Raw genomic sequence first — 56,024 nt, forward strand, 5'->3', positions numbered from 1 at the left:
ATGGCAGGCCGCGGCAATTTCCAGTTTGGCGCGCACGATGAGCGGATGCTCGAACTGCCCGGTGGCGGACATGGCTTTGGCCGGAATGGCGCCGCGATGGTCGGAGACAAAATCCATCAGGCCAAAGGACAGTGATTCCACGCCAGGCAAGGAGGCAATCTCCGCGACCTCCTGCAGCGCCTTGTGTGTCTCGATCAGGATGTGCACGGGCACGGCGTGAAACACCCCATGCTTGATGCGTGAAGCCTTGATGGCCTCGACGGCGCGCTGGGCCTCTGTGGCATCGGCCACCTTGGGCACCATCAGATAGGCCAGCCGGTCGCCCGCCTTCCTGATCAAGGTGTCCACGTCGTCTTCAAAGCGGCGATGGCTGGGTGCATGCACGCGCGCACCTGCTCGGCCCCAGGCGTTGCCCGGGCTGTTGAGCAGTTCGGCCACCATCTCGGCCTGTTCATGCTCGCCGCCCACCGGCGCACCGTCTTCCAGATCCAGGGTCACGTCGAACACGGCGCGGCCAGGCTCCTCGGCCATCTCGGCCTGCAGGGCCAGGCTCTTGCGCATGCGGGCTTCCACGCCGGCATAGTGATCGCAGACGGGCAGGGTGTGGGGGCGGTGCTCGGCACCGAACAGGGCCTGGCGGGGATGGATGGCGGTCAGGGTGGACATGGGGCTGCTCGGTAGATCAGGTCACGCACGTTGCATGGTGAAAGTCTCGCGCAAATTGCCTGTCGAGGGTGGTCTGCCCAATAAAAAACCGGCTCCGCCTTGCGACGGAAACCGGTTTTCTTGCTTTCTCGCAAGCGCGTTCAACCACGTGTGGCCAGAAGGCCTCACGCGGTCGAAACAGCATCACAGCAGGTGCTTGACGCCGTCTTGCTCGCCTTGCAGCTCAGCCAGGGTCTTGTTGATGCATTCTTGCGAGAAGGCATCGATTTCCAGACCTTCGACGATCTTGTATTCGCCGTTTTCGGTGGTGACGGGGAAGCCGAACACGATGCCGGCGGGGATGCCGTATTCGCCGTTCGAAGGCACGCCCATGGTGACCCATTCGCCGTTGGAGCCCAGGGCCCAGTCACGGATGTGGTCGATGGCAGCGTTGGCAGCCGAAGCGGCCGACGACAGGCCGCGAGCGGCGATGATGGCGGCGCCACGCTTGCCCACGGTGGGCAGGAAGGTGTCGGCGTTCCAGACTTGATCGTTGATCAGGTCCTTGATGGACTTGCCGTTCGTGGTGGCGAAGCGGTAGTCAGCGTACATCGTGGGCGAGTGGTTGCCCCAGACTGTCAGCTTGCGGATGTCGCCAACCTTGGTGCCGGTCTTGGCAGCCAGTTGCGAAGCGGCGCGGTTGTGGTCCAGGCGCAGCATGGCTGTGAAGTTCTTGGCAGGCAGATCCGGCGCCGACTTCATGGCGATGTAAGCGTTGGTGTTGGCGGGGTTGCCGACAACCAGCACCTTCACGTTGCGCGAAGCGACAGCGTTCAGGGCCTTGCCTTGAGCCGTGAAGATCTGGGCGTTGGCGGCCAGCAGGTCGGCGCGCTCCATGCCAGGACCGCGAGGACGTGCGCCAACCAGCAGGGCGTAGTCGGTGTCCTTGAAGGCTTGCAGGGGATCAGAGTGGGCTTCGATACCGGCCAGCAGAGGGAAGGCGCAGTCTTCGAGCTCCATGATCACGCCCTTCAGCGCGTTCTGGGCCTTCTCGTCGGGGATTTCCAGCAGTTGCAGGATGACGGGTTGGTCCTTGCCCAGCATTTCGCCAGAGGCGATGCGGAACAACAGGGCGTAACCAATTTGGCCAGCGGCGCCGGTGACGGCGACGCGAACGGGTGCTTTGCTCATGTGCAACTCCGAAAAGGAAGTGAGAGGGGAAGGGTTAGAGACAACCCTCGATTGTAGCTTCGCGCGGCAGTCTAGTGCGATCAACCTACCTCGTCAATATTCTTATGTCTTATATAAGACATCTTTCATCCTACTTCTGGACTTTGGCTTGCAGTTGTGGTGCAATGGCGCCCGGCCCGCGGTCCTATCCGGCGCGGGTTGACGCATTGCCCGATCCCACCCCCGATCGATCCCAACCTTGACGACACGCCGTGGTGCCTACTTCGCCATCAACTGCTGCTCCTGACGCCCTGGCGTCCGCCGCCGGCACAGGCGTATCTGCATCGGCATCAATGCCTTCTTCAGGGCCCTCGTTCAGCCCGCTCTACCAGCAGATCAAGACACTGATCCTGCGCAGCCTGCAGTCAGGCGAGTGGCGCCCGGGTGAGGCCATCCCCAGCGAAATCGAACTGGCTGCCCGCTTCAAGGTCAGCCAGGGTACCGTGCGCAAGGCCGTGGACGAGCTGGCGGCCGAGAATCTCCTCATGCGCAGGCAGGGCAAGGGCACCTTCGTGGCCACCCACGCCGAGGAGCAGGTTCAGTACCGCTTCCTGCGTCTGGCGCCCGATCAGCCTTCGCCTTTGCCCGGCTCGGCCCGTCGCGAATTCCTGGATTGCCGCCGTTTGCGTGCCCCGGTCGATGTCGCGCGCTCCCTTCAGATGAAGGCCGGTGACATGGTGGTTGAAGTTCGCCGGGTGCTGCATTTCTCGGGGCAGCCCGTGGTGCTGGACGACATCTGGCTGCCCGGCCACATGTTCAAGGGCCTCACCGCCGATCGCCTGAGCGAGTACCGTGGCCCCATGTACGGCCTGTTTGAATCCGAATTCGGTGTGCGCATGATCCGCGCGGAAGAAAAACTCCGCGCCGTGGCCGCCGACGAAACCGATGCCCGATTGCTCGAAGTCGAGGTTGGCACCCCGCTGCTCAGCGTGGAGCGTCTGGCCTTCACCTACGGCGATCAACCCGTTGAATTGCGCCGCGGTCTGTACCGCACCGATCACCACTATTACCGCAATGAATTGAGCTGACGACCAATTTATTGACCTTGTTCACGCAAAGCGAAGGGTTGTCATGTGGATGACCACAAGCCGAGCGCGTTCGTCGGGCTGGGGATTGCCCTAAAATCCCGGATTCTCTTGACAGATTTTTGACGCTCGGCAGGAGCCTTTAACAACATGGCTGACAACGCGAAAACCCCACGCCCCGTCTACCGGAACATCCACGTGACTGACATCGTCAGCTACCGCCTGCCTCCGGCGGGGATCGTCTCGATCCTCCACCGTATCAGCGGCGCGATCATGTTCCTGTTGATGCCCTTCATCATCTGGATGTTCGACACGAGCGTCTCCACCGAGATCTCGTACGACGAGTTCACGGCGATCTTCAAGGCTGGTTGCGCCAATGGCCTCGTGCCAGGCTGGTTCTTCAAGCTGATCGCGCTGGGCATCATCTGGGCCTACCTGGTGCACTTCATTGCCGGCGTGCGCCACCTGATCATGGACGCCACGCACCGCGTGAGCAAAGAGCAGGGGCACTCCACCGCCATCGTCACCCTGGCCTTGAGCTCGGGTCTGACCGTGGTGCTGGCCGCCAAGCTGTTCGGCCTGTTCTGATTTTCTCGTTCTTGTTTCCCTGACCGCAGGAATAACAACCATGTCTCAAAACTACGGAACCAAGCGCATCGTCACCGGTGCGCACTATGGTCTGCGTGACTGGCTCGCGCAACGTGTGACGGCCGTGCTGATGGCTTTGTTCACCATCGCGCTGCTGGCCCAAGTGATCTTTGGCGAGCCCATCAGCTACTACAAGTGGGCTGGCATCTTCTCGCAGCAATGGATGAAGACACTGACCTTCGTGGTCATCCTGGCCATGCTCTACCACGTGTGGGTGGGCGTGCGCGACATCTTCATGGACTACATCAAGCCGGTTGGCGTTCGCCTGGGCCTGCAAGTGTTTGCCATCGTGTGGCTCGTGGGCTGCGCTGGCTGGGCCATCCAAGTGCTGTGGAGACTGTAAAAAATGAGCGCTACTTCCCTTCCTACCCGCAAGTTTGACGTTGTGATCGTCGGGGCCGGCGGCTCCGGCATGCGCGCGTCGCTGCAACTGTCTCTGGCTGGCCTGAACGTGGCCGTGCTGTCCAAGGTCTTCCCCACCCGTTCGCACACGGTGGCCGCTCAGGGCGGTATCGGTGCCTCGCTGGGCAACATGTCCGAAGACAACTGGCACTATCACTTCTTTGACACCGTCAAGGGTTCCGACTGGCTGGGCGACCAGGACGCCATCGAGTTCATGTGCCGTGAAGCACCCAAGGTGGTGTATGAGCTGGAACACTTCGGCATGCCTTTCGACCGCAACGCCGACGGCACCATCTACCAGCGTCCTTTCGGTGGCCACACCGCCAACTACGGTGAAAAGCCCGTGCAACGCGCTTGCGCTGCCGCCGACCGTACCGGCCACGCTCTGCTGCACACGCTGTATCAGCAAAACGTCAAGGCTCGCACCCAGTTCTTCGTGGAGTGGATGGCCCTGGACATCATCCGTGATGCCGATGGCGACGCCGTGGGCGTGACCGCCCTGGAAATGGAAACCGGTGACGTGCACGTGCTGCACGCCAAGACCGTGCTGTTCGCCACCGGTGGCGCCGGCCGTATCTACCAGGCTTCCACCAACGCCTTCATCAACACCGGCGACGGCCTGGGCATGGCTGCCCGCGCCGGCATCCCGCTGGAAGACATGGAGTTCTGGCAGTTCCACCCCACCGGCGTGGCCGGTGCTGGCGTGCTGCTGACCGAAGGTTGCCGTGGTGAAGGCGCCATCCTGCGCAATGCCAATGGCGAGCGCTTCATGGAACGTTACGCCCCGACGCTGAAGGACCTGGCCCCGCGTGACTTCGTGTCCCGTTCGATGGACCAGGAAATCAAGGAAGGCCGTGGCTGCGGTCCCAACAAGGACTACGTCCTGCTGGACATGACCCACCTGGGCGCCGAGACCATCATGAAGCGTCTGCCTTCGGTGTTCGAAATTGGCCATAACTTTGCCAACGTCGACATCACCAAGGAGCCGATCCCCGTGGTGCCCACCATCCACTATCAGATGGGTGGTATCCCCACGAACGTGTACGGCCAGGTGGTCGTGCCCAAGAACGGCAAGCCCAACGAGATCATCAACGGTCTGTACGCCGTGGGTGAGTGCTCCTGCGTGTCGGTGCACGGCGCCAACCGCCTGGGTACCAACTCGCTGCTGGACCTGGTCGTGTTCGGTCGCGCAGCAGGCAACCACATCGTCGAGACCAACCTCAAGACGAAGAACCACAAGCCGCTGCCCAAGGACGCCGCCGACTTCACCCTGTCGCGTCTGGCTCGTCTGGACAGCGCCAGGAACGGCGAGTACTCGCAAGACGTGGCCAACGAAATCCGCGCCACGATGCAGAAGCACGCTGGTGTGTTCCGTACGCAGAAGTCCATGGACGAAGGCGTCCAGCGCATCGCTGCCGTGCGTGAGCGCGTCAAGTCGATCGGCCTGAAGGACAACTCCAAGGTCTTCAACACCGCCCGCATCGAAGCTCTGGAAGTCGACAACCTGATCGAAGCCGCACAAGCCACCATGGTGGCCGCTGCAGCCCGTCCGGAAAGCCGTGGCGCCCACGCCCACGACGACTTCCCGAACCGCGACGACGCCAACTGGATGAAGCACTCGCTGTGGTACTCCGAAGGCAACCGCCTGGACTACAAGCCCGTGAACCTGACTCCGCTGACCGTGGAATCGGTGCCTCCGAAGGTTCGTACCTTCTGATCCCGTAGCGCCAACCTTCAGGAATCGAACATGAGCACTCAAAAGCGCACTTTCCAAATCTACCGCTACGATCCGGACAAGGATGCCAAGCCCTACATGCAGACCATCGAGATCGAACTCGACGGTCACGAGCGCATGCTGCTGGACGCCCTGGTCAAACTCAAGGCTGTGGACCCGACCCTGTCGTTCCGCCGCTCCTGCCGCGAAGGCGTCTGCGGTTCGGACGCCATGAACATCAACGGCAAGAACGGTCTGGCCTGCCTGACCAACATGCGCACGCTGCCTGGCACGATCGTGCTCAAGCCGCTGCCTGGTCTGCCTGTGGTCCGCGATCTGATCGTGGACATGACCCAGTTCTTCAAGCAGTACAACTCCATCAAGCCTTACCTCATCAACGACACGCCGCCGCCCGAAAAAGAGCGTCTGCAGTCGCCTGAAGAGCGTGAAGAGCTCGACGGTCTGTACGAGTGCATCCTGTGCGCCAGCTGCTCGACCAGCTGCCCCAGCTTCTGGTGGAATCCCGACAAGTTCGTGGGCCCCGCCGGTCTGCTGCAGGCTTACCGCTTCATCGCCGACAGCCGCGATCAGGCCACGTCCGACCGCCTGGACAACCTGGAAGACCCCTATCGTCTGTTCCGTTGCCACACCATCATGAACTGCGTGGATGTCTGCCCGAAGGGCCTGAACCCCACGAAGGCCATTGGCAAGATCAAGGAACTGATGGTGCGTCGCGCCGTCTGATTGCCTTCCCGGATTCAATCAACGCGCGACCCCGACTGTTTTAGACCTCGAAGAAGAACCACCCCGATGACCGACACCAGCCCAGCAGCCGACCAGACTCCCGACGCGGATGTGCTGCGGCGTCTGCGCTGGCGCTGCCGTCGGGGTCTGCTCGAAAACGACTTGTTCATTGACAAGTTTTTTGACAAGCATGGCGAGAGTCTGACAACAGGCCTGGTCCAAGGCTTGCTTCAGTTGATGGACCTGTCAGACAATGATCTGCTGGATCTGCTTTTGGCCCGCAAGGAGCCCGAAGGTGATCTGGTCAATTCAGAAGTCACGCAGGTGCTGTCGATGATGCGGGTTGCCAAGGCCTGAGTCTGGCTTGTTCGTCAGGATTCATCCCCTCAGTCAAATGTCTGAAGGGCGTGGACTAAGACCCATAATGCCGGCTAAGGAATAATCCCTAGTCACCGATAATTTCTCCCACACAAGACCGACCCCTAGGAGTGCTCATGACACCGTCCGACGTGAAAGCCACCCTGTCGTTTTCAGACGGCAGCCCCAGCATGGAACTGCCCATTTACAAGGGTTCTGTCGGCCCGGATGTGATTGACATCCGCAAGCTGTACGGCCAGACCGGCAAGTTCACCTACGACCCCGGCTTCCTGTCCACCGCTTCGTGTAACTCGACCATCACCTACATCGATGGCGACAAGGGCGAACTGCTGTACCGCGGCTACCCCATCGAGCAACTGGCCACGAACTGCGACTTCCTGGAAACCTGCTACCTGCTGCTGAACGGCGAACTGCCCAACGGCGCACAGAAGGACGAGTTCGTTGCACGCGTGTCCAACCACACGATGGTCAACGAGCAGATGCAGTTCTTCCTGCGCGGTTTCCGCCGTGACGCACACCCGATGGCCGTGATGACCGGTCTGGTGGGCGCTCTGTCGGCCTTCTATCACGACAGCACCGACATCAACAACCCCGAGCACCGTCAGATCGCGGCCATCCGCCTGATCGCCAAGATGCCTACGCTCGTGGCCATGGCTTACAAGTACTCGATCGGCCAGCCGTTCATCTATCCGAAGAACGACCTGTCGTACACCGAGAACTTCATGCGCATGATGTTCGCCACGCCTTGCGCTGACTACAAGGTCAACGACGTGCTGGTTCGCGCCATGGATCGCATCTTCATCCTGCACGCCGACCACGAGCAGAACGCGTCGACCTCGACCGTGCGTCTGTGCGGTTCCTCCGGCACGAACCCGTTCGCCGCCATCGCTGCTGGCGTGGCTTGCCTGTGGGGCCCGGCTCACGGTGGCGCCAACGAAGCTGCCCTGAACATGCTGGAAGACATCCAGCGCAACGGTGGCGTCGAGAAGATCGGCGAGTTCATCTCGCAGGTGAAGGACAAGAACTCCAACGTCAAGTTGATGGGCTTCGGTCACCGCGTGTACAAGAACTACGATCCACGCGCCAAGCTGATGCGTGAAACCTGCCACGAAGTGCTGACTGAACTGGGCTTGCAAAACGACCCGATGTTCAAGCTGGCCATGGCCCTGGAAAAGATCGCCTTGGAAGACGACTACTTCGTGTCGCGCAAGCTGTACCCGAACGTCGACTTCTACTCCGGCATCGTTCAGCGCGCCATCGGCATCCCCGTGCAGCTGTTCACCGCCATCTTCGCCCTGGCACGTACCGTGGGCTGGATTGCGCAACTGAACGAAATGATCGGCGACCCCGAGTACAAGATCGGTCGTCCCCGTCAGCTGTTCGTTGGCGCCGAGAAGCGCGACGTCAAGCCGATCGCTTCGCGCTGATCTGCTGCTCGTTTCGAACAGTCAAAACCCCGGCTTGCCGGGGTTTTTTCTTTGGTGCATTTGAATCGGCGTCGCCAGCCCGCCTGCCGCAGCACCTCACCGCTGTGGTGCGTTGCTGTTCTGTTGTTCTGGTGGCTGCAGGGGCAAGGTCAGGTGGATGCTGGTGCCCTGGCCCTGCGGGGATGAGATGCAGATTTCACCACCCACAGACGCAACCCGTTCGCGCATGCCAATCAAGCCCAGTCCGGATTGGGTAGAGGCCTTGGTGTCGAAGCCACGGCCGTTGTCCTTGATCTCGATGCACAGCTGATCGCGTTGCTCGTTGAGTGCGAGGTGCACGCTGGCCTGGCTGGCGCCGGCATGCTTGATGATGTTGGTCAAGGCCTCCTGCACCACACGGTAGGCCTGCATGGCAAATTCGCCGCGCAGGTCGGGCAGGCCTGCCTCCGCCGAGAAGGAGAAGCGGCATTGCGGGTGAACGTTGTCCAGCCCGAGCACCATCTCTTCGAGTGCCATGGACAGCCCCAATGTGTCGATCACCTCGGGGCGCAGGCTTTTCACGATGTTGCGCGTGCTGGCATAGATCAGCTCCATCGTATGCTGTATGCGCTGCGCGTTGCGTGCCATGTCGGCATCGCCGCTGGCTTCGGCCTTGGCCGCCAGTGCGGCCGCCTCCAGCTTGACGGAGATGAGACTGGCGCCCAGATGGTCGTGGATCTCGACGGCCACGCGTTTGCGGTCTTCTTCGATCAGGGCGTTGCTGTGTGTGATCAGGCGCCGCTTCTCGGCATCTGCCTGGCGAATCTGATCGATGGCCACCCGCAGTTCGTGGGTACGGGTCTTGACCTTTTGCTCCAGATCGTTGCGTGCGGCATCCAGGGCCTCGGCCATTTGCACGATGGTCCGTTGCAGTTCGCCCAGTTCATCGGGTTGATTGGTGGGCAGGTCCACGTCAAACTGTCCTTTGCGGATGGCTCGCAAGGCCAGCATGACGGAAGCCATGGTCCTGCGCAGGCGACGGGTCAGGCGCAGGCTCAGCATGCTGCTGGCCACTGCCGCGCCAGCTACCAGCGTGAAGGCGAGCATCAGCGCTCCTCGGCGGGCTTCGAAGATCGGCGCGGCCGACATGGTGACACGGACGTAGCCAATGGTGCGCATGCGGCCTGGATCGCGGGGCTCGGCGGGTGCTGGTTTTTTCTGACCGGCTGCTGCACCCATGTCGAAGAGATCCAGCTCTGGCAGTGACTCGATGAGGACCGGGGCCTCATGCGTGGTCTGGTCCTCACTTTGTTGATCCTGGCAACTGGAGGCCACCGTGTGATGTTGTTCGTCACTCAGGCGGATGCAGGTCACGCTGGCGTCCGATGCCACCAGTTGCTGCAAGGTGTTGCGTACATAGGTCAGGTTGCCCGATACCAGGCCGTACTGGCTGCTTTGAGCCAGTGCCGTGGCAATCAGTCGGCCGCGTTCAGCCACATCACGCCGCACGTCGTTGACGGCGGTGGCGTACATGGCTGCAGCCACTGCGATGAACATCATGCTGGCGGGCAGCACGGCGATGGTCAGCAGCCGAACGGTGATGCCCCGGCTTTGCCAGAACTTGAGGTTCATCCCGTTCTCCCCGGTGGGCGTGCGCCCATGGCCCGCACCCTGTCCGAGATGGACAGCCCCAAAGAGCGCGCGACGTTGTCATTGATGGAGACTCGCCAGTAGTGGGGGTAGCGTGGTTCTGGCAACACGCCTGTGCCAATGGCATCCAGCATGTCCATGAGGTCTGCCGCCACCTCGTCGGCATCGGACCAGGCGCTCGCCAAGGTGCCCGCTGTGACCGTGGCGGCCGAGAAACCCATCACCGGCAGGCCGCGCCGATAGGTCGACTCCAGCACGGATCGCAGAGAGTCGGGGCTGTAGAGCGTGCTGTCGGGCACGGCCAGCAACACATGCGTGCCGCTCAGCGTATTGATGGCTCGAACAGGGTCCTGGCCCTCTTCCATGCGCACCACTTGCAGATCCAGGCCAGCCTGCGCCGCTGCTTGTCGCAAGGGCCTTTCCATGTGGCTGGACGCGCTCGACAACAGAACCCCGACAGTCACCCTGCGTTCGAACACCGCAGCGATCAACTGCATCTGGGCTGCGGGTGAAGCTTCGGCAAACAGGGCGGTGCAGGTGCCGGTCTCTCGCGCCGATGCAGCCAGCAGCCGTTTGTAGACCTGACTGGATGTCAGTGCCGAAATCAGTGGGGCACGGAAGTCCACTTCCAGTGCACGTCGCAAGGCGGCGGGCCCGAGGGTCACGACCGGTGCCGTACCGCGCTTGAGGTCGAGCGCACCAGGGTCGGAGTCGACCTGCAGCACGGGGTAGCGCATCCTGAGCGCCTGAACAATGCCCTTGTGGCTTGCCGGGTCGCTTGATGTCAGAACGCGCAACTCTCTCGCATTTGGCGCTCCATGGCTCAGCAGTGGCCATCCACTCAGGCCAAGCAGCATGCGCAGCGCCTGGCGGCGCGCGCTTGCGGTCGAGCTTGTGTTGGGCGAATGCACGATAGGGCGACTTTGCGTGAACGGCTCAAAGGCTAGAAAGCCACGCGAATCTTGCCGATGAGGCTCAGTCGGCTGTTGTAGCTGTGCGAGACGTAGCCAATGCTGTTGACGTAGGTGTTGACGGTGGGCGTGTGCAGATAGCCCATCACCAGCAGCGCGGAGACCGGCTGTGTGCCAAAGGCGAAGTCGTGTGTGAGGGTGACATCCGTGCGTTCGTACAGTCGTTCGCTGACACCGCTACCTGATGCGAAGAAGTGCGACAGCGCACCTCGCCAGCGTGGACTGAATGCGCGGCTGACGCCCAGAGAGCCACTTTGTCGCGACCATTGGCTCATTTCCACCGGGTTGCTTGCATGGTGATTGAGCAGATAGCTGTAGCCCAGCCACCCCGACCATCCCGCACTGAGATCCCAGTTGGCCTGGGTTTCGAGGCCGTCGAGCCTGACGCTGCCGTTGTTGGCCGCCACCCCTTGAAACTCTGCGTTGTAATCCGAGATCAGGTTGGCCAGTCGTTCGCTGAAGGCCCTGGTATCGACGGTCATGCCCCATTGACGCAAAGCCACCAGGTAGCCCAACTCGAATGCGGTGATGCGCTCGGGCCTGAGGTCAGGGTTGCCATGGAACAAGGTGAGGGGGGCGCCAGTGGTGAAGCCCATGACCGACGGTGAAACGCTGTCGAAGTAGGGCGCAACCTGGCCTTTCATCTCAAGCAGGTCCGGGGTTCTGGTCCCTTTTGAATACACGGCTCGAACAGACTGGCTTTCGGTCAGGTGGTAATTCGCGGCCAGTCGCGGAGAAAAAGTACCAGGGCCCAGCGAGTTGGATTCGCCATAGCCACCCAGGTTGATCGTGAGCGATGTGCTGGGCCTGTACTCCACGTGTCCGAAGAGCCAGCGCACTTCATTGTTGCTCTTGCCGCCCAGAAAGGTCATCGAGTCGCCCTCCTGGTAGCGCAAGCCCAGGCCGCCTACCAGGCGCAGTGAATCGGACACCACATAGGTGTCCTGAAATTCAAGCTGTGTCCGGGTCTCGGTCACATCCATGTTGAGCTGGCCGCAGGCGTACTCCTGCAAAGCTGGGCCGATCCCGCCCAGCGAGGCCACGGCCGCAAGAACCTTGTCGATGTCGGCCTGAGCGGGAGGGTTGCGCCATGCAAAGTTGCTGAAGTTCAAGCCCCGCGAGAGCGCTACCGAGAGCTCCGGATACCTGTTGAGAACTTCAATCACATCCGGATGGAAGGCGATCTTGGGCCAGCATGTTTGCCAGGGTTGCCTGCTGTCAGCGCCTGTGTGATAGGCACGCAACTGCAATTCATGATTGGCAGAAAGCGCTTTGGTCCATTTCAGGTTGAGCTGGCGTTCTTCCCGGGACAGATCCGGAAAGGTTTGTGCAAAGGAGTCCAGATTGAAGGGTTGATCGAGCCTGGATTGGGTGATCGACGCGTGGAGCTCGAGAGACGTATCGCTGCTCAGGTCAGTCTGGGCGCGCAGGTTGAGGCGCTTCACGCTGCTGCTGTCATGCTGCCCGCCCCGAATCTCGGCGCTGTCATACCCGCTGTCGCGCGCGGCATTGGCGGTCACAGACACGTGCGTGTCGTTGCCAAGCCTGGTTGCCAGGCGCAGCGTGCTTTCACTGGCATGGTGACTGCCGACATTGACCGAGGCGGTGAATCGCTCGACGTCCTTCGGTCGCTTTGTCAGGATGTTGATGACCGCCATCATCGAGTTGGGTCCGTACGAGGCCGAGTCCGGGCCGCGCGTCACCTCGATGCGATCAATGTCTTCCATGGCCACTGGCAGCATGGCCCATTCCACGCGGGAGAGCGCAGGCCTGTAGACCGATACGCCGTCAATCAGCACATTCAGCCTTCGCGGTGAAACGATGCCGGTGCCGTGGTAATTGATCCGGTATTCATTGCCTGATGACTTGGTCACGGCCATGCCGGGCACCAGACGCAGGGCATCGGGGATGTTGGTGATGCCGTAGCGCCTGATCGTCTCTGCGGTGATCACCGTCACACTGGCCGGAACGTCTGCCAATGACTGGCGCAGCCGTGTCGGCGTGATCACGACCGGGTAGCTGTAGTCGGTCGAGTCGATGTCGTCGCTGTTGTCCTTCTGGGCCGCCGCGCTGGTGGCGAGAAGGCAAAGACTCAGGCAGGTCGCAATCTGGCGTCGGCGAAACGGGGAGGGCATGGATGTGTGGCGGTGGGTGCTATCGGGTGAGCGACAGGGTCAGGGTTCGATCAAGCCGCACTTCACCGCCAGCAGCGTGATGTCGGCAGCCCGGTGGACGCCCAGGTGGTCCTTGATGGACTGGCTGGTGGTGCTGATGGTCTTGGGCGACAGGTTCATGCGCTCTGCGATCTCCACATTGGTCAGGCCTTGCGCCATCAACTTGAAGACCTCGACCTCTCTGGGCTGCAGGCGAGCCAGTGGCGATTGATCACCGTGAACGCTGAGCATGGCCAGGCGGGATGCAATCTCGGGCAGGAAGACGGTGTCTCCCTGGTGAATCTTGATGAGGGCCTTGGCCAGTTCGTTGGGATCGGCGCTCTTGGGGATGAAAGCCTTGGCCCCTCGTTTGTAGGCCTCGCGCACGACCGTGTCCTGGTCGAACTGGGTGTAAATCGCGACGCGCGCTTGCGGGAATCTGGCGATCAGGTCGACCAATACGTCGAGCCCGCCGATGCCGCCATCACCAAATCGCAGATCCAGCACCAGGATGTCTGGCTTGATGGCGGCAAAAGTGTCCACCACGGCATCGACTTCGCAGGCTGATCCCACAACGTGCAGGCCGTGACGGGCGAGCATGCTGGACAAACCTTCCACGATCAGCGGGTGGTCGTCGGCAATCATCACGTTGATCGCGGTCATGGCTCTACTTCTCCGGAGGAATTGCTGTTTTGTGGTCAGTCTGTGACCACTTGCTGGCGTTTTGAAGCCCTGCATTTATCGGGTAATCGTGCATTTTACAACTGGCCTTTCGGTCAGCAGTCCCTCATTCCTGTCACTTGGACGACTTTTTTGCCTTCATTTTGCGTGTTGCTATTAAACAAGTTGCTACAACATGGCAATAAATAGGTAATCAGTAGGTGCTATAGTTGCTCAAAAGAAGAGTTATCAGGGCTGTCATCATGTGCGTGACAGGGAGGGTAGCGGCCAAAGAGCCGCGTCAGCACTCCGGGAGGGGTGGCGCAAGGGCATGCCTGTAACAGGGCATGCCCTTTGTGCATTCGGGCGCCTGTTTGGATGTCTTTGGGGGCATCCACGGGCATTCCCACAAGGAAACCCGCTTCCCCTGCGGGGCAATCAGCGGCCCGTGCCTTAAAATCGACGTTTTTCCCCACACTGGGGCCGTCAAAGGCTCCTTGCGCGATTGAGCATCATGGGACGCACCCTCTACGACAAGATCTGGGACGAACACGTCGTCCACACCGAAGAAGACGGCACAGCCGTGCTGTACATCGACCGTCATCTGGTGCATGAAGTCACCAGCCCGCAGGCCTTTGAAGGGCTGGACATCGCTGGCCGCAAGGTCTGGCGCCTGTCGGCCAACCTGGCTGTGAGCGATCACAATGTGCCGACCACCGATCGTTCCGAGGGCATCAAGGATCCGATCTCCAAGCTGCAGGTGGACACGCTGGATCAGAACTGTGATCGCGTGGGTATCACCCAGTTCAAGATGGGTGACAAGCGTCAAGGCATCGTGCACGTGATCGGCCCTGAGCAAGGCGCCACACTGCCCGGCATGACCGTGGTCTGCGGTGACAGCCACACGTCCACCCATGGTGCATTCGGCGCACTGGCACACGGCATCGGTACATCCGAGGTCGAGCACGTGCTGGCCACGCAAACCCTGCTGGCCAAGAAGGCCAGGAACATGCTGGTCAAGGTCGAAGGTGCGGTTGCCAAGGGCGTGAGTGCCAAGGACATCGTGCTGGCCATCATCGGCAAGATCGGTACCGCTGGCGGCACCGGCTACACCATCGAGTTCGCGGGCAGTGCCATCCGTGCCTTGAGCATGGAAGGCCGCATGACTGTGTGCAACATGGCCATCGAAGCGGGTGCACGTGCTGGCCTGGTGGCTGTGGACGACACCACGATCAACTACGTCAAGGGTCGTCCCTTCACGCCGGCAGGTGTCGAGTGGGATCAGGCTGTGGCTTACTGGCGCACGCTGCATTCCGACGCCGACGCCCAGTTCGACACCGTGGTCGAGTTGAATGCGGCCGAGATCAAGCCGCAAGTCACCTGGGGCACCTCGCCCGAGATGGTGCTGTCCATCGAAGACCGCGTGCCCGACCCTGACAAGGAAAAGGATCCCGTCAAGCGTTCGGCCACCGAGCGTGCTCTGCAATACATGGCGCTGGAGCCGAACAAGGCCATCAACGACATCCTCGTGGACAAGGTCTTCATCGGTTCGTGCACCAACAGCCGCATCGAAGACATGCGCGAAGCCGCTGCCGTGGTCAAGAAGATCGGTGGTCGTGTCGCGGCCAACATCAAGCTGGCCCTGGTGGTGCCTGGCTCCGGTCTGGTCAAGGAGCAGGCAGAGCGCGAAGGTCTGGATCAGATCTTCAAGGCGGCTGGCTTCGAGTGGCGCGAGCCCGGATGCTCCATGTGTCTGGCCATGAACGCCGACCGCCTGGAGCCCGGCGAGCGCTGCGCCTCGACCAGCAACCGCAACTTCGAAGGCCGTCAAGGTGCCGGTGGTCGTACCCACCTGGTGAGTCCTGCGATGGCTGCTGCTGCAGCGATGCAGGGGCACTTCGTGGACGTCCGTCGTATCGCCTGAATCTGATCTGTCTTGAAGTTGGAGAGACCTCACATGAAACGTCTGGCTGTATCCCTGATGCTGTTGTCGACCTTGCTGGGCCTGAGCGCCTGCAACACCATTCACGGCGTGGGGCAGGACATCGAAAAGGCTGGTGAGGCCATTTCCAACGCAGCGAAAAAGTAAAGCACCATGCAAGCATTCCGCATTCACAAGGGCCTGGTTGCCCCCATGGACCGGGACAACGTCGACACCGACGCCATCATCCCCAAGCAATACCTGAAGTCCATCAAGCGCACGGGCTTTGGCCCCAATCTGTTTGATGAATGGCGATACCTGGACGCGGGCGAGCCCGGCCAGGATCCTGCCACCCGCAAGCCCAACCCGGACTTCGTGCTCAATCAGCCGCGCTACAAGGGCGCTTCCGTGCTGCTGGCGCGCAAGAACTTTGGTTGCGGCTCCAGCCGTGAGCACGCGCCCTGGGCGCTGGACCAATATGGCTTTCGCGCCATCATTGCCCCGAGCTTTGCTGACATCTTCTTCAACAACAGCTTCAAGAACGGCCTGCTGCCCATCGTGCTGAGCGAGTCGCAGGTCGACAAGTTGTTCAACGATGTGCTGGCCTTCCCTGGCTACGAACTGACCATTGATCTGGAGCGCCAGGTCGTGATCACGGCCGATGGCACCGAACTGCCTTTCGAGGTGCAGGCTTTCCGCAAATACTGCCTGCTCAATGGCTTTGACGACATCGGCCTGACATTGCAGCACGCCGACAAGATCAAGGCTTACGAGGCAGAGCGCCTGGCGCAAAAGCCCTGGCTGAACCACCGCATCGTTTAAACAATAACTAGTCTGTCGAGATTCCCATCATGGTCATGAAGATTGCTGTTCTGCCGGGTGACGGCATTGGTCCCGAAATCGTCACGGAAGCTGTCAAGGTGCTCAACACCCTGGATCTGGCTTTCGAGATGGAGGAGGCCAAGGTCGGTGGCGCTGCGTTTGACGCCCACGGCCACCCGCTGCCCGAGCACACCCTGAACCTGGCCATGGAATCCGACGCCGTGCTGTTCGGCTCGGTGGGTGACTGGAAGTACGACAAGCTGGACCGCCCCCTGCGTCCCGAGCAGGCCATCCTCGGCCTGCGCAAGAACATGGGCCTGTTCGCCAACTTCCGTCCTGCCATTTGCTATCCGCAGCTGACGCACGCCTCCAGCCTCAAGCCCGAACTGGTGGCCGGCCTGGACATCCTCATCATCCGTGAACTGACGGGCGACATCTACTTTGGTCAGCCCCGTGGTCGCCGCCAGTCGCCTGATGGCGAGTTCAAGGGTGCCGACGAGGCCTTCGACACGATGCGCTACTCGCGCCCCGAGATCGAGCGCATCGCCCACGTCGCCTTCCAGGCGGCCCGCAAGCGCAACAAGCGGGTGACCAGCGTCGACAAGGCCAATGTGCTGGAGACCTTCCAGTTCTGGAAGGACGTGGTCACCGAGGTGCACGCCCAGTACCCCGACATCGAGCTGGACCACATGTACGTGGACAACGCCGCGATGCAGCTGGTCAAGGCGCCCAAGAAGTTCGACGTGCTGTTCACCGGCAACATGTTCGGCGACATCCTGTCCGACGCAGCAGCCATGCTGACCGGTTCGATCGGCATGCTGCCTTCGGCCTCGCTGAACGCCAAGGGCCAGGGCCTGTATGAGCCCAGCCATGGCTCGGCCCCGGACATCGCCGGCAAGGGTGTGGCCAATCCGCTGGCCACCATCCTGAGCGCCGCCATGATGCTGCGCTTCAGCCTGAATCAGGAAGAAGCCGCCAGTCGCATCGAGCGCGCCGTGCAGTCCGTACTGGAGCAAGGTCTGCGCACGCCTGACATTTACAGCGAAGGTACGAAGAAGGTCGGCACCGTCGAGATGGGGGAGGCCGTGGTGGCTGCCCTGAAATCTCAAGGTTAAGGCGCAAGGCCGAGAACAAGGCTGATTGGCGCCCGAGCGCGCCAGCACAAGATTCAATTTGAAGGATAGAAAAATGGCTACGACTCTGGTTGGTTTGGTGGGCTGGCGCGGCATGGTCGGCTCCGTGTTGATGGACCGCATGCAGGCCGAAGGTGACTTCGACCTCATCGAGCCGATGTTTTTCTCGACCTCGAATGCGGGCGGTGCAGCCCCTTCGATGGCCAAAAACGAGAAGACGCTCAAGGATGCGTTCAGCATTGACGACCTCAAGCGCTGCGACATCATCCTCACCGCTCAAGGTGGCGACTACACGACCGAGGTCTATCCCAAGCTGCGCGCGGCCGGCTGGAACGGCCACTGGATCGATGCGGCCTCCACGCTGCGCATGGCCGATGACGCCGTGATCGTGCTGGACCCGGTCAACATGCCCGTGATCAAGAACTCGCTCGCCAAGGGCGGCAAGAACTGGATCGGCGGCAACTGCACGGTCAGCTGCATGCTGATCGGCGTGGGGGCGCTGTACAAGGCAGGCCTGGTCGAGTGGATGTCCACCCAGACCTACCAGGCTGCATCCGGCGGTGGTGCCCAGCACATGCGCGAACTGCTGACCCAGTTTGGTACCCTGAACGCCGAAGTGCGTTCCTTGTTGGACGACCCCAAGAGCGCGATTCTGGAAATCGACCGCAAGATCATCGCCAAGCAACGTGCGCTGACTGCGGCCGAGACCGCCAACTTCGGCGTGCCGCTGGGTGGTTCGTTGATCCCCTGGATCGACAAGGACCTGGGTAATGGTCAGTCCAAGGAAGAGTGGAAGGGCATGGCCGAGACCAACAAGATCCTGGGGCAGGGCGAAGGCTTCGGCACCGCCGCTGTGCCGGTCGATGGTTTCTGCGTGCGTGTCGGTGCCATGCGCTGCCACAGCCAGGCCTTGACCTTCAAGCTCAAGAAGGACGTGTCCGTGCAGGAGATCGAAGCCATGATCGCCGCCGACAACCCTTGGGCCAAGGTCGTGCCCAACACGCGTGAAGCCACGATCAAGGATCTGACGCCTGTGGCCGTGACCGGCACCCTGACGATCCCGGTGGGCCGTGTCCGCAAGCTGGCCATGGGCCCTGAATATGTCGGCGCTTTCACGATCGGTGACCAGTTGCTGTGGGGTGCTGCCGAGCCGCTGCGTCGCATGCTGCGCATTTTGCTGGACGCGTGATTTGAATTAACCAGCGTTGCGGGCGCATATTCAACAAGTGCCTGCAACGTCTGGTCACAAAATCGGTGTCGCGGCTTGTTGCCCCAGGGCGACAATCTACCCCCCTAGTTTCAAGTCGGGATCATTATTTCTGGCCTGAATTCAACGCTGGGGGCGTTAGATCAGTAATTGCATGAGCTTGTCACCGTATCTGCTTGATGCTATTGTGTTTTCTGCTGCGTACCGTCTGCAGGTGCTGGCACGTCTATGGGTCGCTTTCCGATCCGGGCGTGTCATCGGTCGACACACCGACCTCATGACGACTTGGGAGACGCCTTGAAAGATCATTTGTTGTCCGCGGGTCCACAAACCCAAAGTAAATTTGCCCTGAATAAGGTTGCGACTGCCGCAGCCTTTTCTGCATTGGCCGCTGCGGCGTCCGTGATGCCCGTTTCTGCCTGGGCGCTGGGCCTGGGTAAATTGAATGTGCAGTCGTCGCTGGGTGAGCCCCTGCGAGCAGAAATCGATGTCACCAGCCTGACGCAGGACGAAGGGGGCTCGCTGCAAGTGCGCGTGGCCACGCCGGAAACCTATCGTGCAGCTGGGGTGGACTACAACCAGGTGCTGACGGCCACGCGTATCGTGTTGCAGCGTCGTACTGACGGGCGCCCTTATCTGCGCATCACCAGCGATCGCTCCGTGCAGGAGCCCTTCGTCGACGTGATCCTGGATCTGTCCTGGTCTTCCGGGCGTCTGGTTCGCGAATACACGCTGTTGTTTGATCCTCCATCCACACGCGCCAACACGCAGACCACCTCGCCTGTGATCGATGCGCCAGCACCTGTGGCCGCGCCTGCGCCGGCTCCCGCTCCGGTTGCTGTGGCTGCACCCGCTCCCGCGCCAGCTGTGGCGTCCGAACCTGCGGTGAAGCCCGCGACGACCACCCGACCTGTGGCTTCAGCCACAGCCAGCGAGCCCTTGAAGGTGCGCAACAAGGGCAAGAAGGCCGCGCCTGCTGCCTCTGAAGCCGCTGCGAGCACGCCTGCTGAAGCCGAAACCGCCGCACCGGCCAAGGTGGTGCCAACCGAGTCGAGCACATCCGCATCGACAGGCTCTTCGCCCAGCACGGTTCGCGTGAAGTCGGGTGACTCCTTGTCTCGCATCGCCAGCCGTACTGCTCAACAAGGTGTGTCGCTGGATCAGATGCTCGTGGGTCTGTATCGCAACAACCCGCAAGCCTTCCTGGGCAACAACATGAACCGACTGAAGTCGGGCGTGGTGTTGAACGTGCCGACTGCGGAGCAAGCCAAGAGTGTTTCCAACGAGGAAGCCCGTCAGATCATCGTGGCGCAAAGCGCTGACTTCGCCGCCTATCGCCAGCATCTGGCCGGTGCCGTGACCGCCACGGCGCCTGAGCAGCCACAGCGTCAGGCCAAGGGCAAGGTCGAGGCCGAGGTCCAGGACAAGAAGCAGACAGAGGCCCCGGCACCTGACAAGCTGACCCTGAGCAAGGGTGGCATGTCTTCGTCGGCCAAGCCTGCCGCTGAAGATCGTCTGGCCAAGAGTCGCGCCAAGCAGGAAGAGGCTGCCCGCGTGGCCGAGTTGTCCAAGAACCTGGATGACCTGCGCAAGCTGAAGGAAAAAGCGGCGGCAGCCTCTGTGCCTGCCAAGGTCGTGCCTCCTGCTCCGGTGGCACCTAGCAAGCCAGCCGTTGTGGTGCCGCCTGCTCCGGTACCCGCACCTGCACCTGCACCTGCACCTGCACCGGTGCCATCCAAGCCCGTTGTGGTGGAGGCCGCATCGACGCCTGCATCGGCGACCGTGGCCGAAGCCGTGGCCAGCGCTGCATCCGAAGCTGCTTCCAGCGCTGCGACCGCTGCGATGGAGCAGGCTTCTGCTGCAGAGGCCGCCGCATCCTCTGCACGCCCAAGCCTGCCTGTCCCGGTGCCGCCGCCCGCGCAGGAGCCCGAGGCGCCTGGCTTCCTGGAGTCGCTCAACCCCATGCTGCTGGCAGCGGGTGGTGCGGCTGTGGCCCTGCTTGCAGGTGCCGCGATGTACTTCCGTTCGCGTCGCCGTGGCGACACGGGCGAGACGTCCTTCCTGGAAAGCCGTCTGCAACCCGATTCCTTCTTCGGTGCATCCGGTGGTCAGCGCGTGGACACCCGCGATGCGACCGGTGGCCCATCGTCCATGAGCTATTCGCTCAGCCAGCTGGATGCCATCGGTGACGTGGATCCCGTGGCCGAGGCCGATGTGTACCTGGCTTACGGCCGTGACCTGCAAGCCGAGGAAATCCTCAAGGAAGCCTTGCGCAGCACGCCGGATCGCCTGGCCGTGCGTACCAAGCTGCTGGAGGTCTATGCCAAGCGCCGTGACACCAAGGGCTACGAGCAACTGGCTGCCCAGCTGTACAACCTGACCGGTGGCCAGGGCGAAGACTGGGCCAAGGCTCAGGAAATGGGCCTGGGCATTGATCCGGAAAATCCGCTGTACCAACCTGGTGGCCAGCCCTCTGCTGCGCCGTTGAGCATCGAGACGCCGAATGACATGCTGGGTGCCAGCACCATTCCGCATTCCGTGATGCCTGCGCCGAGCATGCTGGAGCCCGTCGCTGCGCCGATGGCGCCCGTGGAGCCTGAGCCTGCCGCTGAAGTGCCTGCCGATCTGGTTGATCTGGATCTGGACATCTCCGCACCAGCGCCGCTGGACGAGGTGAATGACTCGGTGTCGCCGCCCACCACGGAAGCCGGTGATCTGCCTCCTCTGGAGTTGCCTGAAGTCGAAACCACGGTGATCGAGCCCAAGACAGCTGCTGCTGACACAGGCCCGATGGACCTGCCCATGATCGACTCGGGCGCGCCTGCTGCACCTGCTGCCGACGCTGGCCTGGACTTCGACCTGGGTGATGTGCCCACCGAAGCTCAAGCACCGGCGCCCGCGCCTGCATCGTTTGATCTGAGCAGCATCAGCCTGGATCTGGATGCACCTGCACCAGCCCCGGCGCCCGAAGCGGCTCCTGAAGACGACTGGCTGACGGCCACTGCTTCTTCGCCTTCTTCGCTGTCGTCGGATCCGATGAACCGCAAGTTCGAGCTGGCTGAAGAGTTCCGTCAGATCGGTGACGTGGACGGTGCCCGCGAGCTCCTGCAGGAAGTGCTGGAGAACTCGCAGGACGATGCCCTGAAGGCCCGTGCACAAGGCATGCTTGACAGCCTGGGCTGATGATCCATGCAAGATGACACTCCGGGGTTGGAGGCGCCTGGCGCCTTCTCCCCGGCAGACCAGAACAGCTCCGAGCTGACAGGGGCGACCCGCCGGGTCGCCCTTGGCGTTTCTTACCTGGGGTGCGCGTACAAGGGTTGGCAAAGCCAGCCAGGTGGCGGCACCGTGCAGGACGCCCTGGAAGCTGCCCTCAGCGAATTCGCCACCAAGCGCATCAAGGTGTTGTGCGCGGGGCGCACGGATGCGGGCGTGCATGGCATCAACCAGGTGGTGCACCTCGACACCGACATTGACCGGGCGCCGTTTTCCTGGGTACGCGGCACCAACACCTACCTGCCCAAGGACATCGCGGTGCAGTGGGCGGCTGAGGTGCCACCGCACTTCCACGCCCGCAACAGTGCGCTCGGGCGTCGCTACACCTATGTGCTGCTGGAGGCGGCTGTGCGCCCCGCGCTGGAAACGGGTCGGGCGGGGTGGGTGTTTCGGCCCCTGGATCTGGACGCCATGCTGGAGGCCGCCCAGCACCTCATCGGCGAGCACGATTTCAGCTCTTTCAGGTCGTCCATGTGTCAGTCGCCCACGCCGGTCAAGGAGTTGCGCGAGATCCGCATCCGCCGCTGCGGGCCACCTCACGCGCCCACGGCTTACTGGCGCTTCGATTTCGAAGGCAAGGCCTTCCTGCATCACATGATCCGCAACATCATGGGTTGCCTCATCATGGTCGGCACGGGTGTGCAGCCGGCATCCTGGGTGCGGGAGGTGCTGCATGCGCGCGACCGCAAGGTGGCGGCGCCGACCTTTTCGCCAGATGGGCTTTATTTTTTCGGGCCACGCTACGACGCGGCCTTCGGCCTGCCCGAGCAGATTCCGGGTCAGGACTGGCTGCCTTCCTGAGCGCGTCCTGGCTGGTCAGACCGGCGTCAAATCCGCGCCAGTGGCACGGCAGGGTGGGGCGCCTGAACAGGTGGCTGGGCGTTTACCCGTATTTTTGAGACAATCCCGCCATTGACACCGACGGGCTGCCAGCCAGCCTTTCTGCCTGGATGTCCCTGTCCCCTGAACACCGAACCCGCATCAAGATTTGCGGACTGACCCGCGAAGCCGATGTGGACGCCGCCGTCGAGGCGGGAGCCGATGCGATCGGTTTTGTGGTTTACGACAAAAGCCCCCGCTATGTGACGGCCGCACGCGCTGGCGAATTGGCACGTCGACTCCCGCCCTACGTCACACCGGTGGTGCTGCTGGTCAATGCCAGCGGCGAACTGCTGGACCAGGCCCTGCAGGCCGTGCCCAACGCCTTGCTCCAGTTCCATGGCGACGAGACGCCCGCCCAGTGCGAGGCGGCTGCGCGCCCCTATGTCCGGGCTGCCCGGATGGCCCCCGGTTTCGATTTGTTAGACTTCGCCCTGTCTTACCCGTCGGCTCAAGCGATGTTAGTGGATGCTCACGTCGAGGGCTACGGTGGGGGAGGCAAGGTATTTGACTGGTCCCTGTTGCCAAAACAGCTGTCCAGACCCATGATCCTCTCGGGTGGTTTGAACCTGGGCAATGTGAAGGATGGGGTCATCAGCTTGCGGCCATGGGCCGTGGATGTGAGTTCTGGTGTGGAAGCAGCCAAGGGCATCAAGGATGCCGCGCTGATGCGCCAGTTCTGTCAGGCCGTGCGGGCGGCCGATCGGCAATGTGCCGAAGCCGCATGAGGGCGGAGCCTTCACCTGAAATGGTGTCGCCCCGCATGGTGAGTTCAATGAGAGTGACATGCTGAAATACGACCAGCCCGATGCCAAGGGCCACTTTGGGCCTTACGGCGGCACCTTTGTCTCCGAGACCCTGATCTACGCCCTGGATGAACTGAAGAACGTCTACGAGCACTATCGCCACGATGCCGACTTCCAGGCCGAGTTCCGCCGTGAGTTGAAGCACTTCGTGGGCCGCCCCAGCCCGATCTACCACGCTGATCGCCTGAGCCGCGAAGTGGGTGGTGCGCAGATCTATTTCAAGCGCGAAGACCTCAACCACACCGGCGCGCACAAGATCAACAACGTGATCGGTCAGGCCCTGCTGGCCAAGCGCATGGGCAAGCCCCGCGTGATCGCCGAGACCGGTGCCGGTCAGCACGGCGTGGCCACGGCCACCATCTGTGCACGTTACGGCCTGGAGTGCGTGGTCTACATGGGTGCCGAAGACGTGAAGCGCCAGTCGCCCAACGTCTACCGCATGCACCTGCTGGGCGCCAAGGTCATCCCTGTCGAGTCCGGCAGCAAGACCCTGAAAGACGCGCTCAACGAAGCCATGCGCGACTGGGTCACCAATGTCGAGAACACCTTCTACATCATCGGTACGGTGGCGGGCCCCAGCCCTTATCCGGCCATGGTGCGTGATTTCCAGAGCGTCATCGGCGAGGAATGCCTGCAGCAGATGCCCGAGATGATCGGCCGTCAGCCTGATGCCGTGATCGCCTGCGTGGGCGGTGGCAGCAATGCCATGGGCATCTTCTATCCCTACATCCCGCACGAAGGCGTGCGCCTGATCGGCGTCGAAGCCGCTGGCGAAGGCTACGAGAGCGGCAAGCACTCGATGTCACTGCAAAAGGGTGTGCCCGGCGTGCTGCATGGCAACCGCACCTACCTGCTGCAGGATGAAAACGGCCAGATCACCGAGACGCACTCGATCTCGGCGGGCCTGGACTACCCCGGCGTGGGCCCCGAGCATGCCTACCTGAAAGACATCGGCCGCGCGGAATACGTGGGCATCACCGACAAGGAAGCGCTGGAAGCCTTCCACCGCATGTGCCGTACCGAAGGCATCATCCCTGCGCTGGAATCCAGCCATGCCGTGGCTTATGGCATGAAGCTGGCCGCCACCATGCGCCCTGATCAGCATGTGCTGGTCAACCTGTCTGGCCGTGGTGACAAGGACATCGGCACCGTGGCCGATCTGAGTGGTGCGGAGTTCTACTGCCGCCCCTCCTGCCGTGGTCAATCCGTGAAGGGTGGTGCAGCATGAGTACCGCTTCTACCGTGATCACGCGTCTGGACAAGACCTTCGCCACGCTGAAGGAGCAAGGCCGCAAGGCGCTGATCCCCTACATCACCTGCGGCGACCCCTTCCCCGAGAAGACGGTCGAGCTGATGCTGGCCATGGCCGAGGCCGGTGCCGATGTGATCGAGTTGGGCGTGCCTTTCTCTGATCCCATGGCCGACGGCCCCGTGATCCAGAAGGCGGCCGAGCGCGCCCTGCTCAAGGGCATCTCGCTGACCCATGTGTTGGCCGATGTGAAGGCCTTCCGCGCGCAGAATGCCGACACACCCGTCGTGCTGATGGGCTATGCCAACCCGATCGAATGTTATGACCTGCACCATGGCGCAGGCAGCTTTGTGCGTGATGCCAAGGCGGCCGGCGTGGATGGCGTGCTGGTGGTGGACTACCCGCCTGAAGAGTGCCAGGAGTTTGCGGCCCGCTTGAAGGCGGCCGATCTGGCTCCGATCTTCTTGCTGGCGCCAACGTCTTCCGAGCAGCGCATGGCCGATGTGGGCCGTGTGGCGGCTGGTTATGTGTATTACGTGTCGCTCAAGGGCGTGACGGGTGCGGGTCACCTGGATACCGCGGCCGTGGCCGACATGGTGCCCCGCATCCGCAAGCATGTAAGCGTGCCGGTGGGTGTGGGTTTTGGTATCCGTGATGCAGAGACTGCCAAGGCGGTGGCTGCTGTGTCGGACGCCGTCGTGATCGGTTCGCGTATCGTCCAGTTGCTGGAAACGCAGACCCCGGACACGGTGGTGGCTGCCGGGCGTGATTTCATCGCTGAAATCCGTGCGGCGCTTGATTCCTTGAAAGGAAACTGAACATGAGTTGGCTCGAAAAGCTGCTGCCCCCGAAGATTCAACCGACCGACCCGTCCGAGCGTCGTTCGGTGCCGGAAGGGCTGTGGGTCAAGTGCCCGTCTTGTGAAACGGTGCTCTACAAGAACGACCTGGAAGCCAATGTGAACGTGTGCCCCAAGTGCGGCCACCATCACCGCATTGGCGCCCGTGCCCGTCTGGACGCGTTCCTGGATGCCGAAGGCCGCTATGAGCTGGGCCAGGAAGTGCTGCCGGTCGACGCACTGAAGTTCCGCGACAACAAGAAGTACCCCGATCGCCTCAAGCAAGGCATGGAGGCCACCGGCGAGACCGATGCGCTGATCGTGATGGGTGGCTCGGTGCACAGCATTCCCGTGGTGGCGGCCTGCTTTGAATTCGACTTCATGGGCGGTTCCATGGGCTCCGTGGTGGGCGAGCGCTTCGTGCGTGGCGTCGAGGCCGCGGTCGACCAGAAGACCCCGTTCATCTCGTTCACGGCCACGGGCGGCGCCCGCATGCAGGAAGGCCTGCTGAGCCTGATGCAGATGGCCAAGACCAACGCCGCCTTGACGCGCCTGGCCAAAGCCAGGCTGCCCTACATCAGCGTGCTGACTGACCCGACCATGGGCGGTGTGTCGGCCTCGTTCGCCTTCATGGGCGATGTGGTGATTGCCGAGCCCAAGGCGCTGATCGGCTTTGCAGGCCCTCGCGTGATCGAGAACACCGTGCGCGAAGTGTTGCCGGAGGGCTTCCAGCGCGCCGAGTTCCTGATGCAGAAGGGTGGTCTGGACATGATCATCGACCGCCGCGAACTGCGCATGGCGATTGCGCGCCAGTTGGCGATCCTGACGCGTCAACCTGCCGATGCAGTGGCTGCCTGATGGTGTGATGTCTCTTTGAGCCAGTTGTCGGTTGGCCCCTGGATTGACCCCAGGCGAGCAAACTGATCCATCTGGTTTCAACATGCGGGCTGCGCTTGGATGCAGCCCGTTTTGTTTTTTGTTCGAGCGATTGCTTTCCCAGTTTGCGCCCCCACGTGGTCGATATCCCCATGAGCCAGTCTTCTGACACCGCCGCCAACTCTCCTCGCACCCTGGATGCCTGGTTGTCGCACTGCGAGCGCCTGCATCCCGTCACCATCGACATGGGCCTGGAGCGGGTGGGGCAGGTCTGGCAGCGCGCAGGCATCACCCTGGGCACGCCCCTGGGACGCGAGGAAGAGGGCCTGGAGGGGCCTGTGGTGTTCACGGTAGCCGGCACCAACGGCAAGGGCTCGACCTGCGCCATGCTCGAAGGCATCCTGCTGAACGCGGGCTTCAAGACGGGCGTGTATGGCTCGCCGCATCTGGTGCATTTTGAAGAGCGCTGTCGCATCATGGGTGAGCCGGTCAAGGCCGCCGATCTGGTGCCACATTTCGAGGCCATTGAAGCCGCCCGGGGCGACACCGCGCTGACGTATTTCGAGTTCACGACCCTGGCCATCCTGCGCCTGCTGGCCACCTCAGGCCTGGATGCGGTCATCCTGGAAGTGGGGCTGGGCGGCCGCTTGGACGCCGTCAACGTCATTGACACCGATTGCGCCGTCATCACCAGCATCGATCTGGACCACATGGACTACCTCGGGCCCGATCGCGAAGCCATTGGCCGCGAGAAGGCCGGCATCATGCGTGCCGGGCGCCCTGCGGTGGTGTCGGATCCACAGCCGCCGCAAAGCGTGGTGGACCATGCCACACAACTGGGCGCCGACCTGTGGTTGTTCGGGCGTGATCACAACTACGCGGGCGATCGCCAGCAATGGTCCTGGGGGGGGCGCAACAAGCGTTTCAATGGCATGGCCTATCCGGCCTTGCGTGGTGCCAATCAGTTGCTCAATGCCTCGGGCGTGCTGGCGGCCCTGGAAGCCATGCGCAACCGCCTGCCGGTATCGGCGCAGGCCGTGCGCACCGGCCTGGCCACAGTCGAATTGCCCGGGCGCTTCCAGATCATCCCGGGGCAGCCCACACTGATTCTGGATGTGGCCCACAACCCGCATGCCGCCGCGACCCTGGCCGTCAACCTGGACCAGATGGGCTTTTTCCCGCGCACGCATGTGGTCTGGGGGGCCATGGCCGACAAGGATGCCGCCGGCATGATCAGCAAGCTGCGCCCGCTGGTGGACGCCTGGTACTGCTGTGATCTGCCCACGGCGCGCGCCGCCACCGCCGAGCAACTCAAGCAGGCGATCGAGGCTGAAATGTCTGCAAAACCTATGGCAACGGCGCCCAAGGCGACCGTGTCGACCCATGCAGATCCCATGGCCGCGCTCAAGGCGGCGCTGGCGGCAGCGGACCCCACGGATAGAATCGTGGTCTTTGGCTCTTTCTATACCGTAGGTGGTGTCTTGCACGACGGCTTGCCCAAGCTGAACGCACCTCACATGCCTGGGGCCTGATCGAGTCACCGCCGTTCATTTCAGCCCACCACCGAGCATGCCGCTGCCTTCGTTTCTCCAGCGCTTTCGCCGAAAGTCCTCGTCGGGCCAGGGTGCGTCCGATGCCGTACCCCTGACGCCGTCTGACGTGGAGGCCACGCGGGCCCGCGCGCGCCGCCGTCTGGTGGGCATGGTGGTGCTGGTGGGCGCAGGTGTGATCGGCTTCCCCTGGTTGTTCGAGACCCAGCCGCGGTCCATGTCGCCAGACGTGCAGATCGTGCAGGGTGCCAGCGAGGCTGGCGGCGACGTGCAGATCAGCGGTGTGGCCGCGCCTCGTTCGCCGCGCAGTGTGGCGGGCAGGGTGGCCGTGTCCAACATCGTCGAGCCTCAGGCCCCGGCCTCCTCGCAAGATGAAGCCGCGCCGGCCGCTGGTCAGCGCCGTTCCGAGCCGGCCGAGCAGGTGGTGGATGAGCCTGCTGCGCCGCGTGAAGCAGCTTCGCGCTCGGAGCCATCCAAGGTGGCGGACAAGCCTGCGTCCAAGCCTCAGGTGAAGGATGGGGCCAAGGACGGCGCGAAGGACAAGGCCAAAGACGCGCCCAAGGTGGTGGCGAAGGACAAGGACACGACCAAGCCAGCCGCTGGCAAGGACGCAGCCAGGACGCCAGCCAAGGATGTGGCAAAGGCACCCGCCAAGTCCGACAAGCCGGCTGACAAGCCTGCCGACAAGGACAAGACCCCGACCCGCTATGTCGTGCAGTTCGGCGCCTTTGCTGATGTGAACACCGCCCACGAAGCCCGCATGAAGGTCGAGCGTCTGGGTCTCAAGACTTACACCCAGCAGGTGGACACACCTGCCGGCAAACGCATTCGTGTCCGCATGGGCCCTTACGCAGACAAGGCCGAGGCCGACAAGGCCATGGCCACGCTGCGCAAGGCTGGCTTGAGTGGCGCCGTGCTGACCTTGTGACCGTGCGAAAGGTGCGCGCAAGGTGGACGGTGTGACCGAGACGGCGGCCTATGCCTGGACCCTGCCTGACCTGGTCCTGCTGGTCGGGCTGGGCCTGTCGATGGTGGTGGGGGCCTGGCGTGGCCTGGTGACGGAGATGCTGTCGCTGGCGGGCTGGGGTGTGTCGTATTTTCTGGCGCAGTGGTTCGGGGCCGAGATGGGCTCGCTGCTGCCGATTGGTCAACCAGGGCAGCGCCTGAACGTGCTGGCCGGGATGATCGTGGTTTTTGTCCTCGCCTGGTTGGGGTGGGCGCTGATATCGTGGGCCATCACGCAGGTGGTGAGGGCCTCGGCCTTGAGCGCGCCTGACCGTGTGCTGGGCGCGGGATTTGGTTTGATGCGCGGCGTGGTCGTGGCGCTGGTGGTCGTGACCCTGGTGGGCATGACACCGGTGGCCAAGTGGCCAAGCTGGCAGGCATCGCGCGGTGTCGCGTGGATGCAGGTGATGTTGAAGGGGCTTCGCCCCGTGTTGCCCGAGCAGGTGATCAAGTTCCTGCCCGAGCAGCCGTCCGATTTTTGAGTTTGATTTGCAAGAGGTGAACCCATGTGCGGCATCGTTGGTGTGATTTCCAAGACGCCCGTCAATCAACTGATCTATGACGCGCTGTTGCTGTTGCAGCACCGTGGTCAGGACGCAGCCGGCATCGTGACGGCAGGCCCTGATGCGCACGGTCGCAAGTTCTTCATGCACAAGGCGCGCGGGATGGTGAAGGACGTTTTCCGAACCCGTGACATGCGTGCCCTGCCGGGTACCGCTGGCCTGGGTCAGGTGCGTTATCCAACCGCAGGCAATGCCTTCAATGAAGAAGAGGCCCAGCCTTTCTACGTGAATGCGCCTTTCGGCCTGGTGCTGGTGCACAACGGTAACCTGACGAACGCCCATGCCCTGCGCAAGGAGCTGTTCGACATCGACCGCCGCCACCTCAACACCGACAGCGACACCGAAGTGCTGCTCAACGTGTTTGCCCACGAGCTGGAGCTGGCTGGCCGTGAACTGCCGCTGACGCCTGCTGCCGTGTTCACCGCCGTGCGTGCCGTGCACAAGCGCATCAAGGGCTCCTATGCCGTGATCTGCCTGATCGCCGGCTATGGTCTGGTGGCCTTCCGTGACCCTTATGGCATCCGACCCATGTGCTATGGCGAGGCCGATCTGCCGGAAGGTCGTGAGGTCATGGTGGCCAGCGAGTCTGTCGCGCTGGAAGGCACCAGCCACCGCTTCGTGCGTGATGTGCAGCCGGGCGAAGCCTTGTTCATCGACCTGGACGGCGTGGTCCACGCCGAGCAGTGCGCCGACAACACCGTGCTCAATCCCTGCATGTTCGAGTTCGTGTACCTGGCCCGTCCCGATTCGGTCATCGATGGCGTGTCGGTCTATCAGGCTCGACTGGAGATGGGGGAGACCCTGGCGCAGCGCGTGATCTCGACCATGCCGCCGTCTGAAATCGACGTGGTCATCCCCATCCCCGAATCCAGCCGTCCTTCGGCGATGCAGCTGGCGCAGAAGCTGGGCAAGCCTTATCGCGAAGGCTTCGTGAAGAACCGCTACGTGGGCCGCACCTTCATCATGCCGGGCCAGGGCGTGCGCAAGAAGTCCGTGCGCCAGAAGCTCAATGCCATCGGCATGGAGTTCAAGGGCCGCAACGTGTTGCTGGTGGATGACTCCATCGTGCGTGGCACCACGTCCAAGGAAATCGTGCAGATGGCCCGCGAAGCCGGCGCCAACAAGGTGTACCTGGCTTCGGCTGCGCCACCCGTGCGCTTCCCCAATGTGTACGGCATCGACATGCCGACCAAGGCCGAACTGGTGGCCCATGGCCGCACGCTGGAAGACATCCGTCAGATCATCGGTGCCGACGCCCTGATCTATCAGGATGTGGACGCGATGAAGAAGGTCGTGGGCAAGCTCAACCCGGCCATCAAGGGTTTTGAGGCTTCCTGCTTCGATGGCATCTACATCACCGGTGACGTGAGTGCCGCTGACTTCGCTGCCATCGAGTCGCAACGCCTGACGCAAAAGGGTGAGGACGATGCGTCCAACTCGCGCCTGGCCTTGCAGAACCGTCCAGACTGATCCTCGTTGATCGACAGAGAAGGCCGAGCCGCTTTGGCGGCCAGGCCGATAGGAGGCCGCATGGCCCAATCTGAATCCAAGAAAAAAACACTGCCTCGCAAGGCACTGCCAGCCGATGCCCGCATCGAGACCCTGGCGGTGCGCGAGGGCCTGCCTGCTTCGCCCTGGGGTGAGAACTCCGAAGCGCTGTTTCTGACCAGCAGCTTCACGCACCCCGATGCAGCGACGGCGGCGGCTCGTTTTGCCAACGAAGAAGAAGCCTTCGTCTACAGCCGCTTCACCAACCCGACCACGATGATGTTCGAGCGCCGCCTGGCTGCGCTCGAAGGCACCGAGGCGGCCATTGGTACCGCCAGCGGCATGAGCGCCATCCTGCTGATGATCATGGGCCTGCTCAAGGCGGGTGACCATGTGATCTGCTCGCGCAGCGTGTTTGGCGCCACCATCGTGCTGTTCGAGCGCGAGTTCGGCAAGTTCGGTGTCGAGACCACCTTTGTGTCTCAGACCGATCTTGGCGAGTGGCGCGCGGCCATCAAGCCCAACACCAAGCTGCTGTTTGCCGAAACACCCAGCAACCCGCTCACGGAGGTGTGCGACATCCAGGCCCTGGCCGATATCGCCCATGCCCATGGCGCCTTGCTGGCCGTGGACAACTGCTTCTGCACGCCAGCCATCCAGCAGCCCGTGAAGATGGGGGCCGACCTCGTCATCCACTCCGGCACCAAGTACCTCGACGGTCAGGGCCGTGTGCTGGCCGGCGCCATCTGCGGCAGCGACAAGCTCATCAACGGTACCTTCATGCCGGTGATGCGTGGTGCGGGCATGAGCCTGTCACCGTTCAACGCCTGGATCGTGCTCAAGGGCCTGGAGACACTGGCCATCCGCATGGCGGCGCAAAGCGCCAACGCCATGAAGCTGGCGCAATGGCTGGAGAAGCAGCCTGCTGTGGACACGGTGTACTACCCGGGCCTGCCCAGCCATCCCCAGCACGAACTGGCGATGAAGCAGCAAAGCGGTTGTGGTGGTGCTGTGGTGTCCTTCACGGTCAAGGCCGGGCAGGGCGCCGATGCGGCCACCTTGCGCAAGGCAGCCTTCCATGTGATCGATCACACGCGCCTGTGTTCCATCACGGCCAACCTGGGCGACACCAAGACCCTCATCACCCATCCGGCCAGCACCTCGCATGGCCGACTCGCCGAAGAGCAGCGCCTGGCTGCCGGCATCACCCAGGGCATGATCCGCATCTCGGTCGGCCTGGAACACATTGACGACCTCACGGCCGATCTGGCCCGTGGTCTTGACAGCCTGCACGTATGACACAAGTTCGCACCCCAGTCCGCACCCGGTTTGCCCCGTCGCCCACCGGCTTCATCCACCTGGGCAACATCCGCTCGGCCCTGTATCCATGGGCTTTTGCGCGCGCCAACCAGGGCGTGTTCATTCTGCGCATTGAAGACACCGATGAGGAGCGCTCTTCGCAGGCTGCCGTGGACGTGATCCTCGAATGCATGCAGTGGCTGGGCCTGAACCACGACGAAGGTCCGTTCTACCAGATGCAGCGCATGGACCGCTACAAGCAGGTCGTGCAGGAGATGCTGGACAAGGGCCTGGTCTATCCCTGCTACATGTCTTCGGCCGAGCTGGACGCCCTGCGAGAACGCCAGATGGCGAACAAGGAAAAGCCTCGCTACGACGGCACCTGGCGCCCCGAGCCCGGCAAGACCCTGCCGCCCGTGCCCGCTGGCGTGAAGCCCGTGCTGCGCTTCAAGAACCCACAAGGCGGTTCGGTGGTGTGGGAAGACAAGGTCAAGGGCCGCATCGAGATCAGCAACGATGAGCTCGATGACCTGGTGATTGCGCGCCCGGCTGCCGAGGGCTCCGACTCCATCGTGGGCACGCCTACCTACAATTTCTGCGTCGTCGTCGATGACATGGACATGGGCATCACGCACGTGATCCGTGGCGACGACCATGTCAACAACACGCCTCGCCAGATCAACATCCTGCGCGCACTCGGCCAGGAGCCACCCGTGTACGCCCACTTGCCCACCGTGCTCAACGAGCAGGGCGAGAAGATGAGCAAGCGCCATGGCGCCAAGGCTGTCACGCAGTATCGTGACGAGGGCTATCTGGCCGATGCCATCGTGAACTACCTGGCGCGCCTGGGCTGGAGCCACGGTGACGATGAGATCTTCTCGCGTGCGCAACTGATCGAGTGGTTCAACCTGGATCACCTGGGCAAGAGCGCCGGCCAGTTCGACGAAGCCAAGCTGCGCTGGGTGGCCCAGCAGCACATGAAGACTGCGGATGACGCCTTGCTGGCCACGCTGGTGCGCGAGCAGTGGGCCAGGCGCGGCACCGCGGTGCCGGCTGAGTTGCAGTCTGGCGACAAGCTGCCAGCCATGTGCGCGTTGTTCAAGGACCGTTGCGCCACCACGGTGGAGCTGGCCGACTGGCTGGGCATGTACGTCGCGCCGGTCGCCGCACCCGCGGAAGAACTGGCGGCGCAAGTGACCGACGCCGTCAAGCCTGCCATCGCTGCCCTGGCCACGCGCCTGGAGACGGTTGCATGGGAGAAGGCCGCCATCAACCAGGCCATCAAGGACACCATCGGCGAGTTTGGCATCAAGATGCCGCAACTGGCCATTCCCGTGCGCCTGCTGGTGTGTGGCCGCGCCCAGACGCCATCCGTGGATGCCGTGCTGGCCTTGTTCGAGCGTGAAACCGTGATCAACCGCCTGCGGGCTTGAGCCGTTTGGCCGAGCCTCGCGCAATCGACGTTAAAAAAAAGCGTCAACTTGCGTAAAACGTAGAAATCGGTATATACTCTCAGTCTCGCTTGAACGACGCTTTGTTCGAAACGACAAAGCAGCCGGGCAACCCGAAGATGCAGATCGCAAGGTCGAATTCACAAGGGGGTATAGCTCAGCTGGGAGAGCGCTTGCATGGCATGCAAGAGGTCAGCGGTTCGATCCCGCTTACCTCCACCAAGCAACCAAAAGTTGCAGCGGTGGTCTGGTTGCAGTGTTGCCGAGTCGAGCGTCGATCAGGTTGTATGAAGGAATTCAGTCCCCTTCGTCTAGAGGCCTAGGACACCACCCTTTCACGGTGACTACAGGGGTTCGAATCCCCTAGGGGACGCCAAGTTTTGACAGCACTTGGCTGATCGCAGGATCAGCGCAGTTGTCAGGTTAGTTAAACCACTGCGGAGTGGTAGTTCAGTTGGTTAGAATACCGGCCTGTCACGCCGGGGGTCGCGGGTTCGAGTCCCGTCCACTCCGCCAAGCTCTTTGAATGGGCCTTGCTGGTGACACAGCAAAGTCCGAAAACGAAACAGTCTCGGTGCCGGTTTGGCGCCCTGCCGTGGTCGAAAGACGCGATGGGGGTCTAGCTCAGCTGGGAGAGCGCTTGCATGGCATGCAAGAGGTCAGCGGTTCGATCCCGCTTACCTCCACCATCACAAGGTGGCGTCAGGTTGGCACGGAGTCGGTTTCAGGTTTGATGTAGTTTCAGTCCCCTTCGTCTAGAGGCCTAGGACACCACCCTTTCACGGTGACTACAGGGGTTCGAATCCCCTAGGGGACGCCAAGTTTGACGGCGCTTGGGTTGCATGTGCAATCGAAGTCGTCTGCCACTGCGGAGTGGTAGTTCAGTTGGTTAGAATACCGGCCTGTCACGCCGGGGGTCGCGGGTTCGAGTCCCGTCCACTCCGCCAAAAATGCAAAGCCCTGATGCGCAAGCGTCAGGGCTTTTTGCATGGCGAGCTCCTTTGCGTTTGCGCTTCACCTTGCGTGGGCTTTGTGGGAAAGCCGACAAAACTGCTGGGTGCCTGTGCATGCCCGACAAGGGCAAAAAGTCAGGCATCAGCCCGCCGCCCCAGGGGAAATGCCCCATATCGCCCGATTCGGCGGCACGCAAACCGGCTTGGTACAACAGTTGCGATGCATCGGGTATGACTGCCCCCACCATCGCCCCGTCGCAGCCCAATCCGCATTTCGCCCGCATCGGCGGACACGAGCAGATCGTGCGCCTGGTTGACGCGTTCTACCGCGCGATGGACACCTTGCCCGAGGCCGCCACCATCCGGGCCATGCACGAGCCTGATCTGCGTGCCACGAAAGCCGTGCTGGTCAAGTACCTCAGCGAGTGGATGGGCGGCCCCAAGCTCTACACGCCAGACCGCGGTGCCCCCATGCTGCGGCGGCGCCATCAGCCATTTGCGCTGGACTCGGCGGCACGTGATGCCTGGATGGCGTGCATGCGCCAGGCGCTGGACGAAGTCTGCCCGGATCAGGGCTTGCGCGAGGAGTTGCTGGCGGCCTTCTACAAGGTGGCCGACTTCATCCGCAATACCGAAGATGGCGGCGAGACGCGCGCCCACCCCGGGCGGCCTCGCGAGGTCCAGCCGGGTGTGGTGGCTGCACCGCACAGCTCCCGCAGTTGATCCCAGCCTGAACCGTGAGCCATGTCGAGCACCCGCACACCTGGTACACGACCAATCTGGTTGGCGTCCCGGCGCATGTGCTCGCCAGCACGGAATTCAACGCCCATCCGGTGGCGCTTCACATTGTGGGCACGCGTGAGGCACACGCCGGCCTGTTCGCCTTGCTTGAAACCAGCCGGGATGCCCAGGAGGCCAGTGAGATGTTCATCCACTACCTGAGCCTCGCCTTTGGCCTGCAACCTGCGCAGGACCCTGCTTCGCCATCAGAGGCCCGGCGTTGGCGCGCCAGCTACATCAAGCTCTTGCAGAGCTGGGGTGTCGACAGCAACGGTGCCCCGGGTGCGGTGCTCAAGGGGTGGGTTGAAAGCCGTTTCGGCATGGTGCCGTGTTTTCATCAGGCGAGGCTGGAGCGTTTCCCTTCACCAGCCTGGGTGCGGTACATGGAGGAGAAGGCTTCCAGTCGCTTTCACAACAATTGCATCTACCAGCAGCTGGATCTGCTCTACGAATACTGTCAGTGGGCCTTGCGTCGTTTCAAGCCTTTTGGCGAGTCAGGCCACGTGGCCTTGTGGCGCGGCATCAACCACTGCGAGGAGCAAGTGGTGCAAGGCGAGCTGGGCCCCGGGCGGCGGCATCTGGTCGTGATGCTCAACAACCTGGTGAGCTTTGCCCAGCAAGTAGAGCAAGCCGAGTGTTTCGGTGACTGGTTGCTGCATGCGCAGGTGCCGCTGGTCAAGCTGCTGTTCTATCCGGGCTTGCTCAGCCAGGTCCCGCTCAATGGCGAAGGTGAAGTGCTGGCCATAGGCGGGCAATATGAGGTGGAGGCCCGCCGTGCTTGAACTCAAGGAACGCCTGCCCGGACGTGTGCCTGTGGCCATGGGCCGGGCCCGCCTGTTCGATCACGCCCTGGGTGCCTACCTGGGCTTGGCCTTGGGCGACGCGCTGGGTGCGACCGTCGAGTTCATGACGCCACGCGAGATCCAGCATCACCATGGCGTGCACAAGGAGATCATCGGTGGTGGCTGGCTCAAGCTCAAACCAGGGCAGGTGACCGATGACACCACGATGAGCCTGGCGTTGGGCGAGGCCTTGATCCGTGGCCATCGCGAGGGACGGCCCTTCGATGTGGGGCTCATGGCTGACAGCTTCGTGAGCTGGTGGCGCAGCAAGCCTGTGGACTGCGGCAACACCTGCCGGCGCGGCATCATGCGCTATCTGGCCGATGGCAGCCTGCAAGGGCCTGCCCATGATGGCGATGGTGGCAACGGCGCCTTGATGCGCAACTTCCCCGTGGCACTGGCCACGCTGGGGCGGCCCGACATGCTGGTGCAGGCTTCGATTGACCAGGCCCACATCACGCATCACCATGCACTGTCTGACGCGGCCACGGTGGCTTTCGGGCGCATGCTGCATGAGCTGTTGTGTCAGGCCGAGCCGCAGCAGGCCTTGCCGGCATGCCGCGGCATCGCCGATGAGCTGGTGGCGCGCCATCCCCAGTTCAACTTCGTGCCCTATCCGGGGCGTGCGTCTGGCTATGTGGTCGATACCGTGCAGACGGTGTTGCACCACTTCTTCAGGACGCCGGATTTCGAATCAGCCGTGCTGGGTGCGGTCAACCAAGGCGAAGACGCCGACACCACCGGTGCCCTGGCCGGCATGCTGGCCGGGGCCTTGTGCGGTGCGCAGGCTTTGCCCAAGCGCTGGCTCAACAAACTCGATCGCGGGGTACGCATGGCCATCACCGATCAGACCAGTGCCTTGCTGGCATTGGCGCTCGCATCATGAGCACGGCACAGGACACGGTGCTGGCCTATCACCAGCGAACCAAGCACCAGCCGCAACGCTATGCAGCGGGGCCCGAGACGCTGGATTGGGATGCGCAACCGAGCCCGTTTCGCGAGTGGGCCGGATCGCCCTTGACGATGTTGCCCCTGGTGGCCGACGAGTTGCGGACGACCTGGTCTCAGATGGATGATCCGGTCGGCCTGCCACCACATGCCATGGGCCTGGCCTCAGTGGCGTGCCTGCTGGAACTCAGCTTCGCGCTGACGGCCTGGAAGCAGTACGGGCCGGACAGGTGGGCGCTGCGGGCCAATCCATCCAGCGGCAACTTGCATCCGACCGAGGTGTACGTCATCGCGGTGGGCGTCTCGGGGCTGGCGGATGGGCTGTATCACTATGCGCCGCGAGAACATGCACTGGCTTTGCGTGCGGGCTTTGCCACTGCGCAAGGCGCGTCGATCAAGGGGCCTGCGCTCTGGATCGGCTTGAGTTCCATCCAGTGGCGCGAGGCCTGGAAGTACGGTGAACGCGCGTTTCGCTATTGCCAGCTGGACACGGGGCACGCTGTGGGCGCGCTAGCTTATGCCGCAGCGGCATTGGGATGGCACACACGTGCGCTGGCCGAGCCGGGCTTCGCCGAGCTGGCCGCCATCATGGGGCTGGACCGAGACAGCGACTTTGGCCTGGCCGAGCGCGAAGAGCCGGAGATGCTGATTCGCGTAGCGTTGGCGTCAGAGCTTGACTCGGACCTTGAGCAAGGTGAACTGCCACCTCCGCCTGCGGGCGAGTGGCACGGGCAGGCCAGCCGACTCGACAGGCATCCCATGTACCGATGGCCCGTGATCGATGAGGTCTCTCGTGCGACCCGAGCGATGGCAGCTGACAGGGCGCAACTGGCACACGCTGCATCGAACATGAAGTCCGCCAACCCGCCTGCTACCTGTGAGGCCTCAACGGGCACCACGGCCCCCACGAACCATGACGCGCTGGCATCCAGCGTCATCCGAGGCCGCCGCAGTGCCCAGCACTTTGACAAGCGCGCCACCATGCCCCTGGCGGTGTTCCTGCGCATGATGGCGGCCCTGATGCCGCAGCGGAGCCTGCCGTTTGATGCCTGGCCCCAAACCGCCAGCGTGCATGCCGTGGTGTATGCCCATCGGGTCGATGGCCTGGCGCCCGGCGCTTATGTCCTGGCGCGCACGGCGCAAGGTGAAGCAGCCTTGCGTGCGGCCATCCACACTGCGCCGGACTGGGCGCGGGTGCTGGCCGGCGGTGGGGCGCTGCCTCTGTGGTGCATCGCGGCGCATCCCGCGCTGGCAGGCACCTTGCGCACGCTGAGCTGCCATCAGGCCATTGGCAGCGATGCCTGCTTCGCCGTCAGCCTGATCGCCGACTTTGCCGAGCCCGTGGCCCGTCAGGCCAGCGCCTACCGAACGCTGTACCAGGAGGCGGGTCTCATGGGACAGGTGCTCTACCTGCAGGCCGAGGCCGAAGGCTTTCGGGGCACCGGCATTGGCTGCTACTTCGACGACGCCGTGCATGAGCTGCTGGGCATGAAGGACCAGGCCATGCAGGTGCTCTATCACTTCACCGTGGGTGTACCCATGGTGGACGCCCGCATCGTGACCGAGGCGCCCTATGCCCATCGCGCGCCGGTTGCCATCCCATCACCTGGTCAAGAGGTAGCCACAACATGAGCTCGACACAAGGATTCCAACGATTGCGCGCCGGTGAGCTGGCAGATTGGCTGAGCGCCCATCCCGACGCCTTGATTCTGGATGCCCGCGATGAACGCCACCATGCACTGGGGCATCTGAATGGCAGCGTCAGACTGGACGGGCGCAATCACGAGCGTCTGCTCATGCGTGAAAGCAAGACCCGGCCTGTGCTCATCTACTGCTATCACGGCAATGCCAGCCAGACCTATGCCGACATGTTCGTTGACTTCGGTTTCGCCTGTGTGGCCGACCTGATGGGTGGGTGGGAGGCCTGGATGCAAAGCGGGCCACAGGCCAGCACGGCGGATGCCGCAGCAGGTGGGCGCAGCACGAACCTCGATGTGGCCGTGCCTCCCTTTCTGCAGACCTGGCTGAGCGACCACGAGTTCGAGCACATCAACGAGGCAGGGGCACATGGCAACACGCCCTTGATGGAGGCTGCCTGGCGCGGAGAGACCGCCATTGTGCAGGCCCTGATCGACCTGGGTGTGAACCTGCATGCCACCAATGGTGACGGCAACAATGCCTTGTGGCTGGCCTGTGTGTCCAACGATCCCGCCCTGGTCATCCTGTTGGCGCAGGCCGGTGTGGCCATCGACCACCTGAACGCCACCGGCGCGACCTGCCTGATGTATGCGGCGTCCAGCAGCAAGCCTGACATCGTGAGGGTCCTGCTGGCCTTGGGGGCTGATCCGCTGATCCAGACGCAGGATGATTTTTCTGCGCTGGACATGGCCGCCAGCCTGGAGTGCCTGCAACTGCTGCGCTCTGCCACCAAGTCAGCCAGCAAGGTGGCCGCATGACCCACATTGTTTTCTACGAAAAGCCAGGTTGCGGTGGCAATGCGCGCCAGCGCGCCATGCTGGAGGCGGCGGGCCATACCCTGGAGCGTCGCAGCCTGCTGGACACCCCATGGGCGCCCACCGATCTGCTCGCCTTTCTGCAGCCCTTGCCCGTTGCGCAATGGTTCAACCGGGCAGCACCTCGCGTGAAGAGCGGCGAGGTGGTGCCGGAAGAACTGCAACCCGAGGCTGCCCTGGCCCTGTTGCTGGCCGAGCCGCTCCTGATCCGGCGCCCGCTGATGCAACGCCCCGATGGTGCGCGGCTCGTTGGTTTCGACACCGCCGAGGTGGACGCCTTTGTCGGGCTGGCTGCGCCAGAGACGGCGCCAGCCTCGATGGAAGGCTGTGCCGCCGCTTCACCCAAGGCGGCGTGTCGGACCTCTCATGCATGAAGTGCACGTGTTCACCCATTGTTGAATGACCTTCCAAGGAGCCCCACATGGACCTCGTCTACAAGGCACAAATGCTCACCCAGGGTGGGCGCACCGGCACCATCCAGAGTGACGATGGCAGCTTCAAGCTCAAGCTGGCTGTCCCCACGGCCATGGGCGGCAAGGGTGATGGCCCCAACCCGGAGCAGTTGTTTGCCGGCGCATTTGCCGCGTGCTTCGAGCAGTCCATACGCCACATCGCCAAGAAGGGCCACATCCCTTTGAAGGGGTGTTACGTCGAGGCCGATCTGTCGATGTACATCACCTTTGAAGATGCCTACCGCATGGCCCTGAGCCTGACCGTGCACATGGCCGGGCCGCTCGACCAGGACACGGCCGACAACCTGCTGGAACGGGCCCGCGGCATCTGCCCCTATGTGGACGCCACCAAGAACAACGTGAGCCTCACGCTCCAGGCCGTGCTGGACACGCCCGTGACGGCCTGATCACCCCGAGGAGACAAGACCATGAGCACACCTGAAGGCTTTTTTGTGGACTGGGACGGCAACTTGCGCAAGACCACCGACCCCGGTGCCGGCTTTGTATGCGATGTGGACCTGATGGCACGCTATGTGGGCGTGAAGACGCCCAAGGGCATCCTGATGCATGAGGCCACCTTCTACAAGGATCAGGCCGCTGTGGACAAGGCTGGCATCAAGGCGACCTTGGTGCCGGGCAGCCAACCCTGGGGCAAGCAGGACCTTTGATGCCTCACCGCAGCGCGGCGGCGGCCTGAAGCAAACGGGTGTGGCTGGCGGGGTCCTTGCGGGCCGACAGCGCAAAGGCCTGCACACAACGCGCGGCCGCCGTCACATAGCGGGACTGCGGCGCCAGCTTGTTCAAGGCGATCAGCGCCAGGGCCGCCGTGCCATTGCCCGAAGGTGTCGCCGTGTCGATGCCAGGCTTCATGCGGAAGAACAGGGCGGGCGCGTCCGACGGCGTGAAGTAGAAGCCGCCTTCACTGGCATCTTCAAACCGATGGAGCAGGGTGTCGGCCAGCACGTGGGCGAAGCCGATGTCCTGTGGCTGCGGGTCGGCCGCGTGGACGGCCAACAGCGCCTCGAGCAGGAAGGCATGGTCGTCCAGGTAGCCGACTTGCCCAGCCTGGCTCCACAACTGGCCCTGCTCCGTCCAGCGCGTCTGACGCAGATAGTCCAAGGTCTGCCGCGCGAGGTCTATCCATGGCTGTTGCTGGCACAGCTTGCCTGCCCGGGCCAGTGCGGTCACCATCAGGGCCGTCCAGCTTGTCAGCACGGTGTCATCACCCTGGACACGTTGACGCTTCTGCCGCTCCAGCAGGAGCTTCTCCCTGGTGGCCACGATGAACTCGTCCACCAGTTTCAAGGGCCGGTCCAACAAGCGTGCGAGGTCTTCTGCAGGGCGCGCGATTTTCAGATGCCAGCGGCTGCCTTCCACATTGGGTGGGTCGATCAAGCCCCAATGTGCCGAGCAGACATCCCATTCCATGGGCTTGAGCGCGCTTCGAATGGCCTCGCGCTCCCAGGTGTAGTCACCCCCTTCGCGTCCTTGCTGATCGTCGGCAGCTTGCGAGGCCCGGAAGCCCCCTTGGGGGTGGCGCATCTCGCGGTCCAGCCAGGCCACGGTCTGATCGACCACGCGTGCAAACAGGGGGTCATCGGTCAGGGCATAGGCCTGGGCATACAACTCGATCAACAGGGCGTTGTCGCACAGCATCTTTTCGAAGTGGGGCACATCCCAGCGGGCATCCACGCTGTAGCGGAAGAAGCCGCCGCCAATCTGGTCGAACAGCCCTCCCTGTGCCATCTTGCGCAAGGTGTGCAGTGCCATGTGGCGTGCGCTGTCGTCGCCGGCCTGGCCCTTGGCCAGCAGGAAGGCCAGGTCGGTGGGGTGAGGGAACTTGGGCGCACCGCCAAAGCCGCCATGTGTGGCGTCGAAGGCCACGGTGAGTTGTTGCAGGGCTTGCGCGTCCACGCTGGCGTCCATGAGCACACCCTCATGCGGCCTGGCCAGTTCGGCGTTCAGCCGATCAAGCAGGGCCTGATCCTGTCTGGCCAGCGTCTCTCGCTTGTCGCTCCACACGGTGCTGACGGAGGCGAGGATGTCGCGCAGCGCAGCCTGCTCCATCTGCGGTTCGCGTGGGAAGTAGGTGCCGCTGTAGAAGGGGATGCCTTGCGGAGACAGGAAGATCGTCAGAGGCCAGCCACCGCCGCTGCGGCGCAGGATGGTGTGTGCAGCCTGGTACAGCTGATCGAGGTCAGGGCGCTCTTCACGGTCGACCTTGATGTTGACGAAGCCTTCGTTCATCAATTGCGCGGTGGCGGGGTCGGAGAAGGACTCCCGGGCCATCACGTGGCACCAGTGGCAGGCGTTGTAGCCGATGGACAGCAAGATGGGCTTGTTCAGTTCACGCGCCTTGGCCAGAGCCTCCTCGCCCCATGGGTACCAGTCCACAGGTTGCTCGGCATGCGCCAGCAGGTAGGCCGATGTTTCCTGGGTCAGTCGGTTGGACATGGCATCGGCCTTTCGCTTGATGTGCAGATGGTCTGTCGGCTTCACCACAAAGCCGACAAGCGCACGGGCAGTCGTGCGTACCCGGCTGTTCGAGCAGGTTCTGTGCCGAGACGATCGACCTTCAATCGCCCCTCAATCACCCTCAATCGGGCGTCATGTCCGGCTGCAGCACGACTTCATCTGGCTGGCCACCCTCGTTGCGATGCAGGCTGACATCACCCAGGGGCGAATAACCGGCGTCACCTTCAAGCAGCACGGTGGCATCTGCGGGTAGACCCGAGAGCACCTGGATCAGTTGTTGCACGTTCATGAACCTGTCCTGACTCGCCTGAATGCCTCACAACATGCTTCGCTATTTCCTGACCTACCGTGGCGTCAAGCTGCCGCTGTGCATGACCGAAGAACTGGCCGCCGATGCCCTGGCTCATCGCAACACCTACTTTCGTGCCGAGTTCGATGACGCCGGGCGCATGGCCTGGGTTGAAAAGCTGGTCTATGGCGAGGTGGAGCTTCGACATGACTATCGCTATGACGCCCAGGGCCAGCTGCTGGAGGCCAGAATCAGCATGTTGGATGAAGAACCGCAACTGCTGTCATTCACGGTTTGAAAGACCCAGTGATTGATTCAGATCAATGTCTTAGCGCGCCACTTGGATTGGCTGACTTCGTTAATGTCTGCATCGGGTCTTCACGGTGAAGGCCTTCATACATCGAGGAGTGACGATCATGGCATTGCAGACATTCAGCTTCGCATCCGGTTCGAACAGCGGTGCACCGGAAGGCGATTACGTACCGGCCACAGTGGCCCAGGAACTGGAACAGACCTTGTCCAAGCTGACGTGGACGGTCCTGTATGGCAAGTCGCACGATGCGTCTGGCCTGGCTGTGGCTGCCGAGCAGTTGCTGCACAAGCTGCGCGCCAGCAAGTGAGTTCGGTGGGGGTGCTCAAGGCCTTGTGCGCGCTTCACTGAAGCTGCGCACGAAGCCACGCAAGGCGGCCGTCTGACGCTGGCCATAGGCCAGCAAGGCTTGCCTCAGGCTGTCGAGTTGAGCCTGCCCCAGCACGCCTTGCAATGACAAGGCAAACGCCTCTTGCGCCTCGGTGATGCCCTGCCAGTCGAATTGATCGGCCCGGGTCTCGGGTGCCAGGGCGCGCACGATCGACTTGAAGGACCAGGATCCACACATATCAGGGTGATAGTAATGGGCGCGCGCCACCTGGAACAGGTCCACGATGCGGGGCTGCAAGGCTTCCAGTGCACTGGCAAGGTCATCAAAGGCGGTGGCCAGTTCCCGCAGTCGGTTGCGCTCAAAGCCCGCGTTGTAGGCGAAGATGGGGCCCGTCTGGCCCAGTACCTCGATCAGTGACTGTGCGAAGGCCCGTCGCGGGTCACCTTGCTGTGTGGCCAGAAAGGCGTGGTGAGACAGCCGGCCATCGGCCTGTTCGACGTCGCATGTCCACTGGAATGGCATGATCTGATAGGGTCGGGTTCCCGGCCAGCTCGGCAAGGCAAAGCCAATGGTGTCGATGCGCAGTGCGTATCTGGGATAGGCCATGGTGGCGATCAGATCGGCGACCTCCGGTTCCATGATGGGCCGCCCCTGCTGGACCGCTCGCACGGCGCGACGCCGCCGCTCGTCGGGCAGTTCATCCAGCGACACCGTACGTACGCTGATGTGACCCAGCTCGCGCAACTCGCCTGCCAGCTCCCGGCCGACCAGTTCCAGATCTGCCGGGTCCTTTCTGCCATGACCTGCTTCAAGTTGGCCGCAGTGCCGGACGAAAGCGCAAGGCGAGGGCGTGTGGCAAGGCGCTTCATCGGGTGGAGCAGGTTCTGTATCACGTTCGCAGGCCCGCATGGCCACCAGCCAGTCGGGCACCGAGCGCGAGCCCAGTACCGGCATCAATTCCACTTCTCTGAACAAGCCGGCATAGCAGCCCAGACCTGGATACACGAAATCGGTATCCACCAGCATGAGCCCGGCGCTTTGCACGCGCAGGCCATTTCGTGCGGCCACATGCGTCCACAAGGCCACCATGTCGACGTCCCGCTCGTCACCCACTGTAGCGTAGCGGACCTTGAACAGACGCAGGCCGTAGGGGCCCGCCGCGAGCACGTCCACACGCACGCGCACACCTTCGTTGCTCTCCAGGCAAGCACCGAGAATGGCGCGGCCCTCGTCTTCCCTGGCGCCCGCCAGCCAGCCCTCGGCCAGAACAGCGTGGGTGCGGGCAATGGCCTGCAACCAATCGGTCTCGCTTTGAGGGGTGTCGATGACGATCGCTTGTGGGAAGGTGGCGCGCAAGGCCTGATCTTGTGCGGCAGGTGAGGTGTCCAGTCCTTTGCCTGATGCGGCACGTTGCATCAACAGCGCCTCGCTTGACGGCTCGAAATGGCGTTGCAACCAGAAGCGCCGCGAGCAGGCCAACCAGCGTGACAGGTCTTCGTGCGTATAGGGCTGGAATGACGTGGTGGAGGACATGGGCGCAGGCAGATGCAGGAAGACGGTCGGACAAAGCCGACAAAGCCGACAGGGGTGACACAAGGCCGACCTCGTCGAGGCGTGTTCATGCAGGGAAGCAAGCAGCGTGCGGGGTGTCACGCATCTTGCAAGCAGGCGAGCCATGATGCTCAAGTTCTACATGACGCCGGGATCGTGTTCCACCGGCATCCACATCCTGCTGGAAGAGGTGGAGGTCCCTTTCGAGGTCACGATCCTGAATCTGCCTGCAGGCGATCATCGGCAGCCCTGCTACCTGGTCATCAACCCCAAGGGCACGATACCGGCGCTCATGTTGACGGACGGCTATGTGCTCACGGAGTTCCAGGCCATTGCCTATTGGCTGGCGCGCGCTTATCCGCGCAAGGGCTTGCTGCCTGAAGATGCCGTCAAGGCGGCCACGGCCATGGAGCTGATGGACTATGTGGTGGGCACCATCCACGGACAGGGCTACACCCGCATCTTCACCACGGACACCTATCTGCCTCCTGGCCTTGCTGAGGACGAAGCGCAGCGCTGGCGCAGCGCGATCGAGGCGCGAGGTCAGGAGATCGTCGATCAAGGCTTCAAGGTGATCGAGGCCCGCTTGTCTGACGAGGGCTATGCTGTTGGCCCGAAGTTGTCCATCGCGGATGCGGCCCTGTTCTATGTCTTCTTCTGGGCCGATCGCATCGGCCTGCCTTTGCCGGAGCGGTGTGCCGAGCTCTACCAGCGTCTGCGCGCACGCCCCGTGGTGCGTCAGGTGCTGATGGAAGAAGGCTATCGCTGACTGGCCACCCAAGGCATCATCACTTCAAGCGAGGAGCCCGACCATGCCCCGGACCTTTCATGTTCACGTTCCGCCCGATGCCATGCCGGATCTGCACGGTCTGCAGGCTGCCATCAAACAGTTGAAGTTCAAGCTGACCCTGGATGAGGCCTACGCGCCATTCGAGACGCAAGGCTATCTGCCCTGCACCCTGGAAGGCGAAGACGCCGGCGTGGACATGCGTTTCGCGCGCGACGTGCCCGGTCAGGGTGAGCGGACCTCGGTGATGACGCTCAAATGGGGTGGCGACCCGCGCGAGCACTTGAGTGCACTCGTCATTGCCGCGGCCATGGCCAGCTCGTTCGGGGCTGAGGTGGTCGACCCTGATGCGGCCACTGTGGTGCCATCAACGGCGTTGATCAAGCAAGCCAAGGCTTTGCTGGAAGATCATTTCTAAGCCCCGATCCGGGGTGTCAACACGGAAGGCCAGATCATGTTCATCGCCATGAATCGTTTTCGCATTGCCCGTGGCCGGGAAGAAGAGTTCATCGACGTCTGGCGCCAGCGTGACAGCCGCCTGGCAGGCGTGCCCGGCTTTGTACGCTTCAACCTGCTGCAAGGTGCGACAGACGATCAGGCCACCGTGTTCATATCGCACTCGACCTGGGAGAGCACGGCAGCCTTCGAGGCCTGGACGCGATCCGAAGCATTTCGGGCGGCCCATGCCGGTGCCGGTCAGCAAAAGGGGCTCTACCTGGGGCCGCCCCAGTTTGAAGGCTTCGAGTCGGTGCTGTAAGGCGTTCAGTCTTCATCCAGCATCGGGCGGATCTCGTCGACGAAGTCCGCCAGGATGTGTTTGTGCGTGTCGAACTGGGCGCTGGTGGGGATGATGGCGATGCCGGTGGCGCCATAGTGTTCACCCATCTCCTTGAACCTGGCGGCCACTTCATGATGGCTGCCGATCAGTGACTCGGCGATCAAGGCGTCCACGTCCTGGGCGAAAGAAGTCTCGCGATTGCGCCCCCAACCTTCAGCCAGTGCCCGTGTGGCAAAGCTGTCGAAGTAGGGGCGTGCCACGGCCAGTGCTTCTTCCCGTGTCGAGGCCGTGCTGGCAAAGCGGGCCAGCATCAAGGCGGGCGCCTTGCCGCCACTGGCTTGCTTGTAGCGCTCGACCGCTTTTTGCACCCTGGCCAGCGTGTGGGTGGCGGCCGCCATCAGGCCCCACCCGTTCTGTCCGGCGATGTCCAGGCTGGTGTCGTCATCGCAAGCGATCCACACAGGAACGGGCGATTGCGCGGGCCTGGGTTCCAGCTTGAGCGCCGTGTCTCCGGGCAGGCTGGCCGCACCGGCAAGCAGGCCCAGTGTGACGCTGAGGTTGGCATGCATGCGCTCACGTGCTGACGCAAGCTGGAGACCGTGCACCGCCAGAACCGACGGAAAGGCCGCACCGCTGGCCACGCCCAGGTTGAAGCGGCCTTTGGACAGCAGATCCAGCGTGGCCACTTCTTCAGCAAGCCTGATCGGATCATGCAAGGCCGGCAGGCAGACCATGGACCCGATGCGCGATTTGTTGGTCACGGCGGCCATGTAGCCCAACATCGCGATGGCCGCACCCTGTGGCCACTGACTGTCGAAGTGTTGTTCGCCCAGCCAGATATCGTCATAGCCCATTCGCTCAGCCTCGCGCACCAGCACGAACTGGCGGATCAAGGCCCGACCGGCTTCGGCCGTCGGGTTCTCGCTGAGGCACAGATAACCCAGTCTCGGTGCAGCCATGGTACGCCCCTCCTGAAGTGTTCAATAACCCATCTCGAACCACACCGGGTGCTTGCGGCGCAGCGCCTGCAGCAGCCCCATGGTTTGCGGTACCAGGGCACTCACGGCGTACCAGATTTCGCTGCGGCGAGGCTGGATGCCGTGGCGCAGCTTGTCGTGCAGCACGGCCCAGCCGTTCCAGTCCACCTCCATGAGGCGCTGGTGCAGAGCCGGCGTGAAGTTGCCCATGGTGTGCGCCATGATCAGCAGTTGAGCCTCCACAGCCCGCAAGGTCAGGGTGCTGGCGAAGAGTTCTTCCTCACCCTGCATCTCCTTGATCAGCTTGCCGATCGATTGACCCGTGTCCATCACGATGTCGTAGAGCGAGCGGTTGTACATGGTCAGGCCTCCACCTTGTCCGCGTCGACCACAGGGTCCAGCGCCCGGAACATGGCACAGCGAGCGAACACGTCAAGCGTGGGTTGCAGTTGCTTGTGCTGGCAGAACTTGGCCACCAGCTTGCTCAGTCCCTTGATGTCTCGCCCGCTGGCTTCCGGGTAGATCTCGGCCAGCTGGCGCACCATCGCCGCATCGAGGTCCAGGTTGAACTGTTCGGCCATCACGCCCCAGATGCGTTCGCGTGCAGCCCGGTCGGGCGCGTGGTAGCGGATCAAGGCGATGCAGCGCGACACGATGGCCTCGTCGATGTCATCAATGCGGTTGGTGGTGAGAAAGAGCAGGCCGTCGAAATACTCCAGCACGCGCAGGAACACCCCCACCACCGCATTGGCCGTGATGTCATCACTGCGCTTGCGGATGTAGACATCGGCCTCGTCGATCAGCATCACGGCCCCCCAACGCTGTGCGCGGGTCAGCGCCTCTTTCAAGGCACTCTCCATCGCGCTCACACTCAAGCCCAGCTGACCGGAGTGAACGCGGTAAAGCGGGCGCCCCGTGACCTCGGCATACACCTCGGCCGTGAGCGTCTTGCCCACACCGGGTGGGCCTGCGCACAGCACGGTCGTGCCGCCGCTCTTGCCTGCGATCACGTCCTCCTGCAGCACATCCATCTCGGCCGTCAGGATGTCGATCAGTTCGGTCTGCTCCGAGGGCAGGACCAGCTTGTGCTTGAGCTCAGGCTGGTAGAGGTAGAGCTCGACATCATCGGCATGCACCCACAAGTGCTGATGCAACTCCAGATGGAAGAGAAAGAGGTAGGCCTGAACGGGCAGGGCCTTGAACAGATGGGCGGGCAGGGAGGCATCCAGCGCCTTGACTTCTTCTTCGTAGTCGAAGTCGCTGCTCTTGGCAGCCCTGCGCAGGTAGGGGCCCAGGATGTCCCCCGGGGATTCCAGCCCCACGCCACGCGGTGGCAGGATGCCTTCGTCGTTGACCAGGCGGGCCGCACCGCCGCTGGCGCTGAGCACCACCTGGTCCTTGCGGCTCCAGTCGGTGTCGCGATGTGTGGCCGTCGGGTCTTCGGCGATGAAGCCCATGCCTTCACCGGAGAACTGCGTGCCATAGCGCCCGCGCCATTCGAAGTAGCGCGCGGCTGAGGCGTCATAGGCGGCCAGCAGCGCGGGTGTTTCTTTCAGCAGGCCCTTGGCGGCGAGGATCTCGGCAATCGTGTGGCCGGGCAGGTCCCCTTCGGTGATCCGCAAGGATTGCGAGATCAGGTTGGCTCTTGCATGGGCCTTGAGCTCGACCATGACCTTGCCCAGCTCCTCTGAGGAGCCTTGAACATAGTCGATGCGTGTCGGAACCCAGGCCAGTGGCTTGCCATCCATATTGGCCGCGAACAACCAGCCACGCTCGGTGCCTTCAGCCAGATAACGCACCAGCGCCGGCAGCACCGCCTCCAGCGAATCCCCTTGCTTGAAGCGTTGGGTTTCGCAACGTTGCGCGGCCACCAGGGCACGCAATTGCGCGGCGCGCCCGGCCAGCGCTGCACCGGCTTCTTCATACAGCCTGGCCAGGAATTCCAGTGCCTCCAGCGGCAGGCTGCGCGAGCGCAACTCGATGCGGTGGCCAAAACGCAATTGCGTTTGCAGGCCGTCCAGTTCCGGAAAGCGATCCGTGAGCGCCAGGACATCCGGGCGGTCGAGTTGCAGTTTCATCGTGGGTCTCACAAGCGACGAACACCGCTTTCATTGCGAGACCTGTGCCAGCCCTGTCAGATCGGCTCACTTTGAGCCAAATCAATGACTTGCATGCTGCCTGGTATCCATGTCAGGCCGCCACATGGCGTGAGGATCACGACAAAACCGACATGGCGCAGACATCGTTGGCGTGGGTGACGGCCTTCGCATGGCTCAGGCCTGTTTCACGTGCGCCCGGGGGCTGGTTTTGCCAGCGGTGCTTCCAGTCTGTGCGCAGGCAAGGCCGCACCCTGGTTGGACAACCACGTGCCCAGCAGGATCAGGCCCGTGCTGCCTACCATCATCAGCGTGATGTGCTCGTCCATGAACAGCGCGCCCCACAGCATGCCGAAGACGGGGATGAGGAAGGTCACCGTCAGCGCGCGGCTGGCGCCGATGCGGTCGATCAGCCTGTAGAAGATGAGGTAGGCCACGCCTGTGCACAACAGCGTCAGCGTCAGCAGGGCCAGCCAGGCTTTGGGCGAAACGCTCATCCACGCGCTCATCGCCGCTGGCGTCGCCGAAGTGGCTGCGGTGGCCACAGTGGCTGGCGGGCCGATCCACAGTGCAGGCGCGATCAACACGATGCTGGCCATGCCGAGTGTGCCGGCGCAGTTGCTCAGCGGGCTGAGCTGGCTCAGGAAGCGCTTGTTGTAGTGCACGGCAAAGGCGTACATCAGGGTGGAGCCCAGCGCCAGCCCAGCGGCCCAGTGGGCACCCGGCGCCGAGAACTGATGGCCATCTGCCGCCAGCAAAGCCACGCCCACGAAGCCCAGTGTCAGCCCGAGTGCCCGCAAGCCTGAGAGCCGCTCTCTGGCCCACAGCCAGCCCACCAGTGCGCCCCACATGGGCGTGGTCGCGTTCAGGATGGACAGCAAGCCCGATGGCAGTTGGCGTGCGGCCTGGCCCAGGCCCATGAAGGGCAGGATGCATGACAGCAGCGCCGCGCCCAACAATTGCGGGGCGTGCTGCCGCAGGGCGGGACCCTCGCGGCTGAGCAGCACCAGGGGCAGCAACATCAGGGCCCCACCCGTGACGCGAAAGGCGGCCACCGCCAACGGACCCACGGCGGGTGACGCCACACGCAAGAATAGAAAGGAGCCGCCCCAGATGGCGGCCAGAAACAGCAATTCGATCAGATCCCTGGGTTTCATGAAAGTCATCCTACCCGGATCGTGCAGGACCTGCCGGTCACCTCGATTCGTGGGGGATTCGTGGCGGAATGGAGAGATCTGTTGCCCGAATTCACCATCTGACATAGACAGGTCCCTAAAATCGCGGTTTTCGGGTCTCACCCAACACATTCAAGCGAAGGATCACCATGCAAGTCGCCGCATCCATCTTCAAGGCCTATGACATCCGGGGCGTCGTCGGGCAGACCTTGAACGAGGCCGTGGCCGAGCATCTGGGCCGTGCTTTCGGCACCGAGGCGCTCAAGCTGGGCGAAAAGGCCGTGGCCATTGGCCGTGACGGCCGCCTGTCCGGCCCTTCCCTGAGCGGCGCGCTGATCCGCGGCCTGCGTTCCACCGGCATCAACGTGATCGATCTGGGCGCGGTGACCACCCCCATGCTGTATTACGTGGCCGCCACCCGCGGTTCGGAAGGCTGCCACAGTGGCATCCAGGTGACCGGCAGCCACAACCCCAAGGACTACAACGGTTTCAAGATGGTTCTGGCTGGTCGTGCCATTTACGGCGACGACATCCAGGGCCTGCGCCAGCGCATTGAAAAGGAAGACTACGCCACGGGTGCCGGCGGCCTGGTCGAATTGAACGTGCTGGACGAATACACCAAGCGCATCACCGGCGATTGCAAGCTGGCCCGCCCCATGAAGATCGTGGTGGACTCGGGCAACGGCATCCCCGGTGCGTCGGCGCCTGGCATCCTGCGCGCCCTGGGCTGCGAGGTGATCGAGCTGTATTCCGAGGTGGACGGCGACTTCCCCAATCACCACCCTGATCCTTCCAAGCCTGAGAACCTGGCTGACCTGATCAAGGCCGTCAAGGAGCATGGCGCCGAACTGGGCCTGGCTTTTGACGGTGACGGCGACCGCCTGGGCGTGGTCACCAAGGATGGCAACAACATCTTCCCGGACCGCCAGATCATGCTGTTCGCCAAGGACGTGCTGTCGCGCGTGCCCGGCGCCCCCATCATTTTTGACGTCAAGTGCAGCCAGCGTCTGGCCATTGCCATCCGCGAAGCCGGCGGCGTGCCCACCATGTACAAGACCGGCCACAGCCTGGTCAAGGCCAAGCTCAAGGAACTCAATTCGCCGTTCGCCGGTGAAATGAGCGGCCACATCTTCTTTGGCGAACGCTGGTATGGCTTTGATGACGCCACCTACACGGCAGGTCGTCTGCTCGAAATCCTCAGCAAGGTCGCCAACCCCAGCGCCGTGCTGGACGCGCTGCCCACCAGCTTCAGCACGCCTGAACTGAACGTGGCCTGCGCCGAAGGCGAACACCACGCCGTGATCGAGAAGCTGCGCCAGACGGCCACCTTCGAGGGCGCCGAGCTCACCACCATCGACGGCCTGCGCGCCGACTATCCGGATGGCTTCGGCCTGGTGCGCGCTTCCAACACCACGCCCGTGCTGGTGCTGTGCTTCGAAGGCCAGACGCCTGAGGCGCTGGAACGCATCCAGAAGCACTTCATGGCCCAGATCCTCGCCGTCAAGCCAGACGCGCATGTGGGTGCTTCGGCGCACTGAAGTACCTTGCAGTCGTCCACGGCATTGACCGATTCGGTGATCAAGCCCTGGCTGGCGCGCCAGGCCTACAGCCTGGTGCTGAGGCTGGCGACACCGGCCTACCTCTGGCGGATCTGGTCGCGTGGCAAGGTCGAGCCTGGCTACCGCGCGGCCTGGCCGCAGCGACTTGGTTTCTATGGCGCCGCGTACCGGCATGCCTGGCAGGATGGCGCCACGGCGAAGGCCTCGGGGCAGGGTGGGCGACGCCCCGTGCTCTGGCTGCATGCCGTCTCACTGGGTGAGGCGCGGGCGGCCACGCCCCTGATCCAGGCCTTGCGGCAGCAAAAACCGGCTATGCGCCTGCTGCTGACGCACAGCACGGCCACCGGTCGTGAAGCGGGCAAGGCCTTGCTGCAACCTGGCGATGTGCAGACCTGGTTTCCCTTTGACACGCCTGGCGCGGTGAGGCGTTTCCTGAAACAGCATCAGCCGGATGTGGGGGTGCTCATGGAAACCGAGGTCTGGCCGAATGTGCAGCACGTGGCCCGGCAACTGGGCGTGCCCATGGTGCTGGCCAACGCGCGCTTGAGCGAGAAAAGCCTGAAGCAGGGGCTGCGGCTGGCCGCCCTGATGCGGCCCGCAGCACAGGCCTTGCGAATCGTGCTGGCTCAGACCGAGGATGATGCCCGGCGTTTGCGCCAGATGGGTTCGGCGCAGGTGCAGGTGTGCGGCAACGTCAAATTTGACATGACGCCTGCGGCGCATCTGCTGAAGCAAGGGCAGGCCTGGCGCACCGCCAGCGATCGTCCCATCGTCCTGGCCGCGAGCACGCGGGAGGGGGAGGAGGCTCCCTTGCTGGATGCCTGGCTGGCCCGATCAAGCACCTGGCCGGCAGGCGAACCAGCGCCACGCCTGTGGGTCGTGCCTCGCCACCCCCAACGATTTGATGAAGTGGTGTCGCTCATAACCCGAAAGGGTGTAACGCCATCCCGGCGTAGCCTGTGGCCTGATGGTGTGCCGGACGCGTCAGCCCTGGCGGCCGACATCTGGGTGGGCGACTCCATGGGCGAAATGCCCGCCTACTTCGCGGCGGGCCGTGTGGCCTTGCTGGGCGGCAGTTTTGAGCCCCTGGGCGGGCAGAACCTGATCGAGGCTGCGGCCTGTGGCTGTCCGATCATCATGGGCCCCTCAACCTTCAATTTTGCGGATGCGGCTGAACTGAGCGAAGCCGCCGGGGCGGCTTTCCGCGTCCAGAATCTGGCGGAAGCGGTCAATGAAGCTGTGAAATTTTGTAATTCGGACAATGGCGACCACATGGCGAAAAAATGCCTCGCTTTTGCCGAGGCTCACCGTGGCGCGGCAGCGCGCATGGCCTATGCCATATGGGGGGGTGCCTCCCCTCAATCTGGGGATAACGTTTAGAAACAAGTGCGTGCACAATTCACTCATCCGTTCATAAGTGAGTCAACCATGTCGTTCGCAACTCGTATCGCTCCTGTGGCCATTGCCCTGGCCGCTCTGATGTCTCAGGCATATGCCAAGACTCAGGATCTGGGCCTGCTGAGCAGCACCGGCACCACGTTCGGTAACTCCTTCACCAGCAACGGCAGCTTCACCGACTACTACACCTTCTCGATCGGCAACCCCGGTTCCGTGACGGGTACGACGGCTGACACCTCCTATGTGCTGTTCTTCGCCAAGGATGTGGTTCTGAGCTCGCTGGTGTTGACGAACGGCTCGACGTCGACCGTGATCGCCAAGGACACCACCCCCAATTCCTTCACCTTCTCCGGTCTGACCTCTGGCAGCTACACGCTGGCGGTGAACGGTACCGTGTCCGGCGACTGGCTGCTGCCTACCGTGGGTAGCTACAGCGGTACTATCAAGGCTGTGTCCTCGTCGGTGGCGTCTGCCGCTCCTGAGCCAGCTGATCTGGCTCTGACCTTCGTCGGTCTGGCTGGCGTGGGTCTGATGGTTCGCCGTCGCGCTGCTCGCTGAAGCACCAGACGGCCGAGGCCGTCAACCTCATCCGAGGATGATCGATAGAAACGGACCTTCGGGTCCGTTTGTTTTTTCAGATCATGAACAGCATCTGCGCGTGAAGATAATCGGTGCGGACCGGTACTTCCTGTATCGTCTCGAAACCGTTTTCGGAGTCTTGTTGAAATGCCCTGGTTCAGTCACAAGTCGGTGCGTCGCGCTGCAGGTGTGTTTGGTCGCGTTGCGGGTGTCAGCCTGTTGATGACCCTGGCGGCCTGTCCATCCAAGGACAAGCCGGCCGCCCCCGGGGACACCTCCCAGATCGTGGCCAAGGTCAACGACAGCGAGATTTCCATCCATCAGGTGCAGTCCGTGCTGCAGTCCCAGCCTGCCTTGATCGAACAACTGGGTGAAGCAGCGCCGGGCAAGGTGCTGGACAGCCTGATCGAGCAGGAGCTGGCAGCGCAGGCCGCCAGACAGGCCGGCCTGGACAGCAGCCCACGTGTCCTGCAGGCGATGGAGCTGGCCAAACGCGAAGTGTTGGCACGCGCCTATCAGGATCAACTGGCCGACAAGATCGTGATGCCCGACTCGGAGGCGGTCAACCGCTATTACGAAGCCCATCCGGAGCTGTTTGCACAACGTCGTCGCTACACCTTGCAGGAAATCATCGTCAAGGGCTCGCCGGAGCAGGTGAAGGACCTCAAGGACAAGGTGGAGCATCTGGCCACCGCCGAGGCGGTCAATGCGCTGGTGTCGTCTACCGGTCTGCCACACTCCAACCGCAACAGCATCCAGTGGGCAGAGGCACTGCCCATGGAGATCCTGCCTCAGCTGGCCTATCTGAAGGCTGGCCAGTCACTGGGTGTGGTCCGGCCTGATGGCATCGTGGTCCTCACGGTGCTGGCGACCGAAGACGCGCCGATGACCCGCAGCGTGGCCGCTCGTCCCATACAAGCAGCCTTGCTGGCAACCAGCCGCCGTGAGGTGGTCAGCAAGGGCATGGAGGCCCTGCGCAGCAAGGCGAAGATCCAGCGCCTGGGCCCTCTGGCTGCGGCAGCCTCGGCACCTTCGCAAGCTGCAGCGGCATCTGCCCCATGAGCGTGACAGCCGGCGCGCAGCCCACATCCGCTCGTTCTGGCTGGGTGATCGCGGCCGGTTGGCTGACCTTGTTGATCCCGACCTTGTGGGATTACCTGTTCGGCCAGTGGTCGGCCTACAGCCAGGGGCATGAGCTCCTGCTGCTGACGGTGGTGATCTGGTTGATGTGGAGGGCGTGGC

General features: G+C 62.9%; 55 protein-coding genes and 6 tRNA genes (1 of these 61 running past the window's edge). 48 read left to right on the forward strand and 13 right to left on the reverse strand.

The annotated features are described in order from the left end of the window. Both VFW93_RS04295 and VFW93_RS04300 read right to left on the reverse strand, forming a co-directional pair. A partial coding sequence (locus tag VFW93_RS04295) for an aldolase/citrate lyase family protein (RefSeq protein WP_329692756.1) occupies positions 1-666 on the reverse strand: 666 nt, incomplete at its 3' end. Between the two features lie 183 nt (positions 667-849). Continuing rightward, the gene (locus VFW93_RS04300) at positions 850-1,836 is read right to left on the reverse strand and encodes a malate dehydrogenase (RefSeq protein ID WP_329692757.1); all 987 of its coding nucleotides are present in this window, start codon (positions 1,834-1,836) and stop codon (positions 850-852) included. A gap of 332 nt (positions 1,837-2,168) precedes the next feature. Between VFW93_RS04300 and VFW93_RS04305 the strand changes: the two genes are divergently transcribed. The 7 genes from VFW93_RS04305 (at position 2,169) to gltA (ending at position 8,213) form a co-directional block, all read left to right on the forward strand. Continuing rightward, positions 2,169-2,903: a GntR family transcriptional regulator gene (locus VFW93_RS04305; RefSeq protein ID WP_329692758.1), complete on the forward strand. Its 735-nt coding sequence runs from the start codon at positions 2,169-2,171 to the stop codon at positions 2,901-2,903. Between the two features lie 147 nt (positions 2,904-3,050). Further along, positions 3,051-3,488 (forward strand): succinate dehydrogenase, cytochrome b556 subunit, encoded by a 438-nt coding sequence (gene sdhC, locus VFW93_RS04310; protein ID WP_329692759.1) that lies wholly within the window; start codon positions 3,051-3,053, stop codon positions 3,486-3,488. A gap of 40 nt (positions 3,489-3,528) precedes the next feature. Then, positions 3,529-3,891 carry a succinate dehydrogenase, hydrophobic membrane anchor protein gene (gene sdhD / locus VFW93_RS04315; RefSeq protein ID WP_329692760.1) on the forward strand — a complete coding sequence of 121 codons (363 nt, stop codon included), beginning with the start codon at positions 3,529-3,531 and terminating at the stop codon, positions 3,889-3,891. A 3-nt stretch (positions 3,892-3,894) separates the two neighbouring features. Then, on the forward strand, positions 3,895-5,667 hold the full coding sequence (gene sdhA, locus VFW93_RS04320; protein ID WP_329692761.1) for a succinate dehydrogenase flavoprotein subunit: 1,773 nt from the start codon (positions 3,895-3,897) through the stop codon (positions 5,665-5,667). 30 nt (positions 5,668-5,697) lie between these two features. After that, positions 5,698-6,408 carry a succinate dehydrogenase iron-sulfur subunit gene (locus VFW93_RS04325; RefSeq protein ID WP_329692762.1) on the forward strand — a complete coding sequence of 237 codons (711 nt, stop codon included), beginning with the start codon at positions 5,698-5,700 and terminating at the stop codon, positions 6,406-6,408. Positions 6,409-6,474: 66 nt separating this feature from the next. Beyond that, positions 6,475-6,765, forward strand: coding sequence for a succinate dehydrogenase assembly factor 2 (locus VFW93_RS04330; RefSeq protein WP_290639524.1), 291 nt, complete (start codon positions 6,475-6,477; stop codon positions 6,763-6,765). A gap of 137 nt (positions 6,766-6,902) precedes the next feature. Continuing rightward, positions 6,903-8,213 (forward strand): citrate synthase, encoded by a 1,311-nt coding sequence (gene gltA, locus VFW93_RS04335; RefSeq protein ID WP_329692763.1) that lies wholly within the window; start codon positions 6,903-6,905, stop codon positions 8,211-8,213. A gap of 96 nt (positions 8,214-8,309) precedes the next feature. On the opposite strand, the gene VFW93_RS04340 is transcribed toward gltA, so the two are convergent. From VFW93_RS04340 to VFW93_RS04355, 4 genes are all read right to left on the reverse strand, one after another. Continuing rightward, positions 8,310-9,824, reverse strand: coding sequence for a sensor histidine kinase (locus VFW93_RS04340; protein ID WP_329692764.1), 1,515 nt, complete (start codon positions 9,822-9,824; stop codon positions 8,310-8,312). Then, complete coding sequence (locus VFW93_RS04345) at positions 9,821-10,579, reverse strand: hypothetical protein (protein WP_329692765.1); 759 nt, start codon at positions 10,577-10,579, stop codon at positions 9,821-9,823. The genes VFW93_RS04340 and VFW93_RS04345 overlap by 4 nt, the downstream gene beginning before the upstream one ends. 206 nt (positions 10,580-10,785) lie before the next feature. Next, positions 10,786-12,948, reverse strand: coding sequence for a TonB-dependent receptor plug domain-containing protein (locus VFW93_RS04350; RefSeq protein WP_329692766.1), 2,163 nt, complete (start codon positions 12,946-12,948; stop codon positions 10,786-10,788). A 39-nt stretch (positions 12,949-12,987) separates the two neighbouring features. Continuing rightward, on the reverse strand, positions 12,988-13,629 hold the full coding sequence (locus VFW93_RS04355) for a response regulator transcription factor (protein ID WP_329692767.1): 642 nt from the start codon (positions 13,627-13,629) through the stop codon (positions 12,988-12,990). Between the two features lie 511 nt (positions 13,630-14,140). Between VFW93_RS04355 and leuC the strand changes: the two genes are divergently transcribed. The 31 genes from leuC (at position 14,141) to VFW93_RS04510 (ending at position 41,145) form a co-directional block, all read left to right on the forward strand. Beyond that, positions 14,141-15,550: a 3-isopropylmalate dehydratase large subunit gene (leuC, locus tag VFW93_RS04360; RefSeq protein WP_329692768.1), complete on the forward strand. Its 1,410-nt coding sequence runs from the start codon at positions 14,141-14,143 to the stop codon at positions 15,548-15,550. 33 nt (positions 15,551-15,583) lie between these two features. After that, positions 15,584-15,715: an entericidin A/B family lipoprotein gene (locus VFW93_RS04365; protein ID WP_329692769.1), complete on the forward strand. Its 132-nt coding sequence runs from the start codon at positions 15,584-15,586 to the stop codon at positions 15,713-15,715. 6 nt (positions 15,716-15,721) lie between these two features. Further along, positions 15,722-16,369 (forward strand): 3-isopropylmalate dehydratase small subunit, encoded by a 648-nt coding sequence (gene leuD, locus VFW93_RS04370; protein ID WP_329692770.1) that lies wholly within the window; start codon positions 15,722-15,724, stop codon positions 16,367-16,369. A 35-nt stretch (positions 16,370-16,404) separates the two neighbouring features. Next, positions 16,405-17,484, forward strand: a complete 1,080-nt coding sequence (gene leuB, locus VFW93_RS04375; protein ID WP_329692824.1) for a 3-isopropylmalate dehydrogenase — start codon at positions 16,405-16,407, stop codon at positions 17,482-17,484. 73 nt (positions 17,485-17,557) lie between these two features. Then, positions 17,558-18,691, forward strand: coding sequence for an aspartate-semialdehyde dehydrogenase (gene asd / locus VFW93_RS04380; protein ID WP_329692771.1), 1,134 nt, complete (start codon positions 17,558-17,560; stop codon positions 18,689-18,691). Between the two features lie 423 nt (positions 18,692-19,114). Then, the gene (locus VFW93_RS04385; RefSeq protein WP_329692772.1) at positions 19,115-21,892 is read left to right on the forward strand and encodes a FimV/HubP family polar landmark protein; all 2,778 of its coding nucleotides are present in this window, start codon (positions 19,115-19,117) and stop codon (positions 21,890-21,892) included. Between the two features lie 6 nt (positions 21,893-21,898). After that, positions 21,899-22,786: a tRNA pseudouridine(38-40) synthase TruA gene (truA, locus tag VFW93_RS04390; protein WP_329692773.1), complete on the forward strand. Its 888-nt coding sequence runs from the start codon at positions 21,899-21,901 to the stop codon at positions 22,784-22,786. Positions 22,787-22,935: 149 nt separating this feature from the next. Then, positions 22,936-23,592: a phosphoribosylanthranilate isomerase gene (locus VFW93_RS04395; protein ID WP_329692774.1), complete on the forward strand. Its 657-nt coding sequence runs from the start codon at positions 22,936-22,938 to the stop codon at positions 23,590-23,592. A gap of 58 nt (positions 23,593-23,650) precedes the next feature. Continuing rightward, positions 23,651-24,898, forward strand: a complete 1,248-nt coding sequence (gene trpB, locus VFW93_RS04400) for a tryptophan synthase subunit beta (RefSeq protein WP_329692775.1) — start codon at positions 23,651-23,653, stop codon at positions 24,896-24,898. 17 nt (positions 24,899-24,915) lie between these two features. Then, a complete protein-coding gene (trpA, locus tag VFW93_RS04405) occupies positions 24,916-25,737 on the forward strand; it encodes a tryptophan synthase subunit alpha (protein ID WP_329692825.1) in 822 nt (273 codons plus the stop codon). A gap of 2 nt (positions 25,738-25,739) precedes the next feature. Continuing rightward, complete coding sequence (gene accD / locus VFW93_RS04410; protein ID WP_290678636.1) at positions 25,740-26,615, forward strand: acetyl-CoA carboxylase, carboxyltransferase subunit beta; 876 nt, start codon at positions 25,740-25,742, stop codon at positions 26,613-26,615. Between the two features lie 170 nt (positions 26,616-26,785). Further along, on the forward strand, positions 26,786-28,165 hold the full coding sequence (gene folC, locus VFW93_RS04415) for a bifunctional tetrahydrofolate synthase/dihydrofolate synthase (protein WP_329692776.1): 1,380 nt from the start codon (positions 26,786-26,788) through the stop codon (positions 28,163-28,165). Between the two features lie 37 nt (positions 28,166-28,202). After that, entirely contained in the window at positions 28,203-29,111 is a 909-nt protein-coding gene (locus tag VFW93_RS04420; protein ID WP_329692777.1) for an SPOR domain-containing protein, read from the forward strand. 31 nt (positions 29,112-29,142) lie between these two features. Continuing rightward, positions 29,143-29,670: a CvpA family protein gene (locus VFW93_RS04425; RefSeq protein WP_329692778.1), complete on the forward strand. Its 528-nt coding sequence runs from the start codon at positions 29,143-29,145 to the stop codon at positions 29,668-29,670. 24 nt (positions 29,671-29,694) lie between these two features. Then, positions 29,695-31,221, forward strand: a complete 1,527-nt coding sequence (gene purF, locus VFW93_RS04430; RefSeq protein WP_329692779.1) for an amidophosphoribosyltransferase — start codon at positions 29,695-29,697, stop codon at positions 31,219-31,221. A gap of 60 nt (positions 31,222-31,281) precedes the next feature. Next, positions 31,282-32,538: an O-succinylhomoserine sulfhydrylase gene (locus VFW93_RS04435; RefSeq protein WP_329692780.1), complete on the forward strand. Its 1,257-nt coding sequence runs from the start codon at positions 31,282-31,284 to the stop codon at positions 32,536-32,538. Then, positions 32,535-33,971 (forward strand): glutamate--tRNA ligase, encoded by a 1,437-nt coding sequence (gene gltX / locus VFW93_RS04440; protein WP_329692781.1) that lies wholly within the window; start codon positions 32,535-32,537, stop codon positions 33,969-33,971. Before VFW93_RS04435 ends, gltX begins: the two co-directional genes overlap by 4 nt. Before the next feature lie 164 nt (positions 33,972-34,135). Next, positions 34,136-34,211, forward strand: a tRNA-Ala gene (locus VFW93_RS04445). A gap of 78 nt (positions 34,212-34,289) precedes the next feature. After that, positions 34,290-34,365, forward strand: a tRNA-Glu gene (locus VFW93_RS04450). Positions 34,366-34,428: 63 nt separating this feature from the next. After that, positions 34,429-34,505: transfer RNA gene (locus VFW93_RS04455), tRNA-Asp, on the forward strand. Positions 34,506-34,602: 97 nt separating this feature from the next. Further along, positions 34,603-34,678, forward strand: a tRNA-Ala gene (locus VFW93_RS04460). Between the two features lie 55 nt (positions 34,679-34,733). Next, positions 34,734-34,809: transfer RNA gene (locus tag VFW93_RS04465), tRNA-Glu, on the forward strand. Positions 34,810-34,859: 50 nt separating this feature from the next. Then, positions 34,860-34,936: transfer RNA gene (locus VFW93_RS04470), tRNA-Asp, on the forward strand. A gap of 237 nt (positions 34,937-35,173) precedes the next feature. Continuing rightward, positions 35,174-35,665 (forward strand): group II truncated hemoglobin, encoded by a 492-nt coding sequence (locus tag VFW93_RS04475; protein ID WP_329692782.1) that lies wholly within the window; start codon positions 35,174-35,176, stop codon positions 35,663-35,665. A gap of 14 nt (positions 35,666-35,679) precedes the next feature. Next, positions 35,680-36,504 carry an NAD(+)--dinitrogen-reductase ADP-D-ribosyltransferase gene (locus VFW93_RS04480; RefSeq protein ID WP_329692783.1) on the forward strand — a complete coding sequence of 275 codons (825 nt, stop codon included), beginning with the start codon at positions 35,680-35,682 and terminating at the stop codon, positions 36,502-36,504. Then, complete coding sequence (gene draG, locus VFW93_RS04485; RefSeq protein ID WP_329692784.1) at positions 36,497-37,450, forward strand: ADP-ribosyl-[dinitrogen reductase] hydrolase; 954 nt, start codon at positions 36,497-36,499, stop codon at positions 37,448-37,450. Before VFW93_RS04480 ends, draG begins: the two co-directional genes overlap by 8 nt. Further along, positions 37,447-39,144 (forward strand): SagB/ThcOx family dehydrogenase, encoded by a 1,698-nt coding sequence (locus VFW93_RS04490; protein WP_329692785.1) that lies wholly within the window; start codon positions 37,447-37,449, stop codon positions 39,142-39,144. Before draG ends, VFW93_RS04490 begins: the two co-directional genes overlap by 4 nt. Continuing rightward, a complete protein-coding gene (locus tag VFW93_RS04495; RefSeq protein WP_329692786.1) occupies positions 39,141-39,968 on the forward strand; it encodes an ankyrin repeat domain-containing protein in 828 nt (275 codons plus the stop codon). Before VFW93_RS04490 ends, VFW93_RS04495 begins: the two co-directional genes overlap by 4 nt. Next, on the forward strand, positions 39,965-40,399 hold the full coding sequence (locus VFW93_RS04500; RefSeq protein WP_329692787.1) for an ArsC/Spx/MgsR family protein: 435 nt from the start codon (positions 39,965-39,967) through the stop codon (positions 40,397-40,399). The genes VFW93_RS04495 and VFW93_RS04500 overlap by 4 nt, the downstream gene beginning before the upstream one ends. Positions 40,400-40,446: 47 nt before the next feature. Next, positions 40,447-40,884: an Ohr family peroxiredoxin gene (locus VFW93_RS04505; RefSeq protein WP_329692788.1), complete on the forward strand. Its 438-nt coding sequence runs from the start codon at positions 40,447-40,449 to the stop codon at positions 40,882-40,884. A gap of 21 nt (positions 40,885-40,905) precedes the next feature. After that, positions 40,906-41,145: a hypothetical protein gene (locus VFW93_RS04510; protein WP_329692789.1), complete on the forward strand. Its 240-nt coding sequence runs from the start codon at positions 40,906-40,908 to the stop codon at positions 41,143-41,145. 4 nt (positions 41,146-41,149) lie between these two features. Here the strand turns inward: VFW93_RS04510 and VFW93_RS04515 are convergent, their stop codons facing one another. Then, positions 41,150-42,931 carry a thioredoxin domain-containing protein gene (locus VFW93_RS04515; protein WP_329692790.1) on the reverse strand — a complete coding sequence of 594 codons (1,782 nt, stop codon included), beginning with the start codon at positions 42,929-42,931 and terminating at the stop codon, positions 41,150-41,152. Between the two features lie 142 nt (positions 42,932-43,073). Then, positions 43,074-43,241 (reverse strand): hypothetical protein, encoded by a 168-nt coding sequence (locus VFW93_RS04520; RefSeq protein WP_329692791.1) that lies wholly within the window; start codon positions 43,239-43,241, stop codon positions 43,074-43,076. 34 nt (positions 43,242-43,275) lie between these two features. Here VFW93_RS04520 and VFW93_RS04525 point away from each other — a divergent pair, with 34 nt between their 5' ends. Both VFW93_RS04525 and VFW93_RS04530 read left to right on the forward strand, forming a co-directional pair. Then, positions 43,276-43,539 carry a DUF6156 family protein gene (locus VFW93_RS04525; protein WP_329692792.1) on the forward strand — a complete coding sequence of 88 codons (264 nt, stop codon included), beginning with the start codon at positions 43,276-43,278 and terminating at the stop codon, positions 43,537-43,539. A gap of 118 nt (positions 43,540-43,657) precedes the next feature. Next, positions 43,658-43,861 carry a hypothetical protein gene (locus VFW93_RS04530; RefSeq protein ID WP_329692793.1) on the forward strand — a complete coding sequence of 68 codons (204 nt, stop codon included), beginning with the start codon at positions 43,658-43,660 and terminating at the stop codon, positions 43,859-43,861. Between the two features lie 15 nt (positions 43,862-43,876). Here the strand turns inward: VFW93_RS04530 and VFW93_RS04535 are convergent, their stop codons facing one another. Beyond that, positions 43,877-45,415 (reverse strand): DUF2779 domain-containing protein, encoded by a 1,539-nt coding sequence (locus VFW93_RS04535; protein WP_329692794.1) that lies wholly within the window; start codon positions 45,413-45,415, stop codon positions 43,877-43,879. Between the two features lie 142 nt (positions 45,416-45,557). Between VFW93_RS04535 and VFW93_RS04540 the strand changes: the two genes are divergently transcribed. The 3 genes from VFW93_RS04540 to VFW93_RS04550 are packed head-to-tail and all read left to right on the forward strand — an operon-like array spanning position 45,558 to position 46,977. Next, a complete protein-coding gene (locus tag VFW93_RS04540) occupies positions 45,558-46,202 on the forward strand; it encodes a glutathione S-transferase family protein (protein ID WP_329692795.1) in 645 nt (214 codons plus the stop codon). A 43-nt stretch (positions 46,203-46,245) separates the two neighbouring features. Then, positions 46,246-46,638, forward strand: coding sequence for a hypothetical protein (locus VFW93_RS04545; protein ID WP_329692796.1), 393 nt, complete (start codon positions 46,246-46,248; stop codon positions 46,636-46,638). Between the two features lie 36 nt (positions 46,639-46,674). Next, entirely contained in the window at positions 46,675-46,977 is a 303-nt protein-coding gene (locus VFW93_RS04550; protein WP_329692797.1) for an antibiotic biosynthesis monooxygenase, read from the forward strand. 5 nt (positions 46,978-46,982) lie between these two features. Here the strand turns inward: VFW93_RS04550 and VFW93_RS04555 are convergent, their stop codons facing one another. The 4 genes from VFW93_RS04555 to VFW93_RS04570 form a co-directional block, all read right to left on the reverse strand. Further along, positions 46,983-47,957 carry an LLM class flavin-dependent oxidoreductase gene (locus VFW93_RS04555; protein ID WP_329692798.1) on the reverse strand — a complete coding sequence of 325 codons (975 nt, stop codon included), beginning with the start codon at positions 47,955-47,957 and terminating at the stop codon, positions 46,983-46,985. 21 nt (positions 47,958-47,978) lie between these two features. Then, the gene (locus VFW93_RS04560) at positions 47,979-48,335 is read right to left on the reverse strand and encodes a hypothetical protein (protein WP_329692799.1); all 357 of its coding nucleotides are present in this window, start codon (positions 48,333-48,335) and stop codon (positions 47,979-47,981) included. A gap of 2 nt (positions 48,336-48,337) precedes the next feature. After that, the gene (locus tag VFW93_RS04565; RefSeq protein ID WP_329692800.1) at positions 48,338-50,053 is read right to left on the reverse strand and encodes an ATP-binding protein; all 1,716 of its coding nucleotides are present in this window, start codon (positions 50,051-50,053) and stop codon (positions 48,338-48,340) included. Positions 50,054-50,259: 206 nt separating this feature from the next. Beyond that, on the reverse strand, positions 50,260-51,228 hold the full coding sequence (locus VFW93_RS04570) for a DMT family transporter (RefSeq protein ID WP_329692801.1): 969 nt from the start codon (positions 51,226-51,228) through the stop codon (positions 50,260-50,262). Between the two features lie 167 nt (positions 51,229-51,395). Between VFW93_RS04570 and VFW93_RS04575 the strand changes: the two genes are divergently transcribed. The 5 genes from VFW93_RS04575 to xrtB all read left to right on the forward strand — a co-directional run. Next, positions 51,396-52,784, forward strand: a complete 1,389-nt coding sequence (locus VFW93_RS04575; protein ID WP_329692802.1) for a phosphomannomutase/phosphoglucomutase — start codon at positions 51,396-51,398, stop codon at positions 52,782-52,784. Between the two features lie 6 nt (positions 52,785-52,790). Beyond that, positions 52,791-54,185 (forward strand): 3-deoxy-D-manno-octulosonic acid transferase, encoded by a 1,395-nt coding sequence (locus tag VFW93_RS04580; RefSeq protein ID WP_329692803.1) that lies wholly within the window; start codon positions 52,791-52,793, stop codon positions 54,183-54,185. Between the two features lie 48 nt (positions 54,186-54,233). Continuing rightward, on the forward strand, positions 54,234-54,761 hold the full coding sequence (locus VFW93_RS04585) for an FxDxF family PEP-CTERM protein (RefSeq protein WP_329692804.1): 528 nt from the start codon (positions 54,234-54,236) through the stop codon (positions 54,759-54,761). Between the two features lie 168 nt (positions 54,762-54,929). Further along, positions 54,930-55,844, forward strand: coding sequence for an EpsD family peptidyl-prolyl cis-trans isomerase (locus VFW93_RS04590; protein ID WP_329692805.1), 915 nt, complete (start codon positions 54,930-54,932; stop codon positions 55,842-55,844). Next, positions 55,841-56,024, forward strand: the 5' portion of a protein-coding gene (gene xrtB / locus VFW93_RS04595; protein ID WP_329692806.1) for an exosortase B. Its footprint extends 689 nt past the window's final position; the window shows 184 of its 873 coding nt (coding positions 1-184); the start codon lies at positions 55,841-55,843; its stop codon lies off the right edge, out of view. The genes VFW93_RS04590 and xrtB overlap by 4 nt, the downstream gene beginning before the upstream one ends.

Origin of the sequence: Aquabacterium sp. (genome assembly GCF_036279675.1) — a bacterium.
Taxonomy (GTDB): domain Bacteria; phylum Pseudomonadota; class Gammaproteobacteria; order Burkholderiales; family Burkholderiaceae_C; genus Aquabacterium.

Bases quoted from the DNA above. Each gene is read 5' to 3' on its own strand.
- gltA (WP_329692763.1), top strand. From the start codon at position 6,903: ATGACACCGTCCGACGTGAAAGCCACCCTGTCGTTTTCAGACGGCAGC.
- VFW93_RS04350 (WP_329692766.1), bottom strand. From the start codon at position 12,948: ATGCCCTCCCCGTTTCGCCGACGCCAGATTGCGACCTGCCTGAGTCTT.
- VFW93_RS04435 (WP_329692780.1), top strand. From the start codon at position 31,282: ATGGCCCAATCTGAATCCAAGAAAAAAACACTGCCTCGCAAGGCACTG.
- VFW93_RS04365 (WP_329692769.1), top strand. From the start codon at position 15,584: ATGAAACGTCTGGCTGTATCCCTGATGCTGTTGTCGACCTTGCTGGGC.
- VFW93_RS04300 (WP_329692757.1), bottom strand. From the start codon at position 1,836: ATGAGCAAAGCACCCGTTCGCGTCGCCGTCACCGGCGCCGCTGGCCAA.
- trpB (WP_329692775.1), top strand. From the start codon at position 23,651: ATGCTGAAATACGACCAGCCCGATGCCAAGGGCCACTTTGGGCCTTAC.
- VFW93_RS04395 (WP_329692774.1), top strand. From the start codon at position 22,936: ATGTCCCTGTCCCCTGAACACCGAACCCGCATCAAGATTTGCGGACTG.
- VFW93_RS04560 (WP_329692799.1), bottom strand. From the start codon at position 48,335: ATGTACAACCGCTCGCTCTACGACATCGTGATGGACACGGGTCAATCG.
- VFW93_RS04540 (WP_329692795.1), top strand. From the start codon at position 45,558: ATGATGCTCAAGTTCTACATGACGCCGGGATCGTGTTCCACCGGCATC.
- VFW93_RS04490 (WP_329692785.1), top strand. From the start codon at position 37,447: ATGAGCACGGCACAGGACACGGTGCTGGCCTATCACCAGCGAACCAAG.
- gltX (WP_329692781.1), top strand. From the start codon at position 32,535: ATGACACAAGTTCGCACCCCAGTCCGCACCCGGTTTGCCCCGTCGCCC.
- leuD (WP_329692770.1), top strand. From the start codon at position 15,722: ATGCAAGCATTCCGCATTCACAAGGGCCTGGTTGCCCCCATGGACCGG.
- VFW93_RS04535 (WP_329692794.1), bottom strand. From the start codon at position 45,415: ATGTCCTCCACCACGTCATTCCAGCCCTATACGCACGAAGACCTGTCA.
- VFW93_RS04555 (WP_329692798.1), bottom strand. From the start codon at position 47,957: ATGGCTGCACCGAGACTGGGTTATCTGTGCCTCAGCGAGAACCCGACG.
- VFW93_RS04500 (WP_329692787.1), top strand. From the start codon at position 39,965: ATGACCCACATTGTTTTCTACGAAAAGCCAGGTTGCGGTGGCAATGCG.
- VFW93_RS04495 (WP_329692786.1), top strand. From the start codon at position 39,141: ATGAGCTCGACACAAGGATTCCAACGATTGCGCGCCGGTGAGCTGGCA.
- VFW93_RS04520 (WP_329692791.1), bottom strand. From the start codon at position 43,241: ATGAACGTGCAACAACTGATCCAGGTGCTCTCGGGTCTACCCGCAGAT.
- VFW93_RS04530 (WP_329692793.1), top strand. From the start codon at position 43,658: ATGGCATTGCAGACATTCAGCTTCGCATCCGGTTCGAACAGCGGTGCA.
- VFW93_RS04505 (WP_329692788.1), top strand. From the start codon at position 40,447: ATGGACCTCGTCTACAAGGCACAAATGCTCACCCAGGGTGGGCGCACC.
- VFW93_RS04305 (WP_329692758.1), top strand. From the start codon at position 2,169: ATGCCTTCTTCAGGGCCCTCGTTCAGCCCGCTCTACCAGCAGATCAAG.
- VFW93_RS04385 (WP_329692772.1), top strand. From the start codon at position 19,115: ATGCCCGTTTCTGCCTGGGCGCTGGGCCTGGGTAAATTGAATGTGCAG.
- sdhC (WP_329692759.1), top strand. From the start codon at position 3,051: ATGGCTGACAACGCGAAAACCCCACGCCCCGTCTACCGGAACATCCAC.
- VFW93_RS04355 (WP_329692767.1), bottom strand. From the start codon at position 13,629: ATGACCGCGATCAACGTGATGATTGCCGACGACCACCCGCTGATCGTG.
- VFW93_RS04525 (WP_329692792.1), top strand. From the start codon at position 43,276: ATGCTTCGCTATTTCCTGACCTACCGTGGCGTCAAGCTGCCGCTGTGC.
- leuB (WP_329692824.1), top strand. From the start codon at position 16,405: ATGAAGATTGCTGTTCTGCCGGGTGACGGCATTGGTCCCGAAATCGTC.
- VFW93_RS04510 (WP_329692789.1), top strand. From the start codon at position 40,906: ATGAGCACACCTGAAGGCTTTTTTGTGGACTGGGACGGCAACTTGCGC.
- leuC (WP_329692768.1), top strand. From the start codon at position 14,141: ATGGGACGCACCCTCTACGACAAGATCTGGGACGAACACGTCGTCCAC.
- VFW93_RS04585 (WP_329692804.1), top strand. From the start codon at position 54,234: ATGTCGTTCGCAACTCGTATCGCTCCTGTGGCCATTGCCCTGGCCGCT.
- VFW93_RS04570 (WP_329692801.1), bottom strand. From the start codon at position 51,228: ATGAAACCCAGGGATCTGATCGAATTGCTGTTTCTGGCCGCCATCTGG.
- VFW93_RS04590 (WP_329692805.1), top strand. From the start codon at position 54,930: ATGCCCTGGTTCAGTCACAAGTCGGTGCGTCGCGCTGCAGGTGTGTTT.
- VFW93_RS04575 (WP_329692802.1), top strand. From the start codon at position 51,396: ATGCAAGTCGCCGCATCCATCTTCAAGGCCTATGACATCCGGGGCGTC.
- VFW93_RS04420 (WP_329692777.1), top strand. From the start codon at position 28,203: ATGCCGCTGCCTTCGTTTCTCCAGCGCTTTCGCCGAAAGTCCTCGTCG.
- VFW93_RS04475 (WP_329692782.1), top strand. From the start codon at position 35,174: ATGACTGCCCCCACCATCGCCCCGTCGCAGCCCAATCCGCATTTCGCC.
- asd (WP_329692771.1), top strand. From the start codon at position 17,558: ATGGCTACGACTCTGGTTGGTTTGGTGGGCTGGCGCGGCATGGTCGGC.
- VFW93_RS04325 (WP_329692762.1), top strand. From the start codon at position 5,698: ATGAGCACTCAAAAGCGCACTTTCCAAATCTACCGCTACGATCCGGAC.
- accD (WP_290678636.1), top strand. From the start codon at position 25,740: ATGAGTTGGCTCGAAAAGCTGCTGCCCCCGAAGATTCAACCGACCGAC.
- VFW93_RS04515 (WP_329692790.1), bottom strand. From the start codon at position 42,931: ATGTCCAACCGACTGACCCAGGAAACATCGGCCTACCTGCTGGCGCAT.
- purF (WP_329692779.1), top strand. From the start codon at position 29,695: ATGTGCGGCATCGTTGGTGTGATTTCCAAGACGCCCGTCAATCAACTG.
- VFW93_RS04545 (WP_329692796.1), top strand. From the start codon at position 46,246: ATGCCCCGGACCTTTCATGTTCACGTTCCGCCCGATGCCATGCCGGAT.
- folC (WP_329692776.1), top strand. From the start codon at position 26,786: ATGAGCCAGTCTTCTGACACCGCCGCCAACTCTCCTCGCACCCTGGAT.
- VFW93_RS04550 (WP_329692797.1), top strand. From the start codon at position 46,675: ATGTTCATCGCCATGAATCGTTTTCGCATTGCCCGTGGCCGGGAAGAA.
- sdhD (WP_329692760.1), top strand. From the start codon at position 3,529: ATGTCTCAAAACTACGGAACCAAGCGCATCGTCACCGGTGCGCACTAT.
- VFW93_RS04330 (WP_290639524.1), top strand. From the start codon at position 6,475: ATGACCGACACCAGCCCAGCAGCCGACCAGACTCCCGACGCGGATGTG.
- sdhA (WP_329692761.1), top strand. From the start codon at position 3,895: ATGAGCGCTACTTCCCTTCCTACCCGCAAGTTTGACGTTGTGATCGTC.
- VFW93_RS04345 (WP_329692765.1), bottom strand. From the start codon at position 10,579: ATGCGCTACCCCGTGCTGCAGGTCGACTCCGACCCTGGTGCGCTCGAC.
- VFW93_RS04565 (WP_329692800.1), bottom strand. From the start codon at position 50,053: ATGAAACTGCAACTCGACCGCCCGGATGTCCTGGCGCTCACGGATCGC.
- truA (WP_329692773.1), top strand. From the start codon at position 21,899: ATGCAAGATGACACTCCGGGGTTGGAGGCGCCTGGCGCCTTCTCCCCG.
- VFW93_RS04340 (WP_329692764.1), bottom strand. From the start codon at position 9,824: ATGAACCTCAAGTTCTGGCAAAGCCGGGGCATCACCGTTCGGCTGCTG.